Origin of the sequence: Vibrio sp. 1457, assembly GCF_033340195.1 — a bacterium.
Lineage (GTDB): Bacteria > Pseudomonadota > Gammaproteobacteria > Enterobacterales > Vibrionaceae > Vibrio > Vibrio alginolyticus.
Genome location: NZ_JAWOWA010000027.1, coordinates 1 through 54,856, shown reverse-complemented (window position 1 = coordinate 54,856; position 54,856 = coordinate 1). Strand labels below are relative to the sequence as shown.

General features: G+C 46.2%; 52 protein-coding genes. 16 read left to right on the top strand and 36 right to left on the bottom strand.

Annotated features, from left to right (window positions below):
* Positions 1-231: 231 nt before the first annotated feature.
* The 8 genes from fusA to fkpA form a co-directional block, all read right to left on the bottom strand.
* Positions 232-2,331 (bottom strand): elongation factor G, encoded by a 2,100-nt coding sequence (fusA, locus tag R7Z41_RS20670; RefSeq protein WP_005382794.1) that lies wholly within the window; start codon positions 2,329-2,331, stop codon positions 232-234.
* A gap of 75 nt (positions 2,332-2,406) precedes the next feature.
* On the bottom strand, positions 2,407-2,877 hold the full coding sequence (gene rpsG, locus R7Z41_RS20665) for a 30S ribosomal protein S7 (protein WP_005382796.1): 471 nt from the start codon (positions 2,875-2,877) through the stop codon (positions 2,407-2,409).
* Between the two features lie 101 nt (positions 2,878-2,978).
* Positions 2,979-3,353, bottom strand: coding sequence for a 30S ribosomal protein S12 (gene rpsL / locus R7Z41_RS20660; protein ID WP_004399892.1), 375 nt, complete (start codon positions 3,351-3,353; stop codon positions 2,979-2,981).
* 177 nt (positions 3,354-3,530) lie between these two features.
* Positions 3,531-3,806, bottom strand: coding sequence for a sulfurtransferase complex subunit TusB (gene tusB / locus R7Z41_RS20655; RefSeq protein ID WP_065274918.1), 276 nt, complete (start codon positions 3,804-3,806; stop codon positions 3,531-3,533).
* Between the two features lie 7 nt (positions 3,807-3,813).
* Positions 3,814-4,170: a sulfurtransferase complex subunit TusC gene (gene tusC / locus R7Z41_RS20650; RefSeq protein ID WP_065274919.1), complete on the bottom strand. Its 357-nt coding sequence runs from the start codon at positions 4,168-4,170 to the stop codon at positions 3,814-3,816.
* Positions 4,167-4,562 carry a sulfurtransferase complex subunit TusD gene (tusD, locus tag R7Z41_RS20645; protein WP_017821752.1) on the bottom strand — a complete coding sequence of 132 codons (396 nt, stop codon included), beginning with the start codon at positions 4,560-4,562 and terminating at the stop codon, positions 4,167-4,169. Before tusD ends, tusC begins: the two co-directional genes overlap by 4 nt.
* The gene (locus tag R7Z41_RS20640; RefSeq protein ID WP_005382804.1) at positions 4,559-5,281 is read right to left on the bottom strand and encodes a transcriptional regulator; all 723 of its coding nucleotides are present in this window, start codon (positions 5,279-5,281) and stop codon (positions 4,559-4,561) included. Before R7Z41_RS20640 ends, tusD begins: the two co-directional genes overlap by 4 nt.
* A gap of 143 nt (positions 5,282-5,424) precedes the next feature.
* Positions 5,425-6,207 (bottom strand): FKBP-type peptidyl-prolyl cis-trans isomerase, encoded by a 783-nt coding sequence (gene fkpA / locus R7Z41_RS20635; protein WP_017821751.1) that lies wholly within the window; start codon positions 6,205-6,207, stop codon positions 5,425-5,427.
* A gap of 128 nt (positions 6,208-6,335) precedes the next feature.
* Here fkpA and R7Z41_RS20630 point away from each other — a divergent pair, with 128 nt between their 5' ends.
* Complete coding sequence (locus R7Z41_RS20630) at positions 6,336-7,322, top strand: WD40 repeat domain-containing protein (RefSeq protein ID WP_017633742.1); 987 nt, start codon at positions 6,336-6,338, stop codon at positions 7,320-7,322.
* Complete coding sequence (locus R7Z41_RS20625; RefSeq protein ID WP_005381455.1) at positions 7,319-7,546, top strand: SlyX family protein; 228 nt, start codon at positions 7,319-7,321, stop codon at positions 7,544-7,546. Before R7Z41_RS20630 ends, R7Z41_RS20625 begins: the two co-directional genes overlap by 4 nt.
* Before the next feature lie 83 nt (positions 7,547-7,629).
* On the opposite strand, the gene R7Z41_RS20620 is transcribed toward R7Z41_RS20625, so the two are convergent.
* The 5 genes from R7Z41_RS20620 to kefG all read right to left on the bottom strand — a co-directional run bounded on the left by R7Z41_RS20620 (position 7,630) and on the right by kefG (position 11,954).
* On the bottom strand, positions 7,630-8,571 hold the full coding sequence (locus R7Z41_RS20620; RefSeq protein ID WP_065275091.1) for an isoaspartyl peptidase/L-asparaginase family protein: 942 nt from the start codon (positions 8,569-8,571) through the stop codon (positions 7,630-7,632).
* A 131-nt stretch (positions 8,572-8,702) separates the two neighbouring features.
* Positions 8,703-9,254, bottom strand: coding sequence for a peptidylprolyl isomerase (slyD, locus tag R7Z41_RS20615; protein ID WP_005381451.1), 552 nt, complete (start codon positions 9,252-9,254; stop codon positions 8,703-8,705).
* A 92-nt stretch (positions 9,255-9,346) separates the two neighbouring features.
* A complete protein-coding gene (locus R7Z41_RS20610) occupies positions 9,347-9,547 on the bottom strand; it encodes a YheV family putative zinc ribbon protein (RefSeq protein WP_005381449.1) in 201 nt (66 codons plus the stop codon).
* A 33-nt stretch (positions 9,548-9,580) separates the two neighbouring features.
* Entirely contained in the window at positions 9,581-11,377 is a 1,797-nt protein-coding gene (gene kefB / locus R7Z41_RS20605) for a glutathione-regulated potassium-efflux system protein KefB (protein ID WP_065274921.1), read from the bottom strand.
* Positions 11,364-11,954 (bottom strand): glutathione-regulated potassium-efflux system ancillary protein KefG, encoded by a 591-nt coding sequence (kefG, locus tag R7Z41_RS20600; protein ID WP_136977023.1) that lies wholly within the window; start codon positions 11,952-11,954, stop codon positions 11,364-11,366. Before kefG ends, kefB begins: the two co-directional genes overlap by 14 nt.
* A 209-nt stretch (positions 11,955-12,163) precedes the next feature.
* Here kefG and R7Z41_RS20595 point away from each other — a divergent pair, with 209 nt between their 5' ends.
* The 6 genes from R7Z41_RS20595 to crp all read left to right on the top strand — a co-directional run bounded on the left by R7Z41_RS20595 (position 12,164) and on the right by crp (position 17,777).
* Positions 12,164-14,083: an ABC transporter ATP-binding protein gene (locus tag R7Z41_RS20595; protein ID WP_053307381.1), complete on the top strand. Its 1,920-nt coding sequence runs from the start codon at positions 12,164-12,166 to the stop codon at positions 14,081-14,083.
* Complete coding sequence (locus tag R7Z41_RS20590) at positions 14,080-14,568, top strand: TIGR02444 family protein (RefSeq protein ID WP_065274923.1); 489 nt, start codon at positions 14,080-14,082, stop codon at positions 14,566-14,568. Before R7Z41_RS20595 ends, R7Z41_RS20590 begins: the two co-directional genes overlap by 4 nt.
* Positions 14,569-14,655: 87 nt before the next feature.
* Positions 14,656-15,663, top strand: a complete 1,008-nt coding sequence (locus R7Z41_RS20585) for a hydrolase (RefSeq protein WP_033907159.1) — start codon at positions 14,656-14,658, stop codon at positions 15,661-15,663.
* Positions 15,664-15,696: 33 nt separating this feature from the next.
* Positions 15,697-15,909, top strand: a complete 213-nt coding sequence (locus R7Z41_RS20580) for a YheU family protein (protein ID WP_005382815.1) — start codon at positions 15,697-15,699, stop codon at positions 15,907-15,909.
* A gap of 125 nt (positions 15,910-16,034) precedes the next feature.
* Complete coding sequence (locus tag R7Z41_RS20575) at positions 16,035-16,904, top strand: phosphoribulokinase (protein WP_005381434.1); 870 nt, start codon at positions 16,035-16,037, stop codon at positions 16,902-16,904.
* Between the two features lie 240 nt (positions 16,905-17,144).
* On the top strand, positions 17,145-17,777 hold the full coding sequence (gene crp / locus R7Z41_RS20570) for a cAMP-activated global transcriptional regulator CRP (protein ID WP_005381432.1): 633 nt from the start codon (positions 17,145-17,147) through the stop codon (positions 17,775-17,777).
* 136 nt (positions 17,778-17,913) lie between these two features.
* On the opposite strand, the gene R7Z41_RS20565 is transcribed toward crp, so the two are convergent.
* The 6 genes from R7Z41_RS20565 to R7Z41_RS20540 all read right to left on the bottom strand — a co-directional run bounded on the left by R7Z41_RS20565 (position 17,914) and on the right by R7Z41_RS20540 (position 24,278).
* Positions 17,914-18,705: a DUF1338 domain-containing protein gene (locus R7Z41_RS20565; RefSeq protein WP_318136411.1), complete on the bottom strand. Its 792-nt coding sequence runs from the start codon at positions 18,703-18,705 to the stop codon at positions 17,914-17,916.
* A gap of 248 nt (positions 18,706-18,953) precedes the next feature.
* Positions 18,954-20,411 carry a succinylglutamate-semialdehyde dehydrogenase gene (astD, locus tag R7Z41_RS20560; RefSeq protein ID WP_005381424.1) on the bottom strand — a complete coding sequence of 486 codons (1,458 nt, stop codon included), beginning with the start codon at positions 20,409-20,411 and terminating at the stop codon, positions 18,954-18,956.
* A 28-nt stretch (positions 20,412-20,439) separates the two neighbouring features.
* Positions 20,440-21,459: an arginine N-succinyltransferase gene (gene astA / locus R7Z41_RS20555; protein WP_005381422.1), complete on the bottom strand. Its 1,020-nt coding sequence runs from the start codon at positions 21,457-21,459 to the stop codon at positions 20,440-20,442.
* Positions 21,460-21,568: 109 nt separating this feature from the next.
* Positions 21,569-22,780, bottom strand: a complete 1,212-nt coding sequence (locus R7Z41_RS20550; RefSeq protein ID WP_206971028.1) for an aspartate aminotransferase family protein — start codon at positions 22,778-22,780, stop codon at positions 21,569-21,571.
* A gap of 361 nt (positions 22,781-23,141) precedes the next feature.
* Positions 23,142-23,729: an aminodeoxychorismate/anthranilate synthase component II gene (locus R7Z41_RS20545; protein ID WP_065274924.1), complete on the bottom strand. Its 588-nt coding sequence runs from the start codon at positions 23,727-23,729 to the stop codon at positions 23,142-23,144.
* A gap of 69 nt (positions 23,730-23,798) precedes the next feature.
* Complete coding sequence (locus R7Z41_RS20540) at positions 23,799-24,278, bottom strand: MarR family winged helix-turn-helix transcriptional regulator (RefSeq protein ID WP_206971029.1); 480 nt, start codon at positions 24,276-24,278, stop codon at positions 23,799-23,801.
* A 121-nt stretch (positions 24,279-24,399) separates the two neighbouring features.
* On the opposite strand from R7Z41_RS20540, the gene R7Z41_RS20535 reads away from it, so the two are divergent.
* The 4 genes from R7Z41_RS20535 to R7Z41_RS20520 all read left to right on the top strand — a co-directional run bounded on the left by R7Z41_RS20535 (position 24,400) and on the right by R7Z41_RS20520 (position 28,789).
* The gene (locus R7Z41_RS20535; protein WP_033907166.1) at positions 24,400-25,272 is read left to right on the top strand and encodes an EamA family transporter; all 873 of its coding nucleotides are present in this window, start codon (positions 24,400-24,402) and stop codon (positions 25,270-25,272) included.
* 39 nt (positions 25,273-25,311) lie between these two features.
* Entirely contained in the window at positions 25,312-25,905 is a 594-nt protein-coding gene (locus R7Z41_RS20530; protein ID WP_033907167.1) for an NADPH-dependent FMN reductase, read from the top strand.
* Between the two features lie 147 nt (positions 25,906-26,052).
* The gene (locus R7Z41_RS20525) at positions 26,053-27,225 is read left to right on the top strand and encodes a M20 aminoacylase family protein (RefSeq protein ID WP_033907168.1); all 1,173 of its coding nucleotides are present in this window, start codon (positions 26,053-26,055) and stop codon (positions 27,223-27,225) included.
* A 52-nt stretch (positions 27,226-27,277) separates the two neighbouring features.
* Positions 27,278-28,789, top strand: coding sequence for an AbgT family transporter (locus tag R7Z41_RS20520; protein ID WP_206971030.1), 1,512 nt, complete (start codon positions 27,278-27,280; stop codon positions 28,787-28,789).
* Positions 28,790-28,795: 6 nt separating this feature from the next.
* Here R7Z41_RS20520 and R7Z41_RS20515 read toward each other — a convergent pair whose 3' ends face one another.
* The gene (locus R7Z41_RS20515; protein WP_033907171.1) at positions 28,796-29,710 is read right to left on the bottom strand and encodes a LysR family transcriptional regulator; all 915 of its coding nucleotides are present in this window, start codon (positions 29,708-29,710) and stop codon (positions 28,796-28,798) included.
* Positions 29,711-29,877: 167 nt separating this feature from the next.
* A complete protein-coding gene (locus R7Z41_RS20510) occupies positions 29,878-32,832 on the bottom strand; it encodes an ExeM/NucH family extracellular endonuclease (protein ID WP_225478166.1) in 2,955 nt (984 codons plus the stop codon).
* Between the two features lie 543 nt (positions 32,833-33,375).
* On the opposite strand from R7Z41_RS20510, the gene R7Z41_RS20505 reads away from it, so the two are divergent.
* On the top strand, positions 33,376-33,750 hold the full coding sequence (locus R7Z41_RS20505; RefSeq protein ID WP_005381401.1) for a hypothetical protein: 375 nt from the start codon (positions 33,376-33,378) through the stop codon (positions 33,748-33,750).
* A 56-nt stretch (positions 33,751-33,806) separates the two neighbouring features.
* Here R7Z41_RS20505 and trpS read toward each other — a convergent pair whose 3' ends face one another.
* The 5 genes from trpS to nsrR all read right to left on the bottom strand — a co-directional run bounded on the left by trpS (position 33,807) and on the right by nsrR (position 39,596).
* Positions 33,807-34,823 (bottom strand): tryptophan--tRNA ligase, encoded by a 1,017-nt coding sequence (gene trpS, locus R7Z41_RS20500; protein ID WP_005381398.1) that lies wholly within the window; start codon positions 34,821-34,823, stop codon positions 33,807-33,809.
* 116 nt (positions 34,824-34,939) lie between these two features.
* Positions 34,940-35,626, bottom strand: coding sequence for a phosphoglycolate phosphatase (locus tag R7Z41_RS20495; protein WP_206225436.1), 687 nt, complete (start codon positions 35,624-35,626; stop codon positions 34,940-34,942).
* 110 nt (positions 35,627-35,736) lie between these two features.
* Entirely contained in the window at positions 35,737-36,480 is a 744-nt protein-coding gene (rlmB, locus tag R7Z41_RS20490; protein WP_005381395.1) for a 23S rRNA (guanosine(2251)-2'-O)-methyltransferase RlmB, read from the bottom strand.
* Positions 36,481-36,547: 67 nt separating this feature from the next.
* Positions 36,548-39,055 carry a ribonuclease R gene (rnr, locus tag R7Z41_RS20485; protein WP_206971033.1) on the bottom strand — a complete coding sequence of 836 codons (2,508 nt, stop codon included), beginning with the start codon at positions 39,053-39,055 and terminating at the stop codon, positions 36,548-36,550.
* A 115-nt stretch (positions 39,056-39,170) separates the two neighbouring features.
* The gene (nsrR, locus tag R7Z41_RS20480) at positions 39,171-39,596 is read right to left on the bottom strand and encodes a nitric oxide-sensing transcriptional repressor NsrR (RefSeq protein ID WP_005381392.1); all 426 of its coding nucleotides are present in this window, start codon (positions 39,594-39,596) and stop codon (positions 39,171-39,173) included.
* Between the two features lie 157 nt (positions 39,597-39,753).
* Here nsrR and hmpA point away from each other — a divergent pair, with 157 nt between their 5' ends.
* Complete coding sequence (gene hmpA / locus R7Z41_RS20475; protein ID WP_005381390.1) at positions 39,754-40,938, top strand: NO-inducible flavohemoprotein; 1,185 nt, start codon at positions 39,754-39,756, stop codon at positions 40,936-40,938.
* 80 nt (positions 40,939-41,018) lie between these two features.
* On the opposite strand, the gene motX is transcribed toward hmpA, so the two are convergent.
* Complete coding sequence (gene motX / locus R7Z41_RS20470; RefSeq protein WP_005381388.1) at positions 41,019-41,654, bottom strand: flagellar protein MotX; 636 nt, start codon at positions 41,652-41,654, stop codon at positions 41,019-41,021.
* 216 nt (positions 41,655-41,870) lie between these two features.
* Positions 41,871-43,187 (bottom strand): adenylosuccinate synthase, encoded by a 1,317-nt coding sequence (locus tag R7Z41_RS20465; RefSeq protein WP_005381385.1) that lies wholly within the window; start codon positions 43,185-43,187, stop codon positions 41,871-41,873.
* Positions 43,188-43,359: 172 nt separating this feature from the next.
* On the opposite strand from R7Z41_RS20465, the gene R7Z41_RS20460 reads away from it, so the two are divergent.
* A complete protein-coding gene (locus R7Z41_RS20460; RefSeq protein ID WP_005381383.1) occupies positions 43,360-43,545 on the top strand; it encodes a DUF2065 domain-containing protein in 186 nt (61 codons plus the stop codon).
* Between the two features lie 63 nt (positions 43,546-43,608).
* On the opposite strand, the gene hflC is transcribed toward R7Z41_RS20460, so the two are convergent.
* The 8 genes from hflC to tsaE all read right to left on the bottom strand — a co-directional run bounded on the left by hflC (position 43,609) and on the right by tsaE (position 52,756).
* Entirely contained in the window at positions 43,609-44,589 is a 981-nt protein-coding gene (gene hflC, locus R7Z41_RS20455) for a protease modulator HflC (protein WP_005381382.1), read from the bottom strand.
* Between the two features lie 2 nt (positions 44,590-44,591).
* Positions 44,592-45,797 (bottom strand): FtsH protease activity modulator HflK, encoded by a 1,206-nt coding sequence (gene hflK, locus R7Z41_RS20450; protein ID WP_017633728.1) that lies wholly within the window; start codon positions 45,795-45,797, stop codon positions 44,592-44,594.
* Between the two features lie 45 nt (positions 45,798-45,842).
* On the bottom strand, positions 45,843-47,132 hold the full coding sequence (gene hflX / locus R7Z41_RS20445; RefSeq protein WP_005381380.1) for a ribosome rescue GTPase HflX: 1,290 nt from the start codon (positions 47,130-47,132) through the stop codon (positions 45,843-45,845).
* Between the two features lie 38 nt (positions 47,133-47,170).
* On the bottom strand, positions 47,171-47,434 hold the full coding sequence (hfq, locus tag R7Z41_RS20440) for an RNA chaperone Hfq (RefSeq protein WP_005381379.1): 264 nt from the start codon (positions 47,432-47,434) through the stop codon (positions 47,171-47,173).
* Positions 47,435-47,628: 194 nt separating this feature from the next.
* Positions 47,629-48,561 carry a tRNA (adenosine(37)-N6)-dimethylallyltransferase MiaA gene (gene miaA, locus R7Z41_RS20435; protein ID WP_047103958.1) on the bottom strand — a complete coding sequence of 311 codons (933 nt, stop codon included), beginning with the start codon at positions 48,559-48,561 and terminating at the stop codon, positions 47,629-47,631.
* Complete coding sequence (mutL, locus tag R7Z41_RS20430; protein ID WP_225478165.1) at positions 48,558-50,570, bottom strand: DNA mismatch repair endonuclease MutL; 2,013 nt, start codon at positions 50,568-50,570, stop codon at positions 48,558-48,560. The genes miaA and mutL overlap by 4 nt, the downstream gene beginning before the upstream one ends.
* Before the next feature lie 18 nt (positions 50,571-50,588).
* Positions 50,589-52,298: an N-acetylmuramoyl-L-alanine amidase gene (locus tag R7Z41_RS20425; protein ID WP_025768796.1), complete on the bottom strand. Its 1,710-nt coding sequence runs from the start codon at positions 52,296-52,298 to the stop codon at positions 50,589-50,591.
* A complete protein-coding gene (tsaE, locus tag R7Z41_RS20420) occupies positions 52,292-52,756 on the bottom strand; it encodes a tRNA (adenosine(37)-N6)-threonylcarbamoyltransferase complex ATPase subunit type 1 TsaE (RefSeq protein WP_005381372.1) in 465 nt (154 codons plus the stop codon). The genes R7Z41_RS20425 and tsaE overlap by 7 nt, the downstream gene beginning before the upstream one ends.
* A gap of 276 nt (positions 52,757-53,032) precedes the next feature.
* Between tsaE and queG the strand changes: the two genes are divergently transcribed.
* Complete coding sequence (gene queG / locus R7Z41_RS20415) at positions 53,033-54,160, top strand: tRNA epoxyqueuosine(34) reductase QueG (RefSeq protein ID WP_005381370.1); 1,128 nt, start codon at positions 53,033-53,035, stop codon at positions 54,158-54,160.
* The last annotated feature ends 696 nt before the right edge of the window (positions 54,161-54,856 follow it).

Genomic DNA, 54,856 nt, shown 5'->3' with positions numbered 1-54,856 from the left:
TGTTTTACCGTGGTCAACGTGGCCGATAGTACCAACGTTAACGTGCGGTTTCGTACGTTCAAATTTTTCTTTAGACACGATCGTGTTCCTTCCTAGTTATGATTCGTCGTGATCATTATTGATCGACGACGCGCCAGAAATTGTTATTTTATGCGCCAACGCCCGTTAGCGCAATATTTGGACGCCCTGATCTCGCAAAAAGTCGTAAACTTTTTGCAGTTCAATCGTCAATTAGTAACCACGCTCTGCAATAATTTTATCTGCGAAGTTTTTCGGCACTTCAGCGTACTCGTGAAACTCCATAGAGTAAGACGCACGGCCTTGAGTTGCAGAACGTAGATCAGTTGCGTAACCGAACATTTCGGATAGTGGTACTTGAGCACGGATGATCTTAAGACCAGCCACACCTTCGTCCATGCCTTCAATGATACCGCGACGACGGTTTAGGTCACCAACAACGTCACCCATCCAGTCTTCCGGAGTGGTTACTTCGACATTCATCATAGGTTCTAGAATCACAGGTTGTGCTTCTAGTGCACCTTTCTTGAATGCCATCGAGCCAGCGATCTTAAACGCCATCTCGCTTGAGTCTACATCGTGGTAAGAACCATCAAATAGTGTAGCTTTAATATCTAGTACAGGGTAACCCGCTAGAACACCACTATTCATTTGCTCTTCGATACCTTTCGATACCGAACTGATGTATTCCTTAGGAATCACACCGCCCACGATTTCGTCTACGAATACGAAACCTTCACCAGGTTCAGAAGGCTCAAGTTTGACCCAAACATGACCGTATTGACCACGACCACCTGATTGACGAACAAACTTGCCTTCAACTTCCGCTTTACCACGAATGGTTTCACGGTAAGCAACCTGAGGTTTACCAACGTTACAATCAACGCTGAATTCACGCTTCATACGATCAACGATAATGTCTAGGTGAAGTTCACCCATACCTGAGATCAGAGTCTGACCTGATTCGTCGTCCGTTTCCACGCGGAATGATGGATCTTCCGCTGCTAGTTTACCTAGCGCGATAGCCATTTTCTCTTGGTCTGCCTTAGAACGAGGCTCTACAGCAATCTGAATAACTGGTTCAGGGAACTCCATGCGCTCTAGAATCACTTTGTGGTTCTGATCACACAGTGTGTCACCTGTTGTTACGTCTTTCAGACCGATAGCAGCTGCAATATCACCAGCGCGAACTTCTTTCACTTCTTCACGCTTATTCGCATGCATCTGAACGATACGACCGAAACGCTCTTTCTTCTCTTTTACTGAGTTGTAAACAGCGTCACCCGAGTTTACAACACCGGAGTAAACACGCATGAAAGTTAGCGTGCCCACGAATGGGTCAGTCGCAATCTTAAACGCTAGCGCTGAGAAAGGTTCGTTGTCGTCAGCATGACGCTCAACTTCATTTTCTCTTTCGTCGACACCTTTAATTGCAGGTACGTCAACAGGCGATGGCAAGAACTCAACTACTGCATCCAGTACCGCTTGAACACCTTTGTTCTTAAACGCACTACCACAAGTAGCCAGTACGATTTCGTTATTTAGTGTGCGAGTACGTAGAGCTTGTTTGAGCTCAGCTTCAGTCAATTCACCTTCTTCAAGGTACTTGTCCATCAGCTCTTCGCTAGCTTCAGCAGCGGATTCAACCATGTGGTTGCGCCACTCTTCAGCAAGTTCAATCATGTCAGCTGGGATGTCTTCGTAAGTAAACGAAGTGCCTTGATCGGCATCATTCCAGTTGATCATTTTCATCTTGATAAGGTCGATGACACCTCTGAACTCATCTTCCGCACCAACGTTCAGCTGGATTGGAACAGGAGTCGCACCAAGACGATTCTTAATTTGGTTCACAACGCGTAGGAAGTCTGCGCCCGCACGGTCCATCTTGTTTACAAATACCAAACGTGGAACGTGGTATTTGTCTGCTTGACGCCATACAGTTTCAGACTGAGGTTCAACACCAGATGAGCCACAGAACACAACCACAGCACCATCAAGTACACGAAGAGAACGCTCTACTTCGATAGTAAAGTCAACGTGTCCAGGGGTATCAATGATGTTTACGCGATGCTCAGGGAACTGTGCTTCCATACCACGCCAGAATGTAGTAGTCGCAGCGGATGTGATAGTGATACCACGCTCCTGCTCCTGCTCCATCCAGTCCATGGTTGCTGCACCATCGTGAACTTCGCCGATTTTGTGAGAAAGGCCAGTGTAGAACAGAATACGCTCAGTTGTGGTTGTTTTTCCTGCATCTACGTGAGCACAGATACCGATATTACGGTATAGCTCAATAGGAGTTTTACGAGCCACGATTGTATCCTCTTACTAAGGTGTACCTTAGAGTATAGAAAAGTGCTGCGAGAGAACCTCGCAGCACAGAAGGTATTACCAACGGTAATGAGCGAACGCTTTGTTTGCGTCAGCCATGCGGTGAACGTCTTCACGTTTCTTAACCGCAGTACCTTTGTTCTCAGACGCGTCTAGCATTTCAGCAGCTAGGCGTTGAGCCATAGATTTTTCACCACGCTTGCGCGCAGCTTCAACCAACCAACGCATAGCAAGTGCGTTACGGCGAACCGGACGTACTTCTACAGGTACTTGGTAAGTTGAACCACCAACACGGCGAGATTTAACCTCTACCGCTGGGCGAACGTTTTCAAGAGCTTCTTCAAAAATAGCTAAGTGGTCTTTACCAGACTTTTCAGCCATAGCATCTAGTGCAGTGTAAACGATTTTCTCTGCAGTAGATTTTTTACCGTCAACCATTAGGATGTTAACGAATTTTGCCAGCAATTCAGATTTGAATTTTGGATCTGGAAGGATCTTACGCTGACCAATGACGCGACGACGTGGCATGGATTTATCTCCGTTGTCTTCTTCAGGTTTTATCCAAAACTTTTCAGTTTTTTCAAAAAATTAAAAATAATTTAGTGTTTGGCCTTACTTAACGGAATCCATTAAGACTTAGGACGCTTCACACCGTACTTAGAACGACCTTGTTTACGGTCATTTACGCCAGCACAGTCTAGTGCGCCGCGAACAGTGTGGTAACGCACACCTGGAAGGTCTTTAACACGACCACCACGGATTAGAACAACTGAGTGCTCTTGAAGGTTGTGACCTTCACCGCCGATGTACGATGTAACTTCGAAGCCGTTTGTCAGACGTACACGACAAACTTTACGAAGTGCTGAGTTAGGTTTTTTAGGTGTAGTAGTGTAAACACGAGTACATACACCACGTTTTTGTGGGCACGCTTCTAGTGCAGGCACGTTGCTTTTAACAACTTGCTTTGCACGTGGCTTACGTACCAACTGGTTAATAGTTGCCATTAACTAGCTCCTGATTTACTTGAAAGTAAGCTTTGTGAAAAATCTATCCCCAACTGCCAATGCAGTTAGGGACGCAAAATTCTATGCAGCAGTGAGAGGTGTGTCAAGAAATATACGGATCTTTTTTGTTCAATTAGAACAATTCATCCGTAAAGCTTTGTCGACAGCAAATCTTGTTCAATCCCAAGTTAGGGATTTATCCTGTTTTGCTGTTAGTTCAACGAAGCCTGAGTAATTCACAATCGTCAGCGATGGACTGATACGATTTGCAATACCGCGAGCTTGCGCATCGCTCTCTAACACAAATACGCTGAGGTTTTTTAGATGGGAAAATGCTTTATGTTGCGAGTTAGCAGCGTACACTGCATCTTCTATAAGTAAGATGTCATCCTGTTCACTGCATAAGGGCATGGCGTCTTCTAGAGCAGAGACTGTTTTTATGATGTGTAACATACCTTCCTCAAAAAGACAGTAGCTTGCCAGCGTGTTGTAACTTATCTTTGAGCTGTTCTGAGCTTAACGCTTGGGCTTCAATGACTAAATCCGCTTGCGCCAAACCTCGCTGGGTTAACGACTCTGAACACACAAAGACTTGTTCGATGTCGTATAAATCGAAAAGCTTTAACATCGGCGCGTAATCTTTACTCAAAATATTGTTGGGGTTTTGTCCGAGTAGAAGCTGGTATACCCCGTCACCCATGAAAATGACGCTGATATCTTCACAGTAAGCCGACGCGGCTAACAGTGCATCCACACCTTCACGACCAGCTGCACTGCCATGTGGCGCACTACGAAATAGATAAGTTAACTGACTCAAAACTGTACCACTCTGTCTTGGGTTAACATCGCTTCAGCTAGGCTACCTAAGCCTGCTTGTTCAAAACCATCGGCTAGATTGTTCTGAACCAAACCATGTTGATTCGCTTCTTCTTCACTTACAATCCCGCGACGCAAAGCGGCCGCGACACAAGTTTCTAGGCGAACACCATGCTCTTTAGCCAAAGACTGCCACGCCTTATTGAGATCAAATTCATCGTTGGCTGGCACACTCAAAGCAGTACCATTAGTCACACCATCTTGATAAAAGAAGACGCTCACTAGCTGATGGCCTTGCTCTATCACCGCTTTGGCGAACTGATAAGCACTGCGCGCTGACTGGCTGCCATAAACGGGACCATTCACCACTAACGTGTAAGTCAGTTTACTCACCTTTCATCATCCTCGGTTTTACGTTGACGAATGTACAAGTAAACGGTGTGTTTTGAAATATTAAGGCGATCCGCGACACGGTTGATGGCATCTTTAATATCGAAGATACCTTTGTCGTACAACTCCATCACGATCTGGCGATTTTTGGTGTTGTTAGACACGGATTTATCCGCATTGATCTCTTCGATGGTGCGTTCAACAGTTTGGTCCACCAGCTCTTCTACGTCACTAGCAAAGTTGACCGAGGAAGCCGCTTCTTTCGCTTCTTGCGTCGGCATGAAAGACTGAAGAACTTGCGAGAAAGGCGCATCCAAGTTGACGTTGATACACAACAAACCAATCACGCGATTTTCGCCATTACGAATGGCGACAGTAATCGACTTCATCAACACGCCACCTTTTGCACGGGTAAAGTACGAACGTGAGAAGTTGCGCTCCGAGCCTTCGATGTCTTTTAGCATCTTAAGCGCTAAATCAGTGATTGGTGAGCCGACTTGGCGCCCCGTGTTTTCACCGTTAGCGATTTTAATTGCAGAGGTATTTAAGTCTTCTAGAGAGTGAAGAACGATTTCACAAAATGGACCTATCAGGCTGGCGATACCATCCACGACCGCCTCATAAGATCTTAAAATGATTTTGTCGTGCTCGGTAAACGGCATCACGTTAACGGATTCCATTTCGAGCAACATCTCCGCGTTTATTGTTTCTGTAGTTGTCATAAGCCTTCGAGCGAAAAATCAACAAATTGGTGTAAGTTTATCAGAAAATTTGAAAAGCAACCTAGCAAACTCACCAACTAGTGACCTAGAACAAAAAAGGCCCGTTAAACGGACCTTTTTCAATAACTTATCGCAGCTTATTGTTATTGCTCTGCGTTGTCGTTCTCAACTTTTAGCAGCTCAACTTCAAATACTAGCGTTGAGTTAGCAGGAATGCTTGGTGTGTCTTGGTCACCGTATGCTAGCTCTGGCGGGATAACGAATTTGAATTTAGAACCCACAGGCATTAGCTGAACACCTTCTGTCCAACCTGGGATTACACGGTTAAGTGGGAACGTTGCAGGTTCACCACGATCGTAGGAGCTGTCGAACTGAGTACCGTCGATCAGAGTACCTTTGTAGTGTACTTGAACCGTATCAGTGTCTTTTGGCTTCTCACCTTCAGCTGGTGTCATTACTTGGTATAGAAGACCTGTATCTGTCTTCACTACGCCTTCTTGCTTCTCAAACTCAGCACGGAAATCATCGCCAGCTTTTTTCGCTTCAGCTGCTTTCTCAGCCGCTTGTGCTTGCATCTTTTCTGCAACACGCTTGTCTAGAGATTCTAGTGCTGCACGTGTTTCTTCTTCATTCAATTCAGCATTGCCTTTGAAGACGTCTTCAATACCTTTTAATACCAAATCTTTGTTAAGATTAATGCCGATTTCGCTTGGCTTGTCGATGCTTGTGCTTAGGTAGTTAGCAAATGAAACACCGATTGCGTATGCCGCTTTGTCGTCGTCGGTTTTAAAGTGAACCGCTTTACCGGTTTCTGCTTGAACTTGTTCTGCTTGAGGTGCGGTTTCTGTTTTAGTTTCTTCTTTCTGACAACCTACCGCTAGCATGACTGTTGCAGCAAGTAGCGACACTTTTAAAACTGATTTCATTAAATTCTCCCAATAATGGCTCTGCCATTGGTTGTTGTGCACAAATCTTCTATGAGACTAGTGAAGACAATCGTTATACCAATATACTAGCTATATGTCTTAAGACACAAACCGGATTATTAGATGTGATGCAAAGAATTTTTCATTTATTCCTATATTTAATTGTCATCACCACGTTAAATGGTTGCTTTTTCGCCGAGCGTGAAGTGCAGCGTTGGCCGATAGAACCTCAAGGTGCGACGAGCTTCGCACTTAGCAGAGATGGACGGTTTGCTCTGCTCTATTCTCAACAACGTCATTTGATGTTGTGGGACCTAGAGCAAAATGAACAACTAGCCAATCTGGGTGAACTCGATGCCGATGCCAATGTGGTTTCCCATATCCGCATATCTGACAATGGTCGCTACGCAATTACAGCAAGCCAAATGAACTTCGCAGTTTGGGACCTAGGCTGGACGCAATCCGAAGGCCTTTGGTCTATCTCTGATGCGCTCATTCGCGACGTTGATATCACCAGTAATGGTGAACAAGTTCTGCTTGGGTTATCCAACGGTAAAGCAATTTATGTCAACTTAGTCACCGGGCGTCGCATGGAGTTCCTTGCGCATCGTGAAAAAGTCAATTCCGTGGCCATTTCTCCTAATGGGCGCTTCGCCCTAACCGGAGGTAATGACTATAAAGCGTATCTGTGGGATACCGAAACCGGACAAGTACTACGAACCTTCGAACATGAACAACGAATTGTTCGCGTGGCCCTGCAAAGAGATGGAAAATTAGCAATGACATCTGATGGCGGAAACCAAGCGATTGTTTGGAATTTAAAAACTGGACAAGAAGTCACACAGTTGAGCAGTTGGTCACGCCAATTAATTTTCTCTACCGCACGATTTTCTGACGACGGGACTCAACTAGTCACAGGAAGCCCTTCTGGCCGTGTGTCGATATGGGATACTCAAACCGGAAAACGAATGAGTGGATTTGAAGTGGAGCCCAAAAAAGACACTCGCCCTCCCCGTGCGGTCGTGTATGATGCAGCCTTTGATTCAAAACAACGCGTAATTACTGCTACTTCAGCAGGTATTGCCCAAGCTTGGCAGTTAGAGAACGGATCATGACAGAAAAAATCATTCAGCAATTGGAAGCACGCATTAATGACTTAGAATGTCAGCTTGCGTTCCAAGAACAGACTATTGAAGATCTGAACGGCGCTTTATCGCAGCAACAACTGCAAATTACCAAGATGCTCGATCAGATGAAATATGTGGTAGGTAAAGTAAAAAATATGGACTCGTCGAATTTAGCCGATCCGTCAGAAGAAACCCCACCACCGCATTATTAAAATGCAGGCTCAAACAGCATAAAGCCCAGAACATGTTCTGGGCTTTGTTGTATTGATTACTTAAGAAGGTTCTCAAGAGGAAGCTATTCGTCGGCGTAGATTTTAACGCTCAGCTCGCCTTGCGTATTAATGCCTGCTCGGTACATGCCAGAACTGTTCATCGCAAAGTGCATCTCACCTTTAGCATCAATGGCAATCAAACCGCCCTCTCCGCCCATCTGTTTGAGAGCACCTTGGATAATGTGTTCACAAGCCGTATGAATATCTTCTTGTAAGTAACGCATACGTGCTGCAACGTCTTCCGCAACACGTTTACGAATAAAGAACTCTCCGACACCCGTAGTGGAAACTGCCACAACGCCATTTTCGGCCACCGTACCACAACCAATCAGAGCCGAATCTCCGACTCGGTTGTATTTCTTATTCGTCACGCCACCCGTACTGGTGGCAGCGGCTAAGTTACCTTGTTGATCTAACGCTACCGCACCAACCGTACCGTGCTTACGGTCATCTGGGTAACGAGATTCCGACAAAGCAAACAGTCCTTTCTCACGCATAGACAGCAACTGCTCATAACGGCGATCAGTAAAGAAGTAATCTTGCTCGGTATACTCATGTCCTCGCTCAAAAGCAAACTTCTCTGCGCCCTCACCCACCAACAACACATGATTGCTGTTTCGCATCACATCACGAGCGAGCTCAATTGGGTTTCTGATATGACGAACCCCAGCGACCGCACCTGCTGCAAGGTTTCGCCCATCCATCACAGAAGCGTCCATTTCTACCATTTCGTTGTTGGTCAGCACTGAGCCTTTACCCGCATTAAAGTTAGGAGAGTCTTCCAATACTTTCACTGCCGCTACGACGGCATCTAAGGCTTCACCGCCCGTTTCTAGAATTTGATGTCCCGCTTTTACCGCAGCTTCTAAATCCGCCAAGATGGATTGTTGCAGCTCATCGCTCATCTGTTCACGCAAGATGGTGCCTGCACCGCCATGAATGGCAATCGAGAAAGGTTTCGTCATCGCTTTGTCCAACTGTTATTCCTTGTATGGTTGGCACTACACCTTAGATAAACAAAAAGCGCAAGTTGAAAACTCAACTTGCGCTTTTCAAAGCTTTGCTAGATAAGATTATCTAGTGAAGGCGCTTATGATTAGTGAGAACCACAGCTACCGCCGCCACAGCAGCCGCCTTCTTCTTCGTGATCGTGGTCATGATCGTGACCACCACAACAGCCACCACCTTGATGGATGTGACCGTGTTCGATCTCTTCTGCTGTTGCTTCACGTGTAGACATAACTTCTACTTCGAAAGTTAGTGTTTGACCAGCTAACATATGGTTACCGTCAACAACCACTTCGTTGCCGTCAACTTCTGTTACTTCAACAGGGATTGGACCTTGGTCAGTGTCAGCTAGGAAGCGCATGCCCACTTCGATTTGCTCAACGCCTTGGAACACGTCCGCAGGAACGCGCTGTACTAGCGCATCGTTGTGCTCACCGTAAGCTTCTTCAGGAGCTACCGTTACTGAGAACTTGTCGCCAGCCACTTTACCTTCAAGTTCTTTTTCAAGACCTGTGATTAGGTTGTTGTGACCGTGAAGGTAATCTAGAGGTGCTTCTGCTGTTGATTGATCAACAACGACACCGTCTTCCATCATTACTTTGTATGCAAGGCTTGCAACAACGTTCTTTTCAATTTTCATACTAACTCCAGGGAGATTAATTGACTTAACCTGAATGGGGTTAAGTACTGAGATATCTGGGTGTATTATGGGGATCAATTATCGAAGTTCAATTACTCCGGCTTAAAAATTCCGATCATTTCCTGATCTGAGTGTTTATTTTTCTCTACAGATTGTGGTTTGCGCTGCTCTGTAAACTCACACTCGACACACTCAACTAACTCGATGTTATTTTCAATCCACCAGCGCAGGGTATCTTGCTGGCTGCAATTTGGGCAGCTAGCGCCGGCAATAAAACGTTTCTTGATTTTCACGCTATTTCCTTAGCTTGAGTCTTGGCTCAAGTACTACTTCCAATGATTAGGTGACTGATGGTCGCTCTCCATTTCACGACCAAATATTTCTTCTAGCTCTTTGCGGGCCTCTTTCGCTCTTTGAGCTAATTTCTTATCTTCATTGTGTTGAGGCAATAAGTCCTTAAGCATAGCATTATCTAACTTGCGAAAATGTGCTTCTGCCCGCTTTGCTTGATAAGGATGCATACCCAGTTCTACGAGCGCTTGGCGACCGAGATCTAGTGCCCCTAGAAATGTTTCACGAGAGTAATTCTCTACACCATGACTCATTAACTGGTAAGCCTCGACACGGCTTCTTGCTCGGGCTAACAACTTAAGTTTCGGGAAGTGCACGCGACAAATGTCCACGATGGCCATCACCTCATCAGGTGAATCAGTACAAATAATCAATGCTTCCGCTTTATCAGCGCCAGCAGCCCTCAATAGGTCAATTTGTGTAGCATCGCCATAAAACACTTTGTAACCATACTTACGTAATAGGTGGATTTGGCTGGCATCACTTTCTAATACTGTCACTTTGATTTTATTGGCATACATTAAACGTCCGACGATCTGACCGAAACGTCCAAAGCCTGCAATGATAACGCGTGGTCGGCGATCCACGACTTTCGTGGTCATGCCCTCTTCTTCTTGATTCAGGGTATGAGCAAACCACTTCTTTTGTCCCATCAGCAAAAGAGGAGTCGTCACCATGGATAGACTGACCACCACCAACAGAAACGCCACTTGCTCTTTGGACAAAATGCCCTCTTGGCTCGCCGCGGTAAATATGACAAAGGCAAACTCACCGCCTTGGCTCAAAATTGCAGCCATACGGCTTCTCGCTTTGGCTCCGACACGGGCAGCTCTCGCCAATGCATACAAAACCAAACCCTTAACCACGACCAAAGCCACCACCGCACCGAGAATCTCTAAAGGATGTAATGCCAATAACCCCAAGTTTACCGCCATGCCCACCGCAATAAAGAATAACCCCAACAACAGACCTTTAAATGGCTCGATAGCGATTTCCAACTCATGGCGATACTCACTCTCTGCCAGCAAAACGCCTGCTAAAAAAGTCCCCAATGCCATCGAAAGACCGAGCTTTTGCATCACGACCGAAATGCCAAGCACAACTAAAAGTGCAGCAACGGTAAAGAGTTCACGAACGCCGCTCATCACGACAAAACGAAATAGCGGACGTAGTAAAAAGTGACCACCAATCAACAGTGCTACCACATTGCCTAAAATAGTGAAGACATCCAACCAACTTCCACCACTATGCCCGCCTGCTAGCAAGGGCAACATCGCCAGCATCGGGATCACTGCAATATCTTGAAAGAGCAGCACCGCAAAACCAGATTGCCCCGTTTCGGTACCATTAAGCCCTTGCTCTTCAATGACTTTAAGCGCAATCGCCGTCGAGGACAGCGCCAACCCCATCCCGATCACTAAACTCACTTGCATGCTTACGCCAAACATACTGACGACACTACCAATCACGGCGGTCGTGACCACAACCTGCGCACCGCCTAAACCTAAAATCGGCCCTCGCATCTGCCACAATTTTTTAGGGTTTAATTCCAGCCCTATCAAAAACAGTAACAACACAACCCCAAGCTCGGCAAAATGCAAAATGGCATCAACGTCGCTAATTAAGCCAAGCCCCCATGGGCCAATCAACACACCAGCAAGTAAATAACCTAAAACCGAGCCAAGCCCAAGGCGCTGAGCAATCGGCACCGCAATAACCGCAGCCGAAAGAAAGACCACACTGCTTTGAAGAAACTCACTAGTGATCGCCATACTGACCTCCTCGATCTGCCGCTTGCCAGTTTTCAAGTGGGTTACTCAGCCATCCACGGTATAACTCGGCATGTTCGTAGCGTTCAATATCCGAAACATTTCTTGACCAATACAACACCAGAGGTTCAATCCAGTGCATTTGGCATAGGGCTGCCGTCAGTTCAAACGGTTGCAAGATTTGCTCAAGTGGGTATTTGTTGTACCCCTTCGCGCTGAAGGCTTCTTCTTTACCACCTGTTGTAATGACACTGCGCCAGTATTTTCCTTCTAGAGCCGCACCTCCGCCAAACGCAAAGCCTTTACCTAACACTCGGTCTAGCCACTCTTTTAATAGGGCTGGACATGAATACATATAAAGTGGGTGGTGAAATACGATCACATCGTGAGCGAGCAACAACTCATGTTCGTAATTCACATCAATAAAGAAATCGGGGTAAACACCGTAAAGATCGTGCACAGTGACATGATCAAGCGACTGAGCTTTTTTTATCATCACTTGATTGGCAATCGAGTTATGTGGCTCTGGATGAGCATAAATGACCAGAACTTTTGGGAGAATAGACGGTGCAACAGCCAAATGGTCGTCCTTGTGGTTATTTTTATCCGTTATCAAATTGTTATACTTTTTTGTACAGCATAATGCAATTAAAGCGAATCAATCGACTTTTCCGGTCAATACCCCTACTATTCACCGCTAGATATATACCCAAGTGGCTTTAAAAACGATTGAAACCACTTCGCTATGTAACCAAGCAACGCGCACTGCGCAAAGTGAATGAAAACTTTATGATTACCTTCTCTGATATTCAGTTACTGCGTGGCGGTAAACCTCTTTTAGACCAAGCTTCTGCGACTATTCACCCTGGCGATAAAGTCGGTCTTGTGGGCAAAAACGGCTGCGGTAAATCAACGCTGTTTGCCCTACTGAAAGATGAACTGTCAATTGATGCAGGCTCATTTAGCCAACCTCAACATTGGGAGTTGGCCTGGGTCGCACAGGAAACGCCTGCGCTAGAGCGCACTGCACTGGAATACGTCATTGATGGTGATCGCGAATACCGCGCTCTCGAAAAGCAGTTAGCTGAAGCAGAAACACAAGACAACGGAACCCTAGTTGCCGAGATACACGGTAAAATTGAAACCATTGGTGGTTACAGCATTCGCGCTCGCGCGGCAGAACTGCTCGATGGTTTAGGGTTCAGCCAAGAGCAAATGAGTTGGAGTTTGACCCAATTCTCGGGTGGTTGGCGTATGCGTCTTAACTTGGCTCAAGCGCTATTGTGTCGTTCTGACTTATTGCTACTCGATGAGCCAACCAACCACTTGGATTTGGACGCGGTAATGTGGTTAGAGCGTTGGCTACAAAACTACCCTGGCACGCTGATTCTGATCTCGCACGACCGAGACTTCCTTGATCCAATTGTTGGTCGCATCATTCACATCGAGAATCAGCAGCTGAACGAATACACGGGTAACTACTCGTCATTCGAAAACCAACGCGCACAAAAGATGGTGTTACAACAAGCGATGTTTGAAAAGCAACAGAAGCAGATGTCGCACATGCAAAGCTACATCGACCGCTTCCGTTACAAAGCATCAAAAGCACGCCAGGCTCAAAGCCGTATTAAAGCTTTGGAGCGCATGGAGAAAGTGTTACCAGCTCAATTCGATAACCCATTTAGCTTCCAATTCCGTGAGCCAGCTGCGCTGCCAAACCCAATCATGATGATGGATGAAGTATCTGCAGGTTACGGTGACAACCTCATCTTAGAGAAGATCCGCTTGAACTTGGTTCCTGGCAGTCGTATTGGTCTACTCGGCCGTAATGGTGCGGGTAAATCGACCTTAATCAAGCTGCTCTCTGGTGAACTTAACGCGCAAGGTGGTGACCTAACTTACTCACAAGGCGTGAAAATTGGTTACTTCGCTCAGCACCAGTTAGAAACGCTTCATCCTGAAGAAACGCCGCTGCAACACATGATGCAAATCGCACCCGATCAAACCGAACAGCAGCTACGTGATTACCTAGGTAGCTTTGGCTTCCAAGGTGACAAAGCACTAGAAAAAGTTGCGCCGTTTTCTGGTGGCGAAAAAGCCCGTTTGGTATTGGCTTTAATTGTGTGGCAAAAGCCAAACCTGTTGCTACTTGATGAACCGACCAACCACTTAGACTTGGACATGCGCCAAGCACTTACGATGGCACTGCAAACGTTCGAAGGTGCGATGGTGATTGTTTCGCACGACCGCTATTTACTGCGCGCTACGACCGATGACTTGTATTTAGTGCATGATAGACAAGTTGCTCCGTTCGACGGTGACTTAAATGACTATTACAAGTGGTTAACCGAACAACAAAGAGCGGAACGCAAAGAAGCACAAGCCGCACAGCCAGCCAAAGATAGCGCCAACAGCGCGGCAGCGAAAAAAGAGCAAAAACGTCGCGATGCAGAGTTTCGAAAACAGACAGCGCCAATTCGCAAAACGCTGACACAACTAGAAAATAAAATGGATAAGTTAGGTGCTGCACTGGCCGAAGCTGAAGAACAATTGGCGGACAACTCACTGTATGCGGCCGAAAATAAAGCTAAACTTAACCAAGTGCTGGCACTTCAAGCTTCTAGTAAGGCTGAGCTCGAAGAAATTGAAATGGAATGGATGTCTGCTCAAGAAACGTTGGAGCAGATGGAGCTAGAGTTTAATCAATGAGTAATCAACACGCTGAATACACACTCACCCTAGAACACCTTTGGCAGTTTAGTCTGCAGTTTTATGGTGTGCGAGAAGTGAAAGAGGCGTGCTTATCATTGCAAAACAACTACCACGGTAACGTGAACCTACTCCTGCTGCTCAGATGGCTCGATGAGCAGCAACTCATTTTCCAAGAAAAAGACTGGCCCTTGGTGCAAGACTGTCTAGGTAGAAGCGAAACTTTACTTCACTCCTTTCGCGACCTTCGTCGCCACCTTAAGTCTCAAGTCAATGACGCTTTGTATCGTGAGACCTTGCAGTTTGAGCTGCAACTAGAAAAGCAGCAACAAGCGGATTTGGTGAACTGCATTAACTCACTTGCACTACTCAAAAATGATGGTGACCCACTGACGTTGAGATACTGTCGTCAACTCGGTGGGGAGCATTTGCAGCAAGCCTTTGCTATTCCGGTGCCAAACATTCAACCACCAAAACGCCCATAAATCTGTAGAATACCTATAATCTTTATAAAGGATTATATTAATAAGTTCTTCAACGGACACCGAAGGACCGCATAAGAGCAGTTAGGTATGACACAATTTTTCGCAGCCGCCGGGATCAAAAACCCGCATCTCCAAACGCTTTTGCCGCGTTTTATTCGCAAAAAAGCGTTATTTACGCCGATTTGGCAAACCCTCGATACATCCGATGGCGACTTTCTCGATCTCGCGTGGAGCGAGGACCCAACCCAAGAGCCTGCACAAAAAAAGCCGATTTTTGTTTTATTTCATGGGTTAGAGGGGTGCTTCTATAGCCCTTATGCCAATGGGCTAATGAATGCATTTGCTCAATCTGGATGGCTGTCGGTGATGATGCATTTTCGTGGCTGCAGCGGTAAACCAAACAAAAAAGCACGAGCTTATCACTCGGGAGAAGTGACGGATGCTCGTTACTTCCTAGAGCACCTTGAACAACGTTTTCCTGATAATCCCAAAGTTGCAGTTGGTATTTCTCTTGGCGGTAACATGTTGGCGAATTATTTAGCCCAATATAAAGACCACCCTATTTTGAATGCAGCGACTATTATCTCAGCGCCTTTAGACCTAGCGGCGTGTGCAAACCGTATTGAACAAGGCTTTTCGAAAGTGTATCGCCGTTACCTGCTTTCTTCACTGAAACGTAACGCGTTACAAAAGCATCATCTACTGCACGGCGAGCTTGCGCTGTCCTACAACTCAATAAAACGTGTCACACGGCTGTATGAATTCGATGATTTGATCACCGCACCATTGCATGGCTTTAAAGACGCACAAGATTATTACGATCAATGTTCAGGCTTAAGTAAATTACAACAGATCACGCTACCGACACTGATCATTCACGCCAAAGACGATCCATTCATGACCGACGATGTGATCCCGAAGTTTGTTCTGCCAGATAACATTGATTACCGTCTCTTTGAACACGGTGGCCATGTTGGCTTCCTAACAGGAACGGCGTTAAAACCTAAGTTTTGGTTGGAGGAAGCGCTGCCCGCGTATTACGAAAGTATCGCCGCAGATTACCTTTCTGCTGTATCCAAGCAACGAACGCAGTAAACTAGCCGCTCATCATAAAAGTTAGAGGTATTTATGATCATTCCATGGCAAGACATTGCGCCGGAAACATTGGAAAACTTAATTCGTGAATTCGTCTTACGCGAAGGAACGGATTACGGAACCGTCGAGGTTTCTTTGCAAGACAAAATTGATCAAGTTAAAGCTCAATTGGAAAAAGGTGAAGCGGTTATCGTGTTCTCTGAGCTACACGAAACCGTCGATATTCAACATAAAACAAAATTTTAGACCCTTCACATTTTACCGTATCCCACTCGATGACAAGGTATTGTTACGTGCTATAGTGGGATATCGACCGTGCAGTAGTAACTCTACTGCACATTACAGGTAAGTAATTTTCGACAAGGTTTGTCATGTCAGCTAAACACCCAATTATTGCGGTTACTGGTTCGTCCGGTGCCGGCACGACCACTACATCTGAAGCCTTCCGTAAAATGTTCAATATGATGAACGTTAAACCCGCATGGGTTGAAGGCGATAGCTTCCATCGCTTTACTCGCCCAGAAATGGACATCGAAATTCGCAAAGCCCGCGAGCAAGGTCGACACATTAGCTACTTTGGCCCACAAGCTAATGACTTCCCGGGATTAGAAGAGTTTTTCCGTAAGTTCGGGCATGACGGCACTGGCAGCGTGCGCCGTTATCTGCACACGTTTGACGAAGCGGTTCCCTACAATCAAATGCCAGGCACGTTTACACCGTGGCAAGACTTACCCGAAAACAGCGACGTTCTGTTTTATGAAGGGTTACATGGTGGCGTAGTCGATGGCGATGTTAATGTTGCTCAACATGTGGATTTCTTAATCGGCATGGTGCCGATTGTGAACTTAGAGTGGATACAAAAATTCGTACGTGACACTCGCGATCGCGGCCATTCGCGTGAAGCGGTAATGGACTCAATCGTGCGATCCATGGACGATTACCTCAACTATATCACTCCGCAGTTTTCTCGTACTCACATCAACTTCCAGCGCGTACCGACCGTTGATACTTCCAACCCACTTAATGCAAAAGGCATCCCTAGTTTGGATGAGAGTTTTGTGGTGATTCGCCTACGCGGTATCAAGAATGTCGACTTCCCATATCTGCTGGCCATGATTGATGGCTCATTCATGTCACGCCACAACACGATTGTCGTACCCGGCGGTAAGATGAGCTTTGCAATGGAGCTCATAGTTCGGCCTATCCTACAACAGCTCATCGAAACAGGGAAAATTGGCTAAAAACCTGCCTGCGAAGATGTTTACTTTTCATACCGTGATCATGTGCACAGTTTTGCTTACAAAATCTCAATCATGGCACGATTAAAATCAAGAAATCGTTTTCGAAAAAGGATACTATTTCTTACCGAAACACAAGAGAGCTTGCAGCATATAAAAAGTGCTCTTATTCTAGTAGGCCTAATTCAGGCTTAGCTAAAATATGGATAGCGCAAGCGTACCCTGCAGAGGAAGTGAGATATTATGGTTCTAGGTAAACCTCAAACCGACCCAACATTAGAGTGGTTTCTTTCACACTGTCATATTCATAAGTACCCTTCAAAGAGCACGCTAATTCACGCGGGCGAAAAGGCAGAAACTTTGTACTACATCGTTAAAGGTTCTGTTGCGGTTCTTATCAAAGACGAAGAAGGTAAGGAGATGATCCTTTCTTACCTAAACCAAGGAGACTTTATTGGTGAACTTGGTCTATTCGAGGAAGACCAAGAGCGCACAGCTTGGGTTCGTGCTAAATCTCCTTGTGAAGTTGCTGAAATTTCTTTCAAGAAGTTCCGTCAGCTTATCCAAGTAAACCCAGACATCCTAATGCGTCTTTCTGCGCAGATGGCTCGTCGTCTTCAAGTAACTAGCCAAAAAGTGGGTGACCTGGCGTTCCTAGACGTAACTGGTCGTATCGCTCAGACGCTTCTGAACCTTGCAAAACAACCAGACGCAATGACTCACCCAGACGGCATGCAAATCAAGATCACTCGTCAAGAAATCGGTCAAATTGTTGGCTGTTCTCGTGAGACAGTAGGTCGTATCTTGAAGATGCTAGAAGAGCAGAACCTAATCTCTGCTCACGGTAAAACCATCGTGGTTTACGGTACTCGTTAATCTCGAACTAGAGTGACACGAACAAAATTATAAAAAGCCACCAATGGCAACATTGGTGGCTTTTATTTACTCATGACCAAATGAGATAGGGTGCAGCGAACACTAATGAGTAAGCTTAACAGGTTAACCCTAAAACTTAGCCATTCGTACTTTCAAAGATTTTGTCAGCTGAAGGGGCCACGAAACCTGGGTACAAATCACCATTTTCCATCGGATAGCGCTTAGCAAATTCATAAAACCCGCCAGGGATAATTTCAGTGCCTTCGCTAAAACGAACCGCTACTTTATCTGCCATGGTCGATGACTGCTCTAGCAACACCTCAGGAGTGCCCTTCACTTCACCACCATTTTCATTAATGGTAAACCCAGCGGTACGCAGATGATCGTTTACCTGCTTCACTTCTTCATATTCATTGAGCTGGTTAACGCTCACCGTGAAGTGGTTTGCTCCGTAACCATGCGCCGCAAGCCAAGATGCGTACTCACTTTCTTTAGCCAACGTTTGGTAATCAGCAAAGCTTAAATCCCACAAGCGTCCACCATGTAAGAATGCGCTATCGTTCAGCTTGTCAGCATCGACTTGTGCCACCAAATTTTTCACAATCTCTTGTAGCTCAGGCGAGCACTCTTCAACTTTTAGCTCACTAATAAATACTTTAGGTTGCTTCGGATCTGGGTGCTCATAGTGCTTAGCAACCAGCTTTTTGCTTTCGAAAACGTAATCACCACACGCCTTGTAACCAATAGCTACAAATGGCTTAGCTAGAGTTTCAATACCAAGAGGCGCAATATTGAAGGTACGTAAAGCTATATGATCATTAATCAGAGGCTCATCTTCTTGAAGCAGCTGATGCACTTTAGCAGCAGAGGGGCAAAGACGTTGAATGTAATCTTGCCATAGCGATTCAAATAACACATCGGGCGTCATAACGACTCCTTGTTACGAGATGTAGAGTTTAAAGGTAAGCGGAAGTTGGCTGCTCGTTCACAACAAAAGTTGTCCAGAATAATGAACGAGCAACCATCAACCTGTGACGGTAAATGCCAGTCAGTCAACACGCTTTTCCGAGTCTTTGCTCACTTTTCGTGTTCTGCCAACGATCACTACAACCCATACCTAAATGATGCGCCGGCAAGGTGAGCCGCAATGCATAGTTGCGACTCTATTATTAAATCTTATAGCGCTACACCTGGACTCAATGTTGCAGGCAAGACAGTTTCTTGACCTTCCATTGATGCCATTGGGTACGCACAGTAATCTGCTGCGTAGTAAGCGCTTGGGCGCAAGTTACCCGACGCCCCCGGACCACCAAATGGCGCATCACCGCTTGCACCAGTGAGCTGGCGGTTACGGTTCACGATACCTGCACGAATGTGGTCAACGAAGTATTCCCATTCTTGGTCGTCGGTTGAGACCAAACCAGCAGATAAGCCAAAGCGCGTATCGTTTGCTAGCGCCACGGCTTTGTCTAACCCTTCGTAGCGCACCACTTGCAGAAGTGGGCCGAAGTATTCTTCATCTGGTAACTCAGCAATGTTCGTTACATCAATGATACCTGGAGAAACAAACGCCGCCTCTCCTGCTTTCGCTTCAATTAAGCTTTCACCGCCAAGAGACTGTAGGTTAGCTTGTGCATCAAGAATAAACTTGGCTGCCGCGACCGATATTTGCGGCCCCATAAATGGCGCAGGTTCTGCAAATGGTTGGTCTACGCGAATATTGCGTGTCGCTTCAACGAGCTTGGTGATAAGCGCATCGCCTTTTTCACCCAATGGCACATACAAACGACGAGCACACGTACAACGCTGCCCAGCACTGATAAACGCTGACTGGATGATGGTATAAACCGTGGCATCCAAATCACCATATTTATCAGAGATCACCATCGGGTTATTACCACCCATTTCTAGTGCGAGCATCTTGCCCGGTTGACCCGCAAATTGACGGTGTAATACATGCCCCGTATTCGCGCTACCCGTAAACAGTACGCCATCAATGCCTTTTGCGTCAGCGAGCGCGATACCAGTTTCTTTCGCGCCTTGAACAAGGTTAATCACGCCTTTCGGCAGACCGGCTTCTTCCCATAGCTTCATTGCCAATTCACCCGTCCATGGCGTTTGCTCAGACGGTTTGAAGACTACCGTATTACCAGCCAGTAGCGCAGGCACAATGTGACCATTTGGTAGGTGGCCTGGGAAGTTGTAAGGACCAAACACCGCCATCACGCCCAATGGGCGGTGGCGCAATACGATTTGGTTGCCTGCTGCTTCACGGCTCGCCTCACCAGTGCGGTCATGATAAGCGCGAATCGAAATGGCAATTTTACCTGCCATTGCCGCTGCTTCAGTGCGCGTTTCCCAAATTGGCTTACCAGTTTCTTTGGCAATGACTTCGGCGATTTTTTCGCTGTTCTCTTTTACTTTCTCCGCAAAAGCCAACACGATTGCCTCACGCTCTGAAAATGGGCGCTTTTTCCAGTCAATAAACGCTTCACGCGCTGCAGATACCGCCTGGTTCACCTGCTCTGCCGTTGCACCTTTGCCTTGCCAGATCACTTCTTGGTTGTACGGCGACAGAGACGTAAATGCTTCACCCTGACCTTGTACCCATTCACCTGCAATCCAATGTGTCATTGTTTCTATCCTTAAATTCTGTCGTCTGTTACTGCGGAAGAAGGCGAACGAAATCCCCTTCTTCAACCGAAAGTGCATCCGCAACGTCTGGTGCGATCATTACGCTCTGTGTCTCTGCGTCATACGCCGCCTTAGTGACTGTCGCACGGAAGTTCTCGAAAGATGAATTACACATCAAGAAGTCTTGTGTGCTGGAATGTTCAGAGATTTTGACTTGCGCGCGGAATGAATGACGTACCGACTCAATATTACGCAGATCACACTCAACCGTTGGGCCACCATCGAAGATGTCGACGTAGCCTCGGTTGGTAAAACCTTCACGCTCAAGCAGCTTCAGCGCTGGACGCGTGTTGTCATGTACTTGACCAATCACGGCTTGCGCTTCTGGGCTGAGCAGGTTGATGTAAATAGGCAGTTTCGGCATCAAGTCGGCGATAAAGCCTTTCTTGCCGATACCTGTCAGGTAATCTGCAAGAGTGAAATCGATAGAGAAGAAATGCTCTTGGAGCCATTGCCAGAATGGTGAATTACCCTCGTCGTCTGAAACGCCACGCATCTCCGCAAAGATCGTTTCAGAGAAGCGCTCTGGGTGCTCTGCCATCATTAGGAAACGACACTTCGACATTAGACGACCATTCAGACCTTGGCGGAATTTCTCACGCAAGAACAAGGTACAAATTTCGCTGTTACCCGTGTAGTTATTACCAAAAGTAAGCAGTTTAACGACGTTGTTAACGCCAAGCTTTGGCGACGAGTGCACAACTTTACTAATGTGATATGAGTAAAATGGGACATCCCAGCCGATAGATGCTTCGATTCCGGTGGTACCCGCAACCTCACCCGTTTCAGAGTCAAAGCCAACCATCAGGTAGCCTTCATCGCCTGGTTCTGCCACATCTGGCTTACCAAAGCTGTACTCTGAATGTTTGATTCGATTGGTTAACAGTTCTTCGTTAACCGGTAGAGATGTAAATCCGTGACCAGACTCCACCGCACAAGTGTGCAGTGCGTCGTAATCCGACATCGCGATAGGGCGAACTACTAGCATCAATACTCCCTCCAGATGCAAGAAGATCCTAACTATATTGTAGGAACAATTCCCCCATCAGAGATCCTTGACGGGGGTGTCTGCGTTGACGTTTAAACTGATATCGCGCTTAAACTAAAGTCGCGATCGCTTTATCCAGTTTCGCCAAGCCTTCTTCAATTTCTTGTTGTGTGATAACGAGTGATGGTGTGAAACGTACGACATTGGCACCCGCAACCAATACCATGAGACCTTGTTTACCTGCAGCAACCAGCACGTCACGCGCACGGCCTTGCCATTCTTCATTTAGTGCAGCGCCAAGTAATAGGCCTTGACCGCGCACTTCTGAGAAGATGTTGTACTTCGCGTTGATCTTCTCTAGACCTTCACGGAACATTGCTTCGCGTTCTAGCACACCAGCCAAAACCTCTGGCTTAGTGACTTCATTTACAACCGCTTCTGCAACCGCACACGCTAGTGGGTTACCGCCATATGTAGAACCGTGAGTGCCCACTTTCATGTGCTCTGCCAATTTTGCTGTCGTTAGCATTGCACCGATTGGGAAACCGCCACCAAGTGATTTCGCAGTACTTAGAATATCTGGCGTGATACCTAAACCTTGGTAAGCGTAGAAGTTACCTGTACGGCCATTACCAGTCTGCACTTCATCGAAGATCAGTAAGGCGTTGTGTTTGTCACACAGCTCGCGAACCGCTTGAGCGAACTCAGGCGTTGGTGGCACGATGCCGCCTTCACCTTGTAGTGGCTCCATCATAACCGCACAAGTACGATCAGACATGTGCGCTTGTAAAGCTTCGATATCGTTGTAAGGAAGGTGTGTCACGTCGCCTGGCTTAGGACCGAAGCCGTCAGAGTATGCCGCTTGGCCACCAACCGTTACGGTAAAGAATGTACGACCGTGGAAACCTTGTTTGAATGCAATGATTTCAGACTTCTCAGTGCCATGAACGTCTGCTGCATAACGACGTGCCAGCTTCAAAGCGGCTTCGTTTGCTTCTGCGCCAGAGTTAGCAAAGAACACTCGCTCAGCAAAACTCACTTCTGTTAGCTTTTTCGCCAGACGAAGGGCTGGTTCGTTCGTCATAACGTTACTTAAGTGCCAAAGCTTGTTAGCTTGCTCTGTTAGTGCGTTTACCATTACTGGATGACAATGGCCAAGACAGCTCACTGCAATACCACCAGCAAAGTCGATGTATTCATTACCGTCCTGATCCCAAACACGTGAACCTTCACCTTTAACAGGGATCATTTCCATCGGGTTATAGCAAGGTACCATTACCTCATCGAATAAACCGCGCTCTACTTTAATTTCCGTTGTCATTGCACATTCCTTCTTGATACCGCATGCGTAGCAGATAAGCGAATTTAACCGGCTCTCTTTGCCAGCAAATAATGTTTTGCATTTAAGCTATTGCGGCATTGTATTTACATTTAATTAACCATTTCAATAGTGATTTATTCTTTTCGTTCTCGAAAGCAACTTCCATTAATCACTGCTTATGACTATTTATGCATCAAGAAAGTAAAATAGAGAAGTGATTTTTTATAAATGTTATGTAATACAGGGGATAGAAGGTTTAAAAAGACATGAATAGACAAAGAGACTCGAGAGAATCGCATAGTTTTGCAATCCGCTCACCTCAGCAAAAAGATGAATGATTTGTTAAGAAAAGTGATCGCGATCAGATCGTTTTGCGTGCTAAAAAGTTCGCAAGCAACTCGTGACCTTGCTCAGTTTTGATTGATTCTGGGTGGAACTGCACCGCATCAATTGGCAAGGTTTTATGTTGGTAACCCATTATTTCATCCATGCTTCCGTCAGGCAGTTCTGTCCATGCAGTCAGTTCAAACACGTCGGGTAAAGTACCGTTTTTCACCACAAGAGAGTGATAACGGGTTACCGTGAGTGGGTTATTCAGATTTTTAAACACACTGCGACCGTTGTGACGAATTGGTGAGGTCTTGCCGTGCATCACTTGTCGAGCACGTACCACTTCCCCCCCAAACACTTGCGCTATCGCTTGATGGCCAAGGCAAACACCCAATATTGGAAGCTTACCAGCGAAGTGTTCTATCGCTTTCAGTGAAATACCTGCTTCGTTCGGCGTACATGGCCCTGGCGAGATCACCAAATGAGTTGGATTGAGCGCCTCAATGCCTTGGATGTCGATTTCATCGTTACGCACCACCTTTACGTCTGCACCAAGCTCGCAGAAGTATTGGTAAAGGTTGTAGGTAAACGAATCATAATTATCGATAATTAACAGCATGGGACTACATCGTGGAAACCTGAAAGCGAGTATTGTGCCGCCTTTTTATCTAAACGCAAGTACGATCAGTTATTCCACCTCGGCTCGCAGGAACTTACTCAGCAGGCTTTCTAGCGCACTTCTCTCTTCAGAGTCAAGACAAGTTAAGTGTTGTTCCATGCTCGCGACATGCGCTTCAAGCACCTGATCTAAAAAGGCAACACCGTCTTCCGTCAATGTCACTCGATTACTTCTGCGGTCGCTTTCGCTCGCTACGCGGTGCACCCAACCTTTTTGTACCAAGCCTTCTAAGCGTGTACTCACTGCACCAGACGAAATCATCAACGTTTTGTACAACTTTGTCGGCGTGACGGGGTCTATGCTACGTCTTAGCGTGGCCAGAATATCGAACTCAATTGCGCTGATCCCAGCATCACCGCACACTTGGCCATGGACCTGTTCCCAGAAGTTTGCCGCGCGACGAATGCGCCCAACCACGCCCATCGAAGAACAATCTAAGTCAGGTCGTGCTTGCTGCCACTGCTGAAGAATCTTATCTACACCGTCCATTACATCATCCCCATTATCATCACTAACTAAAAACCTTTTCAAAAAGATACTTGACCAAAAGAAAAAACGCCATTACTTTTAAAAAATAATCTTTCACAAAAGATACTTTACAGGAGGTATTATGACCAACGCAGAAAGGATTCAAGCAATACTGCTCACCGCGATTGCTCCCATCGTTTGGGGCAGCACCTACATCGTCACTACTGAGTTGCTACCCGCAGATAGTCCCCTACTCGCGTCTGCGATACGCGCACTTCCGGCGGGATTATTACTCATCGCTTATACGCGGTGCTTTCCGAACCAGCAATGGTGGGGAAAACTCGCATGCCTTGGAGTGCTCAACATCGGACTGTTCTTTTACTGCCTGTTTTTTGCTGCAAGTTACCTACCTGGAGGAACCGCGGCACTGGTCATGTCGAGCCAGCCGATCATAGTGATGCTGCTCAGTGGGCTGGTATTAAAAAGTAAGATCGCTTTGAGCCACTGCATCGCAGCAATCTTCGGGGTGCTTGGTGTAGCGCTTATCGTCATCAACGAAACGGTGCAGATCAGCGCGCAAGGAATTGTTCTGGCGGTACTAGGTACATTAAGCATGGCAAGTGGCGTGGTGCTCACCAAATACTGGGGACGTCCGGAGAATATGTCGACATTGGCGTTCACTGGCTGGCAACTCCTTGTCGGAGGCATCCTTTTATTACCTGCAGCGCTATGGTTTGAAGGTCTACCAGACACCATTTCACTGAAAAACTTGGCCGGATACAGCTACCTAACCATAGTGGGCGCCGTACTCGCTTACGCACTGTGGTTTAAAGGAATCGAGCGTCTTCCTGCAACAAACGTCGCGTTTCTAGGATTTCTGAGTAGCGTCTCGGCGAGCGTGTTGGGCTACATATTTTTAGATGAAATACTCACACCACTGCAATTGTTAGGTGCAGGAGCAATACTGATTTCGATCTTTTTGGCCTCCCATAGTCCTAAAACTGCAAATGCATAACACCAATAAACAAGATATTAAATTAAAAAGGAAATGATTATGAAACTAACGATTGTATCTGGCAGCCAAAGGGTAAATTCACAAAGTCTCAAAGTGGCTCGTTTTCTCAAACAGCACGGTTTGCAAGAATTCGACCAAGTGGAGATCCTCGATCTGCATGAGCTGAACCTACCATTTTGGAATGAAGGCGTTTGGCAAGGTAGCCAAGAGTGGGATGTTTGGACACCAATCGCGCAAAAACTGAAAGAGTCTGACGCGTTTGTCTTTATCACACCGGAATGGCACGGGATGGCAACCCCAGCGCTGAAAAACTTCCTATTACTGACGACAGCAAACGAACTGGCACATAAACCAGCACTATTGGTGAGTGTCAGCGTGAGTATCAACGGTGTTTACCCGATCAGCGAATTGCGCATGACCGGCAGCAAAAATAACCACGTGTGCTTTTTGCCTGACCACCTCATTGTGCGCAACAGCGATAAACTCATCGATCAAGATGCGAATAGCGATGACAGTGATTTTGTTGCTCGCACTCAATACACCTTGAAACTGCTCAGCTGCTACGCGAGCGCATTAGCACCAGTGCATCAGGACATGCTGCCGATCGGTAAACCATTTACCTATGGGATGTAATCGTCATTCAAGCCGCTCAGTATTGGGCGGCTTTTAGTTTAACCTCTCTCCAAGCAACTATTAGCAACGCTAATAGTTTCAGTAGTAATCCGGTTTGTTTGAATTGTTTCAATAGTGTTAAATCATTCTCAATTAAAGGGGAGATGTATGAACATTATTGAAGTCTTAGAACCTTGGTTAGCCGACGCGATTAGTATCCGTCATGCCATTCATAAACAACCAGAATTAGGTTTTGAAGAAAATAACACTCAAGCGTTAGTGGTTGCCGAGCTCGAAAAGTACGGCGTCGATGAAATCTGTACTGATTTCGCCAAAACGGGCGTGGTGGGTGTGATTCACGGCTCGCTCGGGGACGGAAAGAGCATCGGTCTTCGCGCCGACATGGACGCTCTACCCATCCATGAAGCCAACACATTTGCCCACCGTTCGTGCCACGACGGTAAAATGCACGCTTGTGGCCATGACGGTCACACCACTATGTTGCTACTCGCTGCGCGCTACTTGGCCCAGTCGCGTAACTTTGCAGGCAAAGCGGTGCTGATATTCCAACCGGCAGAAGAAGGTCGCGGTGGCGCCGAGACCATGATCACCGACGGCGTGTTAGAGCGCTTCCCGATCGACGAATGCTACGCTCTGCACAATATGCCGGGCATTCCTGAAGGGCATTTCGCATTTAAGACGGGGCCAATAATGGCGAGCTCTGACCGTCTGTTTGTCACTGTCGACGGAAAAAGTGGTCATGCTGGCTTACCACACACAACCCAAGATCCATTACTTGTCGCGACCCATATTTACCAAGGTATTCAAGGCATGGTCAGCCGCAACTACGACCCGTTTGATCCACTAGTGGTTTCGGTCACACAACTGCATTGTGGAGAAACAACCAACGCCATCGCCGACCAAGCTCATATGAGCGGTACGTTCCGTACTTTGTCTCAACAAACACGAGATAGCTTGGTTGAACGACTCGAGCAACTAGTAGCTCACAGCGCCAAGGCGCACGGGATGCAAGCAGAATTTAAACTCGGACCAATTTCTCACCCACCGACGGTTAACACAGAAAACGAAACTCAACGGGCGATCACCGCAGCGACTCAAACCGTTGGTGCTGAGCACGTTAACCCAAGCTGCGAAGCGATGCTGACCAGTGAAGACTTCGCCTTTTTCCTCAACAAAGTACCAGGTTGCTACGGCTTTATCGGCAACGGCACTGAGGAGCAAGGATGCAGCGTTGGCCTGCACAACAAAGCCTACGACTTTAACGATCGGCTGCTGCCGATTGGCGCGGCTTACTTTATCAATTTGATTGAACAGCAATAACAACAAATGAGGGGAAGTGACTCCCCTCTTTACACAAAGGAGTGTTCTAACAATGTCGACTGCAATTACGCAAAAATCGAGTTCAGGCGCGTCGATGATCAACCGCATTGAGCGACTGGGCGATAAAGTCCCTCATCCCTTCTATCTATTTATCTTCCTCTGCTTCAGCGTCATGTTGCTCTCTTGGCTATTCTCGTTTATCGGCGGCGGCGTGACCCATCCGTCTACGGGTGAAGTGGTGCACGTTAAGAGCCTGATCAGCGGCGAAGGTCTGGTTTATATCCTGCAATCGACGGTGAACAACTTCGTCTCGTTTAAACCACTCGGATTGGTCTTATGTATGATGCTAGCGGTGGGGCTATTGCAAGAAGTGGGCTTGGCCGACAGCGCAATCAAGCAATCATTGCTCAACGCGCCACGTCAGTTTGTCACCGCGTCGATTTTTGTCACTGGTATCATCGGTAACCTCGCCTCAGACGCTGCGTTCATTTTGGTTCCCCCTCTCGCAGGTCTGATTTTTGCGGCAACCCACCGCAACCCAATCGTCGGCATCGCCGCAGGTTTTGTCGCGGTCGCGGCTGGGTTTACCGCCAACCTATTTATTGCTGGCACCGATGTATTACTTTCCGGCATTTCAACCGAAGCGTCTGCCATCGTTGAACACGTCGAAGTCAGCCCGGCGGCAAACTGGTACTTTATGTTGCTTTCCGTTCCGATTTTAGTCGTCACAGGGACGCTCATCACCGACAAATACATCGAGCCTAAATTCGCGCATAAAATGACAACCAACCACGCCGATAGTGAACCGTCTTTTGAAATTACCACTAAGCAAAAGAGTGCGTTGAAATGGGCTGGAGCAACGTCTTTGGTGTTTATCGCTTTGCTTTTGGCCGCCCTGCTGCCAGCCGATTCACCTCTGCGTAATGCAGACGGCGGTTTGGTACCTTCACCTTTCCTAAAAGGGATTATCCCGATCATCATGGCATTCTTCTTTATGAATGCGGTGGTTTACGGCGTCAAAGCGGGTACGATCAAACAAGCCAGTGATATTCCTGACTTGATGTCCAAAGCGCTCAAGGGCGTTGGCGGCTACATTGTCTTGGTATTTGTGATTGCCCAGTTCATTGCTTGGTTTAAGTGGTCTAATTTAGCTATCTTTATTGCGGTGAATGGTGCGGAATGGATTTCGTCTGTCGAGATGCCAAAGCTGGCGATGATGGCGCTGTTTATGATGCTTGCTGGCGTGATGAACATGATTGTGTTTAGTGGTTCGGCGCAATGGGCGATCATGGCCCCGGTATTTATCCCACTCTTTATGTTACTTGGCGTAGACCCGCAAATTACGCAAATGGGCTACCGTATTGCCGACTCCACCACCAACATCATTTCACCGACCAATCCATATATTCCGATGGTACTGGCGCTGATCGCCAAATATAACCCGCAAGTGAAATTTGGTACTTTCCTCGCGATGATGGTGCCATACGCTCTGGTGCTATTTAGTGTTTGGGCCGGGCTATTCCTGATTTACATGCTGACAGGTTTACCCGTCGGGCCAATGTAACGTCGCTTAACGACTGGGGATAAACTCAGCAAAGCCCCAGTCGCTGACATGCTTTTTCAAAATCAAACTGAACTCATCGACTAACTCTCGATGAGTTTCTTTACGTGTAATGAGCCCTACTGAGCGGTACTGAACCGGTTGAACAATCGGAATAAAGCGAACTTCCACGTTGTTGCTCAACTCACCGATAGTGGAAGACAGAATCGTCGAACCTAGTCCGCTGGAAATCATCCCTAATAGCGTTGAGGTATGCGAAGCGCTCAACTCCGGATCATAGGTTAAACCAATGCGTTGAAACGCTTCGTCGGCAAGTGTGCGTAAACTGTTCCCGGGGCTGACACCAATCGACGCGTATTGATGCGCTTGTTCCCAACTGACTTGCTTATGCTCGGCGAGCGGATGGTCTTGCCGGCAAACAAAGCACAGGTAATCGCGAAACAGTAAATCAAAGTTCAATTCTGGGTGATTCGGATTGGTGTTGATGCCGATGTCTGCCTGCCCTTGTAGTACTGAATGGGTAATGTCATCAACCCGTTCTTCAATTAAGCGAAAAGTAAAATCTGGATAGCGCTTTTTCAGGTCATTGAGGGTTTTCGGCGCTAAGGATGCACACAACGTATATAGCGACGAAACCACCAGCGACTTGTTGTAGCCGTGCTGGCGGTCTTTGTTTTGCTGAACTAGTTTATCCAAGCGATTAACGATAAATCGCGCTTCCTGATACAACTGCTCGCCCGCTTCGGTGAGGATGATTTTCCTGCCTTGGCGCTGATAGAGTTCGCTGGCAAGTTGCTGGGTCAGCTTTTTCATCATCTGGCTCAACGCAGACTGGGTGATGTGCACCTTTTCAGCGGCATAAGTAAAATTTTGTTCCTCAGCCAAGGCGATAAAAGCTTTGAGCTGACGATAGCTAATGTCCATTTAGTAGTCTCACCCTTTGCTCTGCTGAAAAAGTATACCCAAACTTGGTAACTAATATGTCAATATGATTATCCATTTCTATATTTTTTCTGAATAAAAAGGCCAGCATAGGCTGGCCTTTGGTCTTTACAGCTATTTAGGAACTGTTTGTCAGGAAGTAAATTCGCTTAGCGGCGACGACGGAATAAGCCGAGACCTAGCAGCGCAAATAGAGCACCAAAACCAAACGAACCACCATCTGAATCCTTCGACCCTTCTGTTCCAGCTTCAGTTTGCGTCATTGAAACATCACGAACAGAGCTAAACTTCACGATATTACCTGTCGAGTCAGTCACTTTCTCTTCTAACTGATAATTACCTTGCTCTGGCGTTTGTTCAAACTCAATATTCACGCTACGCGCATCAATATCAGCTTGAACTAAAGTTTGACTAGCCGAGTAAGCTTTCGTATCGCTGCTTGCCGCAGCCGCTTGTGTGGATGGCGTTAAGTTCACCGTAACAATATCGCCCACAACCGCCGTTGGTGGTAAACGGACATCGACGGCTAAGTTGTCACCTGCTTTCGGTAAATCGATGTCATCATCTGGTAAATCAATCGCGATGATCACTGGATCGTGGTCAGAGGCAGAGAACGCATCTTTGTACTTCGGCATATCACCTGTGTACTTGCTGCTGTATTCGAACAAGTTACTCTCTAGTGAGTTGATGTGCCAATCTTCAATTGCTACCACTTTTTGCGCTAGGCTACTGCTTGCCAATGCGTGGTCCAAATTACCCAGCTCGCCCGAATAGGTGTAAGAAAACGTATCAGTGCCGTGCAGCAACGTGTTTAAATTGTGCAGACCGTAACCTTTTTCAATTTTGGTCTTCTCTACTTGAAGTTCACCATCACCAATGGTTGTGTAAGCAGCAGTATAAATGTCACGGCCGTATTTCTCTTTCGAGTAATCAGTCAGTGTCAGAAGTGGGTCTTCCATGCCATAAGCATTGAGGTCGCCCATGAGCAATACATCGCCTTTCACCTCTTTCAACGCTTCACCCACTGCGTGCGCAGCAGAAACGCGGAAGTTGTTACAGTTGCCTTGCAGATCCGCTGGCTCAGAATCTTCTACACCGGCAATCCACTCTTCAATACACTCAGAGCCTTTCGACTTAAAGTGGTTTACGACAATAGACAAATCTTCACCCGTCTCTTTCACCGTGAAGGTCTGAAGTAGACTGTGGCGTTGGTACTTATCGTAAGCAGGGTTACTTTCTGTGCCCTCTTTACGAGTAATTGTGTTTTCTGCAATGTGCTGCTCTGGCGTGATGATCACTTTTGCAGCGTCTTTTGGCGTTACTGCGTTAGCACGATATAAAATCGCCACCATGATCGCATCACTGCCAAAGTATTCGTCTTGGTATTTGTCTTGCTCTTCGATTTCGACATACGTGTAATGATCTTCAGCGTCATCAATCTCAGCATTTAGGGCATCAACTAAGTTTTGGATAGCACTGCCATCACCAAAGCCGTTGTTTTCCACTTCCATCAAACCAATAACGTCTGCGTCCATCTTGTTCATCGCCGCAACGATTTTCGCTTGCTGGATCAGGAATTCGTCTAGATTAGTCGCACCGCGGTTTTGTCCGGTTGGGTTTTCATGACCACTGTCAGCCACGGAGTTGAAGTAGTTCAGTACGTTGAAGCTTGCAATACGCAAATCTGAGTCCGCAATCGCTGGGGCATCTTTACGAGCCACATCGAAGCCTTCACCTGAAGTCACAAAGTTGGTGTTATCGACTTCATTGGTCGCAATCAGGCGGTATTCGTTGTAGCTGTAAGCCACGACACCCTGAAGACCTTCTACTCGAGAACCAAGGCGAATGTGCTGCTCTGAAGAGCCATCTTGGTCTGCATCTTTAGCAAAATCTGGGTAGTATGGGATTTGTCCGTTTGGTGCTTTGCCATCTGATTCTAAGTATACGCGGTTCGCTGCGTTGTCTTTTGCTAGCTCAACGGCTGCATCGCTCTCTGCCGCGTGTAATTGAGTCGGCTTTAACAATGGCGCTTCATGAGAGAGCATCATATTGTTACGACGTGAATCGTAGTCGTAAGAGAAGTTTCGAGTTACAAACAAGTCACTTGCCGAGGTTAACTCAACTTGCATCCCTTCATGACGCTCAAGCGCATCACGTAGTGTCTCACCTTCTTTGATAACAAGATCGGTAACTCGAGGGGTTTCAGAGGTGCCTGTTTTCACATAGCTGTTAGCATCAGAAGCAAGCTGAGTATTGCTGTAATACTCTTGAACTTTACCTTTCACACAAACAACATCACCAGCTTTCAGCGCCGTGTCCGCCGCGTCGGTATGAATGAACAAGCCTTCTGAGGTCTTGTCGTTGTTGTCGCTTTCTAATGCTTGTAGGTAGAAACCTTTGGTTAGGCCAGTGGTAACAGCAGTCACGACACCAGTTACGAAATGATCTTCGTCAGTAATGTATGGGTAACCATCAATGAATGGAGACGTATCGCCTTCACCTTGAATATCTTGGATGGCAGTGAAGTTAGGTTGCTGACCGTCGACTTCACAAGCGAATGGTGCTGGTGGCTCAGTCGCATTTAGCTCACCAAGGCCGTCAATGTTGTCTTTCTCAAATGCCGTCCACTGAGATGCATCATAAGTAGCAGAAGGGGTTAGTGCATCACTGTTACGAACTAATGTGGTGTCTTTACCAAAATCTACGTCACCCATCATACCGATGATGTCGTGCACTTCACCATCTTTAAGCAGTGCGATCGGGTCGTCACCGTTAAAGTTCGCAACGCTTTTATCTGTGATATCGGCGACAGCTTTGATGGCATCGCTCGCGTCACCATGCGCCAGTACATACACTTGGTTAGCTTGTATCGTCACTTGGCTAAGGTCGAATGTGCTGCCCCAAGTACCACCACCGTTTGATGATTTCGCCAACTCGTAGCCAGTGAGTGTCACCGCAGTATCACCCGTATTAGCGATCTCTACCGCTTTATTATAAGCGCCGCCTTCTACGTATTGGGAAATAATAATCTCTGCGTTCGCGTTTGCACTAAGTGCACTGGCGATGGTTAATGCGAGTATTGAGGGGTTGATTAACGTGTCCATTGTCATACCTGATATTTATGTAAATGCAAACTTAGCTCTGGTTAGAGCCTGCCATTTGCGTCTACTATCAGGTTTATTTATGAAATAAATAAGAATGAGTAATTAAAGCCGTGAAATGAATCACATGTGAATATAAGAAAATATGCCAGAGCATCCCATTCAAACATTTTTTGTAATAAATACAGAGCGCTATTGATAAACAAGTCAGAATTTAGATTGATTACTCAGTTTACTTTTTCACTTCATGTTAAGGAGTAGAAAATACATCACTTGTTGAGTTGCTTATTAACCCAACCGTTCCGTTACAAATAAAAAATATAATTAGTCACTAATTTAGAATGCTTTAATTTTCACTTGCATCACTGTTCAAGCCCAAGAATCTATTACTCGCTTCGTTCTCTCTTATACAGGCCCCTCATACTTCAAAGTTTTCATGATTTATTCAATAACTTTTCATTACTCACTAGCCAAAAACATACACAAAAGATATAACACCTGCGCGAGACAATAAGATCTCATTAGCAGTAAACCCAGGAACGACAAATGAAAAAAATTCAACGCAGTGTGCTAGCTCTCTCCCTACTTGGCTTGATAGCGGGGTGTCAGTTGACCGCCAGTGAGCCACTTCAACCTACGGCGAATCAAGACATCATCGAATCAGCCAAAAATGAACTGGATGGTATTGAAGAGCTAGAAGTCAGTGACGAGGGTGTTATTACCTTTACTCAGCGTCTAAGAACGCCAGGAACCTACTGGATTCCAGCGAGAATTAAAGAACTCAGCTACGATATATCATGCGTACAGCTTAGTTACTTCATTGATAGAGGCATGGTTGTGAAGTCTGCCTTTCTAGGGGCTCGAGGACGTGTTGAATATTACGACATGGAACGCTGTATGAAAGACACGCCATTTCAGTAATACAGGCATAAAAAAGCTCCACCAAAGTGGAGCTTTTTCGTATTCGTTCTTAGCGACTATGGGCGAGCTACAAAACCTACTGCTTCGTATGCTTTCTTAAGCGTTTCAGCCGCTCGTGCCGAGGCTTTCTCAGCGCCTTGCTGCATTACCTCGTCCATGTAAGCACGATCAGCGCGAATACGGTGATATTCTGCTTGAATTGGCTCAAGCATTGCTACAACTGCCTCACCAACATCTTTCTTAAATGGGCCATACATTTCTACGCCTTGGTACTTCGCTTCAATCTCTTCGAAGCTCATGCCTGTCGCCGCAGAGTACAGACCCATTAGGTTAGCAATGCCCGCCTTGTTCTCGATATCATGACGGATACTTGGTGGCGTTTCGGTATCGGTTTGCGCTTTGTTGATCTTCTTAAGGATCGACTTAGGCTCTTCCAGCAGCGTGATAACGTTCTTACGGTTGTCATCAGATTTAGACATCTTCTTCGTTGCGTCTTGAAGGCTCATTACACGCGCATTTACTGTCGGAATGTAAGGCTCTGGAACTTGGAAGATTGGCTGCTCTGGCGAGTAAATATTGTTGAAACGCGTTGCGATATCACGCGCTAATTCTAGATGTTGCTTCTGGTCACTGCCTACAGGTACTTGGTGCGCACCGTAAAGCAAAATGTCAGCAGCCATCAACACCGGGTAGTCAAATAGACCGACGTTTACGTCATTCGCGTAACGTGCCGATTTGTCTTTAAACTGAGTCATACGGCTCAGCTCACCCATTTGAGTGTAACAGTTAAGAAGCCAACCTAATTGAGCATGCTCTGGTACATGTGACTGAACAAATAGCGTGCTCTTCTTCGGGTCAACACCAACTGCCAGACAAATTGCCAGTGCGTCTAGAGTTGCTTCATGCAGCGCTTTAGGGTCCTGACGAACCGTAATCGCGTGAAGGTCTACCACACAATATTGGCAATCATAATCGTCTTGCATCTGCTGCCATTGACGTAGAGCACCCAAGTAGTTACCGATACTTAGTTCACCTGAAGGTTGAACACCACTCAATACAATGGGTTTGCTCATTAGAATGATTCCTTTGACTTCTTAATCTAATTAAATGAAAAAAACCGTGCAGTAATAGGTGCACGGTTTACTCAGTGTACTCATTAACGAGTATTTTGGAAGCTCTTTTGTAGCCGTTATGCAGAAACCGCTACAACGTCCAATAATTCTGCCAAACTGTCAGCGACGAAATCTGGATTTGATGCTGAAATAGGTTCACCGTGGTTGTAACCATATGTCAGACCAAATGAGGCACAGCCTGCATTCTTTGCTGCGAGAATGTCGTTTTTCGAGTCGCCAACCATCAGCATTTCACTTGGTTGGATTTGGTGCTTTTCCATCAACCAGTTCAATGCTACTGGGTTTGGTTTTTTCTCTGGGAATGCATCACCGCCAAGGACATCAACGAAGTATTTTGCGATGTCGTGCTTTTCCAAAATGTCAGGCACAAACTTTGAAGGTTTGTTGGTCACCAACGCCATAACAAAGCCCGCTTTGTGCAGCTCTGCTAGTGTCTCTTTTACCGTTGGGTAAAGATGACTTAGCTTGTGACCGCTTTGCTCGTAGTAATCATCAAACAATACACGCGCTTTAGCACGAAGCTCTTCACTCAGCTCCGGGTTGATGGTCAGGCTTTGGCTTAATGAGCGACCAATAAGCACGTCTGCGCCGTTACCCACGTAATCACGAACTTGTTCTTCTGAAACCGATGGAAAGCCAAGCGCCTGTACTGCTTGGTCTGCCGCGACAGCTAGATCGGGCACGCTATCAAGCAAAGTACCATCTAGATCGAAGGCGATGAATTTAATGTCTTGTTGAGTCATAACTTCCCTGAGGATTTTTATTTATAAATCGGTGAAAACGACAAAGGATGGCACCCCATCCTTTGTTTTTATCATTATGTCTGATTCTACAGTAACTGTTTGTTTCGTCGTTACTTTGCAGCAATACGCTGACGAACTGCCTCAAACAAACAGATGCCGGATGCCACAGATACGTTCAAGCTTGAAACGCTACCAGCCATTGGGATCTTAATCAAATCGTCGCAGGTTTCACGAGTTAGACGACGCATACCGTCACCTTCTGCCCCCATTACGATAGCAAGGGGGCCAGTCAGTTTGGCTTGGTAGATGTCGTGCGTTGCTTCACCCGCAGTACCAACAAACCAGATGCCTTTCTCTTGCAATGTACGCATAGTACGAGCCAAGTTAGTCACTCGGATCAATGGCACGACTTCAGCTGCACCACAAGCGACTTTACTTACCGTCGCATTCATTGGCGCAGAACGATCTTTCGGTACGATGATCGCCGCAGCACCTGCCGCATCTGCGTTACGTAAACACGCACCAAGATTATGTGGATCGGTCACTCCGTCTAACACTAATAGCAGTGGTGATTCGTGCTGCGCCAGGATGTCATCTATATCGTTCTCATTCAGCTGCTTCGCTGGTTTCACACGAGCGATGATGCCTTGGTGATTTGCACCGCGCGCTTTGTCATCCAAGGTTTTACGTGTCATCTGCTGAATAGAAACACCACAAACCTGAAGATCATTTAGGATTGGCATTAGGCGATCATCTTGACGACCTTTTAAAACGTACGCCTCGATAAAACGCTCTGGTTCGCGCTCCAATACCGCCTTCACTGCGTGAATGCCGTAGATAAATTCGTTACTCATTGTTTAACCTGTTGTTCTGGTCGTATTGCCTGCGCCAACCGAGTTTGAACTAAGTTGGCGCTTCAACCTACTGCGCTTCTTTTTTAGTGCGCTTAGTTTTCTTCGGCTTACTGTGCGGCTTCTTTTTACGTGCTTTTTTCACTTTAGGCTTCTCGTTGCCTTCGGCGTCACTACGTTTTGGGCCATTACGCTTACTCGTTGCGCCCGTTTCTTCTGGGCGTTTAGTTGGCTCTATCGCAGGAACTGCACGAGCCGCGCCACCTTCTTTCGATGAAGAGCGAGTCGCAGCGCGTTTTTTATCTTTCGCTTTGCGTTTTGCTTCCGCTGCGCGTTTCTTCGCAGTCTTACCTTCGCCGCGTAGCTTACGACTTGTTTCGACCAATTCAAAGTCAATTTGCTTATCATCGAGGTTAACAGCCAGTACTTTTACTTTTACTGCATCACCTAAGCGGTAGATGTTACCGAAACTTTCACCAATAAGTCGTTGACCAATCGGGTCAAATTGATAGTAGTCGTTCGCAAGGGTAGAAATATGTACCAAACCATCGATGTGCAAATCCGTTAAACGTACAAAGAAGCCAAAGCTAGTGACATTAGCAATAACACCGTCTAGTTCGTCACCGACGTGGTCTTGCATATATTCACACTTCAGCCAATCCGCAACATCACGTGTTGCATCATCAGCACGGCGCTCTGTCATCGAACATTGTTCGCCGTAAAAATCCATGTCGTCAAACGAGTAATGATAGCCACCTGTTGGTGTCCAGCGATCTTGATTACGACCTTCTTCTTTAGCAATCAGATACTTGATTGCACGGTGAAGTAACAAGTCAGGGTAACGACGAATTGGCGACGTAAAGTGCGCATAGCGTTTCAATGCCAACCCAAAGTGCCCCGCGTTATCTGCGTTGTATACCGCTTGCTTCATTGAGCGTAGCAGCATGGTCTGAATCAACTCTTGATCTTGACGCCCGGAGATTTGACGTGCGAGATCAGCATAGTCCGTTGGTGAAGGCTCTAAACCACCTTTTAGCTCAAGACCAAGTTCACTTAAGAAGTCACGGAAACCTTGCAGGCGTAATTCACCTGGAGATTCGTGGATACGATAAAGCGCGGGCTCTTTCGCTTTTTCTACCAGCGATGCCGAAGCAATGTTGGCTAAAATCATACATTCTTCGATGATCTTATGCGCGTCATTACGAATTACTGGCTCAATGCTTTCGATTTTACGTTCCGCATTGAAAATAAATTTGGTTTCAACGGTTTCAAATTCGATTGCACCGCGTTGATCTCGTGCTTCTTTCAGCACTTTGTACATCTTGTGCAACTCTTCTAGATGAGAAACAAGCGGCTGGTAGCGCTCACGTAGTTCTTCATCCCCTTCTAGAATCGCGCTCACTTTGCTATATGTGAGACGAGCGTGCGAGTTCATCACCGCCTCGTAATGCTTGTAACCAGACAGCTTACCTGTATCGGAAATGGTCATTTCGCACACCATACACAAGCGATCTACTTGCGGGTTGAGCGAACATAGGCCGTTCGATAGTACTTCTGGCAACATCGGCACAACTTGCGACGGGAAATATACTGAGTTACCACGATTTATCGCTTCTTTGTCCAACGCAGAGTCAGGACGAACGTAGTAACTGACGTCAGCAATCGCTACCCATAAACGCCAACCACCTTCTTTGTTCTTTTCACAGTAAACGGCATCATCAAAGTCTCGTGCGTCTTCGCCGTCAATGGTCACTAGTGGCAAATCACGTAGATCCACACGACCAACTTTCGCTTCTTCTGGTACTTCTTCGCCTAAGTTTTCGATTTGTTTATCGACGGCTTCTGGCCATTCGTGAGGGATTTGGTGTGTACGAATCGCAATTTGTGTTTCCATACCTGGTGCCATGTTTTCACCAAGGACTTCAACCACTTTACCCATCATGCCGCGTGAGCGTGAGCCACGATCAGTAATTTCAATTACGACTACGTTACCCATGCGTGCACCCGCTTTGTGCTCATTTGGGATCAGGATATCTTGGCTGATACGCGAGTCATCTGGGACAACATAGGAGTATCCATATTCAAGGAAGAAACGACCAACGATTTGATCATTGCGCTCCTCTAGCACACGCACCAAACGTCCTTCACGGCGGCCGCGCTTGCTGTTGTCTGTCGGTTGCACTAAGACAAAATCACCGTGGATGATGTTCTTCATCTGATGGTGCGGTAACAGAATATCATCATCCTTGCCGACGCTGCCTTCTGGACGTACCCAACCATGGCCATCACGATGACCAATCACGTAACCTTTCACCATTTCAAGTTTTTCAGGCAATGCATAGCACTGACGGCGGGTAAACACCAGTTGGCCATCTCGCTCCATCGCACGTAGCCGACGACGCAACCCTTCGTATTGCTCTTCGCCCTCAAGCTTTAGTGCCTCAAACAAGTCGTTACGATTCATTGGAACGCCCGCTTGCTCTAGAAACTCGATGATAAACTCTCGGCTTGGAATTGGATTTTCGTAATTTTTGGATTCACGATCTGCAAAAGGATCGTTTGGAATATTGTCTGACATAGGCACGCCTATCTAGCAAGGAAGGTATATGGCTAGTATATCTGAGTCTCTCGATAAGCTACAGAATTGCTTTGAAAAAAGAATGATCGAGATCGACTCTAGGCATGCAAATGAGTTAAGGACGAGCCAGCAAGATCAAAAGTTCAGAATTGTCACTGAGCAAGGATTCAATCGTGCAGTCATCCAACTCCGCCAGAAAGGCACTTTTTGCTTTCGCCAATTTATCTTTGAGGCGGCAAGCAGGGGTAATATGGCAAAAATCCACACCACAGTTGACTAAATCTAACGGCTCTAAATCGCGCACAACACCACCGACTGTGATTTCAGACGCTGGCTTCATCAGCCGGATACCACCGTTTTTTCCGCGCACGGTATGGACATAACCCAACTGCCCTAACCGATTGATAACTTTAACCATATGGTTGCGCGACACACCAAATAAATCCGTCACTTCGGTAATGCTGGTTAACTCATCTTCCGGCAACGAAGCCAAGAAAATTAAGGTTCTCAACGCATAATCAGTGAAACTAGTTAACTGCATATTCTCTCCCAAAGTGCGACTCAATAACCCACTGGTGATGCTAAAACCCCAAACTTGAGCTATCGATAAAAGTGTAAATCTTTTCTTGATCGAAAGATACATTTGAGATACAACTTCAAACATGCATTATAAATACAACTTAAAGTAGGAAGCCCTTATGCTCAGCAATCAAACTATCGAGATCGTCAAAGCGACCGCACCACTCATCGCCGAAACAGGACCAAAACTGACCGCGCACTTTTACGAGCGTATGTTTACTCATAACCCTGAGTTGAAAGATATTTTTAACATGAGTAACCAGCGTAACGGCGATCAGCGTGAAGCATTATTCAACGCTATCTGTGCCTATGCTGCCAATATTGAAAATTTGCCAGCTCTGCTTGGCGCAGTAGAGAAAATTGCGCATAAGCACACGAGCTTTTTGATCACAGAAGATCAGTACCAAATCGTTGGTAAGCATTTACTTGCTACAATCGATGAGCTTTTTAATCCAGGTCAAGAAGTGTTGGATGCTTGGGCTGAGGCTTACGGCGTACTTGCGAATGTATTTATTCAGCGCGAAGAACAAATTTACCAACAAAATGAAGCTTTGGAAGGCGGCTGGCGCGGTCTACGCGAATTTGAATTAGTCGATAAAAAGATTGAGAGCGAACACATTTGCAGCTTTGTGTTCAAGCCAACCGATGGCCAAAAAGTGGCGCCGTATAAACCGGGACAATACCTTGGCATCTACATCAACAGTGACCAGTTAGAAAACCAAGAAATTCGCCAATATAGCCTGTCTTCTGCGGTCCAAGAGAACACCTACCGTATCTCAGTAAAACGTGAAGAAGGCGGAAAAGTGTCGAACTACCTGCACGATAGCCTGAACATTGGCGAAAAAGTGCAGCTTGCGGCCCCTGCCGGTGATTTCTTTATGGATGCCGAACCACAAACACCCGTTGTTCTAATTTCTGCTGGTGTGGGACTTACTCCAACGCTGTCAATGCTAGAAAGTCTCTCAGCACATCAAGCACCTGTAACTTGGGTTCATGCAACAGAAAATGGCCAACAGCATGCTTTCAAGCAACACGTAAACCAACTCGTTGCAGAAAAAGAAAATATGAACGCGCTCGTTTGGTATAACCAACCAACGGCAGAAGACAAGCTAGGCGAAGACTTCCACTTCACGGGCTTTGTCAATCTGTATGAAATTGAAGCTGCATTAAAGCAAGATAACGTGCAGGTATACTTCTGTGGTCCTGTAGGATTTATGCAGCACGTAGCGAAACAGCTATTAGAACTTGGCGTACCAGAAGAGCAATTCCATTACGAATGCTTCGGTCCACACAAAGTGGTTTAAGCGCTACCAACTATCGGGAAAACAACAAAGCCCACGTGACGTGGGCTTTGTTGTATGAAGTTGTTTGCAATATTGAAGCGTTACCAAAAGGTGTCTCGCCGTTTAGCTCGAGCAATAACGTTTTGTGGCATGCGCTGTTCAAGGCCGTTTCTCAATACAGTTATGCGCTTATGCTGCCGCTTATCTGCTGTGACAGAGTTATATAACCAACGATACGCATCTTCGTAATCGAGTGGACTGCCATAATCACGTAAAAGCAACTCGGCCAGATGAATACGCGCGTTTAGGTTTCCCATTGACGCAGCTTCTCGCAAATATGGAATTGCACGTTCTTTATCTTGCTGTACTAAAGTGCCACGCGAATAGTATCGGCCAATCTGCTCTAGTGCAGCTGGTAACCCCTGATGCGCTGCATTTTCGATGTAGTAAAGACCCAGTTCGACATCTTGCTCGACACACACACCCCAAGCCAACATATCTCCGTACAGAAATTCATAAGCGGGTAAGTTAATTCGAGTCGCACGAGCTACGATATCCTCCACCAGCTGGCAGTTATCAGCGCGCACACGTTGTAAGTGCTTATTTTGCTCAATAAGCTTTATCAGCTCTGCTTCGGTATAGATCGGAACTGGTGCCCCCACATCAGCAACATTGGCTTTCACTGTGGTAGCAACCAAGGTCAACAACAGTGAAGCAGCCACTGTTCGTAACTTCATAAACGTACCCTTAAGGTATCTAAGAAACCAAAGATCGGTGAAGGATCTCCTCTGCTTGATAACCTTATCGGCAAAAAACAGCTAAGCTTTAGACAATTTTTGCCTCTGATTTAGGCTCAGCGGCAAAAGCTTGCCATATGAGAGTCACGCTGTTTTTGTTCAGATACAAAAAAGCCGACCAGAAGGTCGGCTTTTGCAATCTTTAACGGCTATCAATTAAGCTTCGAATGGGTGAACTTTGATGATAGTTTCGTTACGGTCAGGACCTGTAGAGATGATGTCTACTGGAACGCCAGTTAGCTCTTCAATACGCTTGATGTAGTCAAGAGCGGCTTGTGGTAGAGCATCTAGTGACTTAGCACCAAATGTGTTCTCAGACCAACCAGGCATTGTTTCGTAGATTGGCGTTGCTTTTTCGAATGCTTCAGCAGCCATCGGAGAAACTTCTAGCACGGAGCCATCTTCCATCTTGTAACCAGTACAGATTTTTAGCTCTTCTAGACCATCTAGTACGTCTAGTTTAGTTAGACAGAAACCAGATACAGAGTTGATTTGGATTGCACGACGCATAGCAACAGCATCGAACCAACCTGTACGACGTAGACGACCAGTTGTCGCACCGAACTCGTGGCCAACTTCACCTAAGTGCTTACCAATTGGATCTTGCTTATCTAAACCGTCGTATAGTTCAGTCGGGAATGGACCAGCACCAACGCGAGTACAGTACGCTTTTGCGATACCCAAGATGTAACCGATGTGACGAGGACCAAAACCAGAACCTGCAGCAACACCACCAGCAGTCGTGTTAGAAGACGTTACGTACGGGTAAGTACCGTGGTCGATATCAAGTAGTGTACCTTGTGCACCTTCGAACATGATCTTGTCGCCGCGCTTACGTGCTGCGTCTAGTTCGTCAGTTACGTCGATAACCATTGACGTTAGTAGTTCAGCGTAGCCTTTAGCTTGCTCAAGTACTTCTTCGTAGCTTACTGGTTCCGCTTTGTAGAAGTTAACTAGTTGGAAGTTATGGAACTCCATGACTTCTTTTAGCTTCTCTGCGAAAGTCGCCATATCGAATAGGTCGCCAACGCGTAGACCACGACGAGCAACTTTATCTTCGTATGCTGGACCGATACCACGACCAGTAGTACCGATAGCTTTTTTACCGCGAGCGATTTCGCGAGCTTGGTCCATTGCAACGTGGTAAGGAAGAATTAGCGGACATGCTTCAGAAATGAAAAGACGCTCGCGTACTGGAATACCGCGCTCTTCAAGAGGCTTCATTTCTTTAAGTAGAGCTTCAGGTGATAGTACAACACCGTTACCGATAACACATTTTACGTTATCGCGAAGGATACCTGATGGAATTAAGTGAAGAACGGTTTTTTCACCGTCAATTACGAGAGTGTGACCTGCGTTGTGACCGCCTTGGTAGCGTACCACGTATTTTGCATCTTCAGTTAAAAGGTCTACGATTTTACCTTTACCTTCGTCACCCCATTGGGTGCCTAGAACGACTACGTTATTTCCCATCTTTCCAAGTCTGATTGCTAGTTAAAAATGGATTCTAGCACCGAATCACGCTTCTTGCAGTCATTTTTTGTTCACAGAGTTGCTACCAGAATGTCATCTTGCCGCTTTGTTCATTTTGAAATCAGCATATCACTGATAGTATTTAGCTTTCTCTATTCGACTGGAAAGCGCTATGTCTGAATCCATATGGTTGGCGATTGGGCTCGTCTTGATCGTGGAAGGCATTGGGCCACTGATTGCTCCTAACGGTTGGCGGAATATGGTGGCTCAATTAAGTGAACAACCCAACAATCAGCTACGACGCATCGGTGGCTGCCTAGTAGTTGCTGGAGCCGTCATCGCCATCATGATGAGCTAGCACTTAGCATCAGATACAAAAAAGGCTCCCTAAGGAGCCTTTTATTTCAATGAGACGCGGAGATTATTTCTCCATGCTGCCCTTCGACTGGTTCATGTATTGGAAGAACTCACTCTTCGGATCAAGCACCAGAATATCGCTCTTAGAGCTGAAGGACTTCTCATACGCACGTAGCGAACGTAGGAAGCTAAAGAACTCAGGGTCTTTGTTGTATGCTTCAGCATAAATCTTCGCAGCTTCAGCATCCGCCTCACCTCGTGTCACACGCGCAGTTTTATCAGCTTCAGCTAGAATAGTTGCTACTTCTAGTTCTGCTTGAGCACGAATAACTTCCGCTTTTTCACGACCTTGAGAACGGTGCTTACGAGCAACGGACTCACGCTCCGCACGCATACGACGGTAGATAGACTCACTGATTTCATCAGGCAGGTTGATTTTCTTCATTCGGAAATCAACGACACGAACACCCAAGTCTTTCATTGCGCTTTCACGCGTGTCTTTCAATACTTCAGACATGATTAGGTCGCGTTCACCATCAATCTCAAGCGCCTCACGAGCCGCTTCAGTTGCGACAACATCGGCACTTGCGTCTTCTGGTAGCACATCATCGTTACGTGGACCAGATACGATCTGTTTGATTTCACGAGCACCGATTTCAGAACGAAGCACGTCCGTCACTTTACGCTCAAGTAGTGCCTCTGCCGTTAGCGAGTTACCACCGCCAGTCGCGAGGTAGTAGCGACCAAAATCTTCAATACGCCACTTCACGTAGGTATCAATGATAACGTCTTTTTTCTCAGACGTTACGAAACGGTCTGCACGGCCATCCATTGTTTGGATACGTGCATCAAGTTGTTTCACACGGTCAAACAAAGGCATCTTGAAATGCAGACCAGGCTCGTAAATTCGAGTGATGTCGTTGTTGTCTTTCAAGACACGACCAAATCGAACCACGATACCACGCTCACCTTCAGGAATCACAAACAAAGACATCAACATTAATGCCAGTGCGATTACCAGTACAGGGATCATTAACTTACGCATTCTTAGTATCTCCCTTGACGTGAACCTGTTGAACGAGACTGCGTGTTCGAAGTGTCTTCTTGTGTACGATCAGACTCAAGTTGAATTTGATCATAGGTTGAAGATGACTTCGATTTACGTTTGGTATCTGCTTTGCCCTCTTGTCCCGCCAACTTATCGATTGGAAGGTAAAGAAGATTGCCGCTTGATTCCGAGTCAATCAACACTTTCGAAGTGCTTGAGTACACCTCTTCCATTGCGTCAATGTACAGACGATCACGCGTTACACCAGGCGCTGCTTGGTATTCTGGTAATAGTTTTTCGAACTGTGCTACCTGACCAAGAGCCTCGTTAGTGACACGCTCATTGTAACCTTGTGCTTCTTTCTTCAAACGCTCTGCACGACCCGTTGCCTTAGGCAAGATTTCGTTCTTGTATGCTTCAGCTTCACGAATGAAACGCTCTTCATCCTCACGTGCTGCGATTGCATCATCAAACGCATCTTTCACTTGCTCTGGTGGACGAGCAGACTGGAAGTTCACATCAACAAGTACCAGACCCATATCATAGCTATCAATGATTTGGTTCAGTGTTTCTTGCGTAGTTTGACGAATTTGCTGACGACCACTGGTTAGAATGCTATCCATCAATGAGTCACCAATTACTGCACGTAGTGCAGAATCCGTTGCTTGACGCAAGCTGTCGTCTGCATTGGTTACACGGTACAAGTATTTGTATGGGTCAGTCACTCGGTACTGAACATCCATCGCAACTGTTACAACGTTTTCATCTTTGGTCAGCATTAGACCAGATGCACGTAGTGAACGAATCGCTTGTACGTTTACCGCTTCGTACTCATCAATAAAGCGAGGACGCCAGTTAAGACCTGGGTCTACGATACGATCGTATTTACCTAAACGCAGTACAACACCACGCTCTGCTTCACCGATGGTGTAAAAACCAGCGAAGAACCAAACTGCAACAGCAATCAGAGCAATCACGCCAAAGCCAATTGCACTACCACCACCGCCGCCGATTGGAGAACCACCGCCGCCTTTTTTACCAAACTTGCCGCCCAGCTTTTGACTCAGTTTGTTGAACACTTCATCTAAATCTGGCGGACCTTGATCTCGGCCACCAGGACGCTGGCCACCACGATTATTATTACCCCAAGGGTCATTATCGCGGCCATTGTTGCCGTTGTTATTTCCAGGCTCATTCCACGCCATTAGAAAGCTCCATCATTTGATATGACGTTATACTGTAGCAGTCCTTTAAGTGACTATAAAGCCAGTCAAAACTGCCCCTTCTCTTTTTTCAAGTCTAGACCAATCTACTTGCTGCATTCGAATATCGATCAACAAGTTACCATCCTGGTCATATTCCTCACGTTGAATACACTTCATTTGGAAGAAGGTACTACGGAATCGTCCTTGATACTGTGGAGGAATTCGCAACTGATGCTCGACCATTTGTGACGCCAGACGTTCCGTCAGAGCCTCAAACAGGACATCAATGCCCAACCCATCCATTGCTGAAACCCAAACTGCGCGAGGTACGCCTTCCTCGTCTCGTTCTATACGTGGTTTCTGCGAATCTAGATTGTCGATTTTGTTCATGACAACCAGAGTCGGCACTTCATGCGCGTCGATCTCTTCTAGTACTTCATGAACAGCTTGAATATTCTCACGAAAACGCTCATCACTGGCATCAACAACATGTAACAAAATGTCAGCTTCTTGCGTTTCCTGCAAGGTTGCCTTGAAGGCCGCAACCAAGTCGTGTGGCAAATGTCGAATAAAACCAACCGTGTCTGCCAAGATGGCAGGACCAACATCTGCTAACTCTATCTTACGTAAAGTCGGGTCCAAAGTAGCAAATAATTGATCAGCCGCGTACACGCCAGCTTCTGTAATACGGTTGAAGAGTGTCGACTTACCCGCGTTGGTGTAACCCACAAGTGAAACCGTTGGGATTTCAGCTCGATTTCGGGCGCGGCGCCCTTGTTCACGCTGCTTCGCTACTTTGTCTAAGCGTCGCAGGATGGCTTTGATTCTGTCACGCAATAAGCGACGGTCGGTTTCCAGCTGGGTTTCACCCGGGCCACGTAAACCGATACCACCTTTCTGCCTTTCAAGGTGTGTCCAACCACGAATCAAACGAGTAGAGATATGACGAAGTTGAGCCAGCTCTACCTGTAGCTTACCTTCGTGTGTTCGAGCTCGTTGAGCAAAGATATCGAGAATAAGACCAGTGCGGTCGAGAACTCGACATTGGCACAGTGCTTCGAGGTTACGTTCTTGGGCAGGAGAGAGGGCGTGATTAAAAATCACAATTTCGGCACCCGTTGATTGTACCGCTGTAGCAATCTCTTGGGCCTTACCCTCTCCGACATAGTATTTAGGGTGTGGGGATTGACGACTACCAGTTACCACTTGTAGCGCCTCTACCCCAGCAGAAGAAACCAGCATTTCGAACTCAGCCAGATCTTCCCATTCACCTTCTTGCGTGAAGTTGATATGAACAAGTACGGCTCGCTCACCGGATTCATAACGGTCAAACAAGCAATCAACTCCTTATTTTAAAAATACTCGATGAAGAATTAATCTTCAGATTTCTCTTGTGGACGCTCACCTTGTGGACGTTCACCGCTGTGATGGCTCACTGGACGAGCCGGCACAACTGTTGAGATCGCGTGCTTGTACACCATTTGGTTAACAGTATTCTTCAGCAGGATCACAAATTGATCGAATGATTCGATCTGACCTTGTAGTTTAATACCATTCACAAGGTAGATAGATACCGGGATACGCTCACGACGTAGCGCGTTTAGAAATGGGTCTTGTAGAGATTGCCCCTTAGCCATTTTTATTTTCCTTATTTAATTTGTAGTTGTAATTATTTAGCTAGTGGTGCAATGCAAAAGATACGGCTTTTGCATCTGAGCTAAACGAATCAAAAATGCACTCTAAGTAATTAGCAGCATAGTATAAAAACCGCCAACAACAGATCCTTTGAGAGTGCGTTCACGCAAAAACGATCACATTATACACAGCTATGTCAATCAGATGCTATTGCTTCCGACATCGTTTCTAATGCCTGTTCAATGTTCTCGCTATCCAACCAAGTTAAATCATCCCAGCTGCGTAACCAGGTGATTTGACGCTTGGCCAATTGACGAGTCGCGCATACGCCACGAAATACCGCTTCGTCACGTGTACACTCCCCATCTAAATACTCCCACATCTGTCGGTAACCGACGCATCGTATGGAAGGAAGATCGGGGTGAAGATCTTTTCGCGAATATAACGCTTTCATTTCTTCTTCAAAGCCCGCTTCCATCATCTTCTCGAAACGGAGTTCAATCCGACGGTGAAGTTCTGCCCTATCCTTGGGAGCTATTGCAAACTGCTTGACTCGGTATGGTAGGCTTTCACCTTTCGTTTGAGTCAATTCAGTCAAAGTTTTACCTGAAATGCGAAAAACTTCCAATGCCCGAGATAAACGTTGGGGATCATTGGGATGGATTCTCGCGGCTGACACAGGATCAACCTCTTTGAGTTCATCGTGCAACACTGACCAACCTTTAGTCAATGCCTCTTGTTCAATTTGCTGACGAATTTCAGGATTTGCAGCAGGAAGTGGTGATAAACCTTCAAGTAACGCCTTGTAATACAGCATTGTTCCACCCACAAGAAGTGGAATTTTTCCTTCTGCAACAATATCATCCATCGCTTTCAATGCATCTCGACGAAAGTCGGCGACAGAGTAAGATTCACTTGGATCCAAAATATCTATCAAGCGATGAGGCGCCAAACTTAACTCTTTTTCATCCGGTTTCGCCGTACCGATATCCATCCCTTTGTAGATCAAAGCAGAATCAACACTGATGATCTCAATCGGAAATTTTTGACGAAGACGAATCGCCAGCTCAGTTTTGCCTGATGCAGTTGGCCCCATTAAAAATAGCGCCAAAGGTAGTTTATCTGTCATGGTTTTAATTTGGCTATCGTGGCAGAGAAATCAACAGCGGATACGAATTTTGTATCTTCTAATGGCAATTGACCATGTCTTAGCTGTTCAAGTTCCGCAATAATTTGAATGGCTTCAGAAAAAGTATAGTGACTCTTCACTGTCGTGACCTGTAATGCGAGCCAATCTATCAACTCAGACAGCATCTGAGCCGCTGCTATACCTTCGTTCACACAAGATTGCGCGTAAGATAACAGATCTGGTACTAAATTTTGTAAGTTTTGTTGACGCAGCGGAGCTGGGACGCCCATCACCATTAAGGCGTGCTCGTTTCTCGCTTTCAATTGAATACCAAGCAATGCCAAATCTTGTTGATAATCTTGGGCCAGTCTCACTAATTCGGGCTCTAACTTAATAGATAGAGGAACAAGCAGAGGTTGTGCCTTGAGTGCACCATCGCTTGGAGTGAGCTGGCCTTTTACACGATAAAATTCTGCTCTAGGTAACGAGACTAACGCCGCCCCACTGTCACTGCTCATCAAAACAAATTGTTCATCGACCACCATCAGCGCTTTGCCTAATGCAGTAATCGATGGCATTGATGTGTGCGAAGTTATCGTTTGGGGCGCTATTGGAGTGACTGCCTGAGCCTCAAACTCTGGCGTTTTCAGCAGCTCGTGATAAGCGCGTACTTCTTGTTTAGTTGGCGCTGGTTCTACGTGGCGCTCTTTACTGTGACTTGGCTTTGGTGCAGGTTTGGATTCCACCCAATCATTACGTTTGAATGACTCCACTACGCGCGCCTCTCGCACGGAGGTTTCACTAGGACCGCTATTACGAGGCTTCACTTCATAATCACTGCGTCCAGGATAAGCCGGTGTACTCTCTATCGCTTGATAAACCCGCTCTGGTACTGGTGAAGATGCTGGCTCTTGTACTTTTTCAGGCTCTGGCGAATGCTCAATCTCTTCGGATTCAGTCTGTTCCACGCGATGAAATGCCGATTCATTCACCTGTGGTTTATCAATCACAGCGCTTTGTGAAAGTGCATCCGTCAGAGCTTGATAGATGAAATCATGCACCAAACGAGCTTGGTGGAAACGCACTTCATGCTTAGCAGGGTGAACATTCACATCTACTTGGTGCGGATCTAGCTCAATAAAGAGCACATACGCAGCAAACTGATCTGGCTTTAAGCTCATTTCATAGCTTTGACGAATCGCGTGATTGATTAATTTGTCACGCATCATTCGGCCATTCACATAGCAATATTGTAAATCGCTTTGCTGCCTTGCTCCCTCTGGCGTGGTAATCCACCCATGTAGATTTAACCCTTGATGCTCAAGCTCGATTCTGAGCATGTGTCGAACAAACGCGTTACCGCAGACAGCTGCAATACGTTTTTCGGTTTGAAGCTGATTTTTCGCCGCACGATATTGACGAATGATCTTGCCGTTGTGGCGCACATTGATGGTGACATCAAAGCGGCTTAACGCAATGCGTTTCAATAACTCATCAATATGAGCAAATTCGGTTTTCTCCGTACGAAGAAACTTGCGACGCGCTGGAGTATTAAAAAATAAGTCCAACACTTCAACAGTCGTGCCAATCGGGTGCGCTGCTGGCTTAAGCTTCACCTGCATATCACGCCCTTCGGAGTAAGCACTCCAAGCTTCTTCTTGTGCCGCAGGACGCGACGTGAGCGTCAAACGCGAGACTGAGCTAATACTGGCTAACGCTTCACCGCGAAAACCTAGACTCATAATGGCTTCGAGATCATCTAAGGTATGTATCTTAGATGTCGCATGACGACTGAGCGCTAAGCCGAGTTCATCTTTCGCGATACCTTTTCCGTTATCACGAACACGAATCAGCTTTGCGCCTCCTTTCTCGATATCGATATCGATTCGAGTTGCGCCAGAATCAAGACTATTTTCAACCAGCTCTTTAATCACAGAAGCAGGTCTTTCGACCACTTCCCCTGCGGCGATTTGGTTTGCAAGTCTGGCTGGCAAAATTTTAATCGTCATAATGAGTTAGAAGCTCACCTACTTGTTTGGAATGATCAGGACTTGCCCAACCGCTAGCTGATCAGAGCGTAAGTTATTCGCTTTACGAATGCTCGATACGCTAACGCCGTATTTGGACGCTATTTTGCCAAGGAACTCACCCCGAGAAACCTTGTGCTTACGAATCGGTTTATCTTTTACCGCGACCGTTATCTTCAACTTTTGCCCTACCCACAAGGTATCTGACTTCAAGTTATTCTCTCGGCGGATATCTGAAACCTTCACTTTATAGTGATTCGCAATCTTACCTAAGAACTCACCAGACTTAACCTTGTGCGTAATGGTTTCTGTCTCAACAGTAATCGGTTTACTTGGCACTTTAATCGTACCAGCAGAAGGAATGTTGAGCTTCTGACCAATTGCCAAGCCTGTCGACTTCAAGTTGTTTGCCGACATCAGCGCTTTAGAGCTAAGCCCATATTTGTTCGCGATCACCGATAATGACTCGCCACGCTTTACAATATGTACCATTGGCTTCGCTGAAGGCGAGAACACCGTACCCTCTGGTGGGTTATCTTTTAAGTACTTGACGACCGCCTTAGTGATAGCCTGAGCTAACTTATCTTGGTGCGCTCGTTGAAACAGTAAACGCTCTTCTGTTGGGTTAGAAATAAAGCCCGTTTCCACTAGCACAGACGGAATCTGTGGAGAGCGCAAAACCGCAAGGCTGGTGTTGATCGGTTTGGTGTTATGCAGGTGCGCAACACGTCCCATCTCACCTAGGATTTCTGTTGCCAGCTTATAGCCTTCTTTTTGTGAATGACTAAACTGCAAGTCCAACAAAGTTTGGTTCACGTTACGATCTTTTGTCTTCGTGAAGAACGCATTACCCGAGCCGCCCAATAACTCAGACTGTTTCTCATGGTTCTCGACCCAACGAGCAATTTCGGTATTTGCACGACGAGTATTTAGTACGAAGACCGATCCACCGCGAGGCTTCGGTGAAGTAAACGCATCTGCGTGAATGGAAATCAGCAAGTGCGCATCATTTTCACGAGCAATCGCGACACGACGGTTTAAGTTTACAAAATAATCTCCCGTACGAGTCATGCGCGTTTTAATACCAGGAGTCGCATCGAGCTGAGCAGCAATTTTTCTTGAGATACTCAATACCGCATCTTTCTCGTACTTACGACGTGAAGGGCCAATAGAGCCAGGGTCTTCCCCACCGTGACCAGGGTCGATAACAATTAACACTTCTTGAGCTCGTTGAACTGAACTCATGTCTTTGCTGGCCGCCGCTGGCTTACTCGGTTTAGAGGTCGATGCCTTCTTACCGTGCGGTAAATCAATCACCAAGCGGTGACCATACTGCCCACCTGGTGTTGGGCTTAATTTAAATAATTCCGCTTGAACGCTCTTTTTTAGTTCAAACACCAAACGATAAGTGCCCTTCTCTGGAGGCGAGCTTTTTCGTACCAGTTTTAAAACAGGGCTATCCGTAACAGTAACAGGCAGTCTGGCCTGCATCGTCGTGCTTTTTAAATCCACGACAAGGCGATCCGGCCCTGATAAAGAGAAATAGGAATAGTCAGCTTCCGAGCCTAAATCGATGACAACACGCGTTTCATCAGGTGAAGGCCAAACTCGAAAACTCTTAACGACGTTAGCAAATGCTAAATTGGGGATGAGAAGGAGAAAAGTGGCGACAAACGTCGCCACTACTCTAAAATTTGAAAAACTCAACATAGCTCCAATCGACTGAGTAACTGCACACCATAATCATTATTAGCTGTTAGTTCGGCTACACGTTGCTCACCTTGGTAGCGAATGTTTACATCAAGATCCGGTTGTGGCAGTAAGCCATGCCCTTTTTCAGGCCATTCAACCAAGCAAATCGCATCGTCTGTGAAATAGTCTCGAATACCCATAAACTCAAGCTCTTCAGGATCCGCAAGACGATAAAGGTCGAAGTGATATACTTGCCACTGATCCAACTGGTACGGTTCGACTAGAGTATAAGTTGGACTTTTCACGTTACCTTGATGACCAAGAGCACGGACAAAACCACGACTAAAGGTTGTTTTACCTGCACCCAAATCACCATGCAGATAAATTGTGGTTTGCTGGGAACAAAGCTGAGCCAAAGCGGTGCCTAGTGCAACCGTTTCATGCTCATCTTTTAAATTGAATTGTTTCGTGCTCATTGATGCTTCTCTAACTAATGATCGTTGACTATATAAAAATCAAAAGAACAGGAATAGTAAACCGTGTTGGTTTTGAGAGACAAGCTTTCAAATGTCATATGTGCGAAAAAAGTATCCAATAAACGGTATCTTAATCATCTTAGTATCGACCTAGATTTAGAATATATGCAAATGACTTCAATAAGCAGTATTCACAACATCAAAAACGTACCTAACTGGGTAGCACCAAAGCCAGAGATCCGTTAAGATCCGCCCCCCTTTATTCCGGTGGTTAACATGAACTACGAACAACTCGCACAACAAATCAAAGTTTGGGGAAAAGAACTCGGCTTCCAAAAAGTTGGGATCTGCGACGTTGATCTGAGTGAACATGAAGCAGCACTACAAAAATGGCTTGATGCAGGCTATCACGGCTCAATGGATTGGATGGCTCGTCACGGTATGATGCGTGCTAGACCCCATGAGCTACTCCCGGGAACCGTTCGTGTTATCAGCGTCCGGATGGACTATCTGCCACCAGAGGCTCAATTCGCTTCGAACCTCGCGAATAAAAGTCATGCCTATATTAGCCGCTACGCACTAGGGCGCGATTATCACAAGCTCGTCAGAAAGCAGCTAAATAAGCTCGGCAAACTTATTGAACAAGAGGTTGGTCAATATGGTTACCGACCTTTCGTTGATTCCGCACCAATATTAGAGCGACCTCTCGCCCAAAAAGCGGGCTTAGGTTGGACCGGGAAACATTCCCTGATTTTAGATCAAGACTGTGGATCGTGGTTCTTTTTAGGTGAACTACTTATCGACTTACCACTACCCGTAGATGAGCCAAGCGTTGATCAGTGCGGTAAATGCAAAGCATGCATTACATCATGTCCAACACAAGCCATCGTTGAAGACAAAGTTGTCGATGCCAGGCGTTGTATCTCTTATCTCACCATCGAGTTCGATGGCGTGATTCCTGAAGAGTTTCGAAAGCCAATGGGTAACCGCATTTATGGTTGTGACGACTGTCAATTGGTTTGCCCATGGAACCGCTACGCCGACATAACGGAGCAAGATGATTTCCACCGTCGTGACAGTTTCAAAAACCCTGACCTCGTCGACATGTTTAACTGGGATGAAGCGACTTTTCTAAAAAATATGGAAGGCTCCGCTATCCGTCGTATTGGTCATATACAGTGGCTACGTAACATCGCTGTCGCACTTGGTAATGCAGAATATAGTCAGCGAATCATAGATGCGCTGGAAAGTCGGCAAGGTGAAAATAAATTACTTGATGAGCACATTAAATGGGCTTTGACAGAGCAACTGAATCAACTCCCCACTGAGAGTAATTCATCTATAGAGACGAAAAAGCAACGCTTAATAAGGATAGTCGAGAAGGGACTGCCGAGAGACGCATAGAGCGTAGTCTATATGCAAGAGATTGAAAGTACTTTTGCATGTTCAATTCATGACCTTGTTCTCAATTTTGTAATGTGGAAAAAAATTTGAGATTCAAGAAAAACAAGCTAGCAGAAAAAAGTTAAACACAGCTCGGAGAAATGACTAGGATCAAAAAAATACCAGTTAATGATCGTATTTTAACGTACTCGATCCGACAAAAAACTTATTTTTTCTTTATATAACAAAGATTTAATTGATATTTCTTTGTTGTTTCAACTTCACTTTAGAGAAAAGATCTTTCTTCCCCATCATAAAAAGTCAAGCTAAAAACACTTTATCAACCAACTTATCCACAGAACGACGTATGTGGATAACTCTGTTAATTAAAGTAGATAAAACACGCGAAGCCTCATCATACTTGTACGTCAGCCGATTCATATCGTGTTTTAAACACAAACGAAATCGTCCGACATCATATGATGCGGATAAAAGTTTAGCTTTTGGGGATTCATGCTTCGCAGCATTATGAAAAGAGCGATGTGATTGGTTGCGAGAAGCAGGCGTTGAATCAAGCGGCGCATCCGTAGACGACTTAACAATTGTATACTAAATAAGTACTCAATCTATCGTCTTGTATTTGGTTGCGGGGGCCGGATTTGAACCGACGACCTTCGGGTTATGAGCCCGACGAGCTACCAAGCTGCTCCACCCCGC

Coding starts and splice junctions, on each gene's coding strand:
- R7Z41_RS20550 (WP_206971028.1), bottom strand. CDS start 22,780: ATGACAACGGAAATTAAAGTAGAGCGCGGTTTATTCGATGAGGTAATG.
- R7Z41_RS20590 (WP_065274923.1), top strand. CDS start 14,080: ATGAGTAATCAACACGCTGAATACACACTCACCCTAGAACACCTTTGG.
- R7Z41_RS20505 (WP_005381401.1), top strand. CDS start 33,376: ATGAAAAAAATTCAACGCAGTGTGCTAGCTCTCTCCCTACTTGGCTTG.
- rnr (WP_206971033.1), bottom strand. CDS start 39,055: ATGTCAGACAATATTCCAAACGATCCTTTTGCAGATCGTGAATCCAAA.
- nsrR (WP_005381392.1), bottom strand. CDS start 39,596: ATGCAGTTAACTAGTTTCACTGATTATGCGTTGAGAACCTTAATTTTC.
- hmpA (WP_005381390.1), top strand. CDS start 39,754: ATGCTCAGCAATCAAACTATCGAGATCGTCAAAGCGACCGCACCACTC.
- rpsL (WP_004399892.1), bottom strand. CDS start 3,353: ATGGCAACTATTAACCAGTTGGTACGTAAGCCACGTGCAAAGCAAGTT.
- R7Z41_RS20545 (WP_065274924.1), bottom strand. CDS start 23,729: ATGCTGTTAATTATCGATAATTATGATTCGTTTACCTACAACCTTTAC.
- R7Z41_RS20565 (WP_318136411.1), bottom strand. CDS start 18,705: ATGACGCCCGATGTGTTATTTGAATCGCTATGGCAAGATTACATTCAA.
- R7Z41_RS20510 (WP_225478166.1), bottom strand. CDS start 32,832: ATGGACACGTTAATCAACCCCTCAATACTCGCATTAACCATCGCCAGT.
- tusB (WP_065274918.1), bottom strand. CDS start 3,806: ATGTTACACATCATAAAAACAGTCTCTGCTCTAGAAGACGCCATGCCC.
- R7Z41_RS20465 (WP_005381385.1), bottom strand. CDS start 43,187: ATGGGAAATAACGTAGTCGTTCTAGGCACCCAATGGGGTGACGAAGGT.
- R7Z41_RS20495 (WP_206225436.1), bottom strand. CDS start 35,626: ATGACTCAACAAGACATTAAATTCATCGCCTTCGATCTAGATGGTACT.
- R7Z41_RS20425 (WP_025768796.1), bottom strand. CDS start 52,298: ATGTTGAGTTTTTCAAATTTTAGAGTAGTGGCGACGTTTGTCGCCACT.
- hflC (WP_005381382.1), bottom strand. CDS start 44,589: ATGCGTAAGTTAATGATCCCTGTACTGGTAATCGCACTGGCATTAATG.
- R7Z41_RS20580 (WP_005382815.1), top strand. CDS start 15,697: ATGATCATTCCATGGCAAGACATTGCGCCGGAAACATTGGAAAACTTA.
- astD (WP_005381424.1), bottom strand. CDS start 20,411: ATGACACATTGGATTGCAGGTGAATGGGTACAAGGTCAGGGTGAAGCA.
- rlmB (WP_005381395.1), bottom strand. CDS start 36,480: ATGAGTAACGAATTTATCTACGGCATTCACGCAGTGAAGGCGGTATTG.
- hfq (WP_005381379.1), bottom strand. CDS start 47,434: ATGGCTAAGGGGCAATCTCTACAAGACCCATTTCTAAACGCGCTACGT.
- queG (WP_005381370.1), top strand. CDS start 53,033: ATGAACTACGAACAACTCGCACAACAAATCAAAGTTTGGGGAAAAGAA.
- slyD (WP_005381451.1), bottom strand. CDS start 9,254: ATGAAAATTGAAAAGAACGTTGTTGCAAGCCTTGCATACAAAGTAATG.
- R7Z41_RS20575 (WP_005381434.1), top strand. CDS start 16,035: ATGTCAGCTAAACACCCAATTATTGCGGTTACTGGTTCGTCCGGTGCC.
- miaA (WP_047103958.1), bottom strand. CDS start 48,561: ATGACAGATAAACTACCTTTGGCGCTATTTTTAATGGGGCCAACTGCA.
- kefB (WP_065274921.1), bottom strand. CDS start 11,377: ATGGCGATCACTAGTGAGTTTCTTCAAAGCAGTGTGGTCTTTCTTTCG.
- trpS (WP_005381398.1), bottom strand. CDS start 34,823: ATGAGCAAACCCATTGTATTGAGTGGTGTTCAACCTTCAGGTGAACTA.
- R7Z41_RS20535 (WP_033907166.1), top strand. CDS start 24,400: ATGACCAACGCAGAAAGGATTCAAGCAATACTGCTCACCGCGATTGCT.
- motX (WP_005381388.1), bottom strand. CDS start 41,654: ATGAAGTTACGAACAGTGGCTGCTTCACTGTTGTTGACCTTGGTTGCT.
- mutL (WP_225478165.1), bottom strand. CDS start 50,570: ATGACGATTAAAATTTTGCCAGCCAGACTTGCAAACCAAATCGCCGCA.
- R7Z41_RS20640 (WP_005382804.1), bottom strand. CDS start 5,281: ATGACAACTACAGAAACAATAAACGCGGAGATGTTGCTCGAAATGGAA.
- R7Z41_RS20460 (WP_005381383.1), top strand. CDS start 43,360: ATGTCTGAATCCATATGGTTGGCGATTGGGCTCGTCTTGATCGTGGAA.
- hflK (WP_017633728.1), bottom strand. CDS start 45,797: ATGGCGTGGAATGAGCCTGGAAATAACAACGGCAACAATGGCCGCGAT.
- R7Z41_RS20540 (WP_206971029.1), bottom strand. CDS start 24,278: ATGGACGGTGTAGATAAGATTCTTCAGCAGTGGCAGCAAGCACGACCT.
- rpsG (WP_005382796.1), bottom strand. CDS start 2,877: ATGCCACGTCGTCGCGTCATTGGTCAGCGTAAGATCCTTCCAGATCCA.
- R7Z41_RS20595 (WP_053307381.1), top strand. CDS start 12,164: ATGATTACCTTCTCTGATATTCAGTTACTGCGTGGCGGTAAACCTCTT.
- R7Z41_RS20520 (WP_206971030.1), top strand. CDS start 27,278: ATGTCGACTGCAATTACGCAAAAATCGAGTTCAGGCGCGTCGATGATC.
- fkpA (WP_017821751.1), bottom strand. CDS start 6,207: ATGAAATCAGTTTTAAAAGTGTCGCTACTTGCTGCAACAGTCATGCTA.
- R7Z41_RS20525 (WP_033907168.1), top strand. CDS start 26,053: ATGAACATTATTGAAGTCTTAGAACCTTGGTTAGCCGACGCGATTAGT.
- R7Z41_RS20515 (WP_033907171.1), bottom strand. CDS start 29,710: ATGGACATTAGCTATCGTCAGCTCAAAGCTTTTATCGCCTTGGCTGAG.
- R7Z41_RS20620 (WP_065275091.1), bottom strand. CDS start 8,571: ATGACGAAACCTTTCTCGATTGCCATTCATGGCGGTGCAGGCACCATC.
- tsaE (WP_005381372.1), bottom strand. CDS start 52,756: ATGAGCACGAAACAATTCAATTTAAAAGATGAGCATGAAACGGTTGCA.
- R7Z41_RS20585 (WP_033907159.1), top strand. CDS start 14,656: ATGACACAATTTTTCGCAGCCGCCGGGATCAAAAACCCGCATCTCCAA.
- R7Z41_RS20530 (WP_033907167.1), top strand. CDS start 25,312: ATGAAACTAACGATTGTATCTGGCAGCCAAAGGGTAAATTCACAAAGT.
- crp (WP_005381432.1), top strand. CDS start 17,145: ATGGTTCTAGGTAAACCTCAAACCGACCCAACATTAGAGTGGTTTCTT.
- R7Z41_RS20630 (WP_017633742.1), top strand. CDS start 6,336: ATGCAAAGAATTTTTCATTTATTCCTATATTTAATTGTCATCACCACG.
- astA (WP_005381422.1), bottom strand. CDS start 21,459: ATGCTAGTAGTTCGCCCTATCGCGATGTCGGATTACGACGCACTGCAC.
- R7Z41_RS20625 (WP_005381455.1), top strand. CDS start 7,319: ATGACAGAAAAAATCATTCAGCAATTGGAAGCACGCATTAATGACTTA.